The organism is Gordonia sp. McavH-238-E (genome assembly GCF_022348225.1).
GTDB lineage: Bacteria > Actinomycetota > Actinomycetes > Mycobacteriales > Mycobacteriaceae > Gordonia > Gordonia terrae.
This window is the reverse complement of record NZ_JAKRFE010000017.1, coordinates 1-57,671: the sequence shown is the minus strand read 5'-3', so window position 1 is coordinate 57,671 and position 57,671 is coordinate 1. Positions and strand designations below refer to the sequence as shown.

General features: G+C 66.7%; 54 protein-coding genes and 2 tRNA genes (1 of these 56 running past the window's edge). 39 read left to right on the top strand and 17 right to left on the bottom strand.

Features of this window, described 5'->3' with window-relative positions:
* The 14 genes from MHN80_RS21610 to MHN80_RS21545 all read left to right on the top strand — a co-directional run.
* On the top strand, positions 1-717 hold the 3' portion of the coding sequence (locus MHN80_RS21610; RefSeq protein WP_239403620.1) for an NUDIX hydrolase. The gene continues 531 nt to the left of window position 1, outside the view; only the last 717 of its 1,248 coding nucleotides appear in the window; the start codon falls outside the window, past its left edge; it ends in the stop codon at positions 715-717.
* Positions 608-3,442: a hypothetical protein gene (locus MHN80_RS21605; protein ID WP_239403619.1), complete on the top strand. Its 2,835-nt coding sequence runs from the start codon at positions 608-610 to the stop codon at positions 3,440-3,442. The genes MHN80_RS21610 and MHN80_RS21605 overlap by 110 nt, the downstream gene beginning before the upstream one ends.
* A gap of 299 nt (positions 3,443-3,741) precedes the next feature.
* Positions 3,742-7,413, top strand: a complete 3,672-nt coding sequence (murJ, locus tag MHN80_RS21600) for a murein biosynthesis integral membrane protein MurJ (protein ID WP_239403650.1) — start codon at positions 3,742-3,744, stop codon at positions 7,411-7,413.
* A gap of 211 nt (positions 7,414-7,624) precedes the next feature.
* Complete coding sequence (locus MHN80_RS21595) at positions 7,625-8,824, top strand: TetR/AcrR family transcriptional regulator (protein WP_239403618.1); 1,200 nt, start codon at positions 7,625-7,627, stop codon at positions 8,822-8,824.
* 602 nt (positions 8,825-9,426) lie between these two features.
* Complete coding sequence (locus tag MHN80_RS21590) at positions 9,427-10,284, top strand: glycosyltransferase family 2 protein (protein ID WP_239403617.1); 858 nt, start codon at positions 9,427-9,429, stop codon at positions 10,282-10,284.
* On the top strand, positions 10,205-11,392 hold the full coding sequence (locus MHN80_RS21585; protein ID WP_308219793.1) for a glycosyltransferase family 4 protein: 1,188 nt from the start codon (positions 10,205-10,207) through the stop codon (positions 11,390-11,392). Before MHN80_RS21590 ends, MHN80_RS21585 begins: the two co-directional genes overlap by 80 nt.
* Positions 11,389-12,414, top strand: a complete 1,026-nt coding sequence (locus tag MHN80_RS21580; RefSeq protein WP_239403616.1) for an NAD(P)-dependent oxidoreductase — start codon at positions 11,389-11,391, stop codon at positions 12,412-12,414. The genes MHN80_RS21585 and MHN80_RS21580 overlap by 4 nt, the downstream gene beginning before the upstream one ends.
* Positions 12,415-12,421: 7 nt before the next feature.
* Complete coding sequence (gene rfbF / locus MHN80_RS21575) at positions 12,422-13,189, top strand: glucose-1-phosphate cytidylyltransferase (RefSeq protein ID WP_239403615.1); 768 nt, start codon at positions 12,422-12,424, stop codon at positions 13,187-13,189.
* The gene (locus tag MHN80_RS21570; protein WP_239403614.1) at positions 13,186-14,367 is read left to right on the top strand and encodes a DegT/DnrJ/EryC1/StrS aminotransferase family protein; all 1,182 of its coding nucleotides are present in this window, start codon (positions 13,186-13,188) and stop codon (positions 14,365-14,367) included. The genes rfbF and MHN80_RS21570 overlap by 4 nt, the downstream gene beginning before the upstream one ends.
* A gap of 6 nt (positions 14,368-14,373) precedes the next feature.
* Positions 14,374-16,578 (top strand): hypothetical protein, encoded by a 2,205-nt coding sequence (locus MHN80_RS21565; protein WP_239403613.1) that lies wholly within the window; start codon positions 14,374-14,376, stop codon positions 16,576-16,578.
* The gene (locus MHN80_RS21560) at positions 16,575-16,769 is read left to right on the top strand and encodes a hypothetical protein (protein ID WP_239403612.1); all 195 of its coding nucleotides are present in this window, start codon (positions 16,575-16,577) and stop codon (positions 16,767-16,769) included. Before MHN80_RS21565 ends, MHN80_RS21560 begins: the two co-directional genes overlap by 4 nt.
* On the top strand, positions 16,766-17,599 hold the full coding sequence (locus MHN80_RS21555; RefSeq protein ID WP_308219792.1) for a glycoside hydrolase family 16 protein: 834 nt from the start codon (positions 16,766-16,768) through the stop codon (positions 17,597-17,599). The genes MHN80_RS21560 and MHN80_RS21555 overlap by 4 nt, the downstream gene beginning before the upstream one ends.
* 24 nt (positions 17,600-17,623) lie before the next feature.
* The gene (locus MHN80_RS21550) at positions 17,624-18,619 is read left to right on the top strand and encodes a glycosyltransferase family 2 protein (protein ID WP_239403611.1); all 996 of its coding nucleotides are present in this window, start codon (positions 17,624-17,626) and stop codon (positions 18,617-18,619) included.
* A complete protein-coding gene (locus tag MHN80_RS21545; protein WP_239403610.1) occupies positions 18,616-19,902 on the top strand; it encodes a hypothetical protein in 1,287 nt (428 codons plus the stop codon). The genes MHN80_RS21550 and MHN80_RS21545 overlap by 4 nt, the downstream gene beginning before the upstream one ends.
* Here the strand turns inward: MHN80_RS21545 and MHN80_RS21540 are convergent.
* Entirely contained in the window at positions 19,816-20,817 is a 1,002-nt protein-coding gene (locus tag MHN80_RS21540) for a sterol desaturase family protein (RefSeq protein WP_239403609.1), read from the bottom strand. The two genes, MHN80_RS21545 and MHN80_RS21540, sit on opposite strands and share 87 nt — an antisense overlap.
* A 103-nt stretch (positions 20,818-20,920) precedes the next feature.
* On the opposite strand from MHN80_RS21540, the gene MHN80_RS21535 reads away from it, so the two are divergent.
* From MHN80_RS21535 to MHN80_RS21495, 9 genes are all read left to right on the top strand, one after another.
* A complete protein-coding gene (locus tag MHN80_RS21535; RefSeq protein ID WP_239403608.1) occupies positions 20,921-21,637 on the top strand; it encodes a TetR/AcrR family transcriptional regulator in 717 nt (238 codons plus the stop codon).
* A gap of 146 nt (positions 21,638-21,783) precedes the next feature.
* Complete coding sequence (locus MHN80_RS21530) at positions 21,784-22,641, top strand: SH3-like domain-containing protein (RefSeq protein ID WP_239403607.1); 858 nt, start codon at positions 21,784-21,786, stop codon at positions 22,639-22,641.
* A complete protein-coding gene (gene scnC, locus MHN80_RS21525) occupies positions 22,638-23,354 on the top strand; it encodes a thiocyanate hydrolase subunit gamma (protein ID WP_004020983.1) in 717 nt (238 codons plus the stop codon). The genes MHN80_RS21530 and scnC overlap by 4 nt, the downstream gene beginning before the upstream one ends.
* Before the next feature lie 4 nt (positions 23,355-23,358).
* Entirely contained in the window at positions 23,359-23,727 is a 369-nt protein-coding gene (locus tag MHN80_RS21520; RefSeq protein ID WP_239403606.1) for a thiocyanate hydrolase, read from the top strand.
* Positions 23,728-23,824: 97 nt separating this feature from the next.
* Positions 23,825-24,391, top strand: a complete 567-nt coding sequence (gene sigM / locus MHN80_RS21515) for an RNA polymerase sigma factor SigM (RefSeq protein WP_004020981.1) — start codon at positions 23,825-23,827, stop codon at positions 24,389-24,391.
* 147 nt (positions 24,392-24,538) lie between these two features.
* Positions 24,539-25,330, top strand: a complete 792-nt coding sequence (locus MHN80_RS21510; RefSeq protein ID WP_239403605.1) for an anti-sigma factor — start codon at positions 24,539-24,541, stop codon at positions 25,328-25,330.
* 142 nt (positions 25,331-25,472) lie between these two features.
* Positions 25,473-26,489, top strand: coding sequence for a thioredoxin-disulfide reductase (gene trxB, locus MHN80_RS21505; protein ID WP_064571929.1), 1,017 nt, complete (start codon positions 25,473-25,475; stop codon positions 26,487-26,489).
* Between the two features lie 58 nt (positions 26,490-26,547).
* Positions 26,548-26,886, top strand: coding sequence for a thioredoxin (trxA, locus tag MHN80_RS21500; protein ID WP_064571930.1), 339 nt, complete (start codon positions 26,548-26,550; stop codon positions 26,884-26,886).
* 270 nt (positions 26,887-27,156) lie between these two features.
* Positions 27,157-28,335 (top strand): N-acetylmuramoyl-L-alanine amidase, encoded by a 1,179-nt coding sequence (locus MHN80_RS21495; RefSeq protein WP_239403604.1) that lies wholly within the window; start codon positions 27,157-27,159, stop codon positions 28,333-28,335.
* On the opposite strand, the gene MHN80_RS21490 is transcribed toward MHN80_RS21495, so the two are convergent.
* From MHN80_RS21490 to rpmH, 9 genes are all read right to left on the bottom strand, one after another.
* Positions 28,280-29,119, bottom strand: a complete 840-nt coding sequence (locus MHN80_RS21490; protein ID WP_239403603.1) for a hypothetical protein — start codon at positions 29,117-29,119, stop codon at positions 28,280-28,282. The two genes, MHN80_RS21495 and MHN80_RS21490, sit on opposite strands and share 56 nt — an antisense overlap.
* Positions 29,120-29,267: 148 nt before the next feature.
* Entirely contained in the window at positions 29,268-30,338 is a 1,071-nt protein-coding gene (locus tag MHN80_RS21485) for a ParB/RepB/Spo0J family partition protein (protein ID WP_101820447.1), read from the bottom strand.
* A gap of 61 nt (positions 30,339-30,399) precedes the next feature.
* A complete protein-coding gene (locus MHN80_RS21480) occupies positions 30,400-31,353 on the bottom strand; it encodes a ParA family protein (protein ID WP_101820446.1) in 954 nt (317 codons plus the stop codon).
* Positions 31,354-31,522: 169 nt separating this feature from the next.
* A complete protein-coding gene (gene rsmG / locus MHN80_RS21475; RefSeq protein ID WP_239403601.1) occupies positions 31,523-32,230 on the bottom strand; it encodes a 16S rRNA (guanine(527)-N(7))-methyltransferase RsmG in 708 nt (235 codons plus the stop codon).
* A 751-nt stretch (positions 32,231-32,981) separates the two neighbouring features.
* On the bottom strand, positions 32,982-33,656 hold the full coding sequence (locus tag MHN80_RS21470; RefSeq protein ID WP_239403600.1) for a R3H domain-containing nucleic acid-binding protein: 675 nt from the start codon (positions 33,654-33,656) through the stop codon (positions 32,982-32,984).
* A 45-nt stretch (positions 33,657-33,701) separates the two neighbouring features.
* Positions 33,702-34,910 (bottom strand): membrane protein insertase YidC, encoded by a 1,209-nt coding sequence (yidC, locus tag MHN80_RS21465; protein ID WP_004020971.1) that lies wholly within the window; start codon positions 34,908-34,910, stop codon positions 33,702-33,704.
* A 27-nt stretch (positions 34,911-34,937) separates the two neighbouring features.
* Positions 34,938-35,360 carry a membrane protein insertion efficiency factor YidD gene (yidD, locus tag MHN80_RS21460; protein ID WP_374206402.1) on the bottom strand — a complete coding sequence of 141 codons (423 nt, stop codon included), beginning with the start codon at positions 35,358-35,360 and terminating at the stop codon, positions 34,938-34,940.
* A gap of 2 nt (positions 35,361-35,362) precedes the next feature.
* Positions 35,363-35,788, bottom strand: coding sequence for a ribonuclease P protein component (gene rnpA / locus MHN80_RS21455; RefSeq protein ID WP_239403599.1), 426 nt, complete (start codon positions 35,786-35,788; stop codon positions 35,363-35,365).
* A gap of 46 nt (positions 35,789-35,834) precedes the next feature.
* Positions 35,835-35,978, bottom strand: a complete 144-nt coding sequence (gene rpmH, locus MHN80_RS21450) for a 50S ribosomal protein L34 (protein WP_004020968.1) — start codon at positions 35,976-35,978, stop codon at positions 35,835-35,837.
* A gap of 500 nt (positions 35,979-36,478) precedes the next feature.
* On the opposite strand from rpmH, the gene dnaA reads away from it, so the two are divergent.
* The 9 genes from dnaA (at position 36,479) to MHN80_RS21405 (ending at position 48,003) form a co-directional block, all read left to right on the top strand.
* Entirely contained in the window at positions 36,479-37,987 is a 1,509-nt protein-coding gene (gene dnaA / locus MHN80_RS21445) for a chromosomal replication initiator protein DnaA (protein ID WP_039866015.1), read from the top strand.
* Between the two features lie 643 nt (positions 37,988-38,630).
* Complete coding sequence (gene dnaN / locus MHN80_RS21440; protein ID WP_064571351.1) at positions 38,631-39,800, top strand: DNA polymerase III subunit beta; 1,170 nt, start codon at positions 38,631-38,633, stop codon at positions 39,798-39,800.
* A 42-nt stretch (positions 39,801-39,842) separates the two neighbouring features.
* On the top strand, positions 39,843-41,081 hold the full coding sequence (gene recF, locus MHN80_RS21435; RefSeq protein ID WP_239403598.1) for a DNA replication/repair protein RecF: 1,239 nt from the start codon (positions 39,843-39,845) through the stop codon (positions 41,079-41,081).
* Entirely contained in the window at positions 41,074-41,661 is a 588-nt protein-coding gene (locus MHN80_RS21430) for a DUF721 family protein (RefSeq protein WP_239403597.1), read from the top strand. The genes recF and MHN80_RS21430 overlap by 8 nt, the downstream gene beginning before the upstream one ends.
* A gap of 342 nt (positions 41,662-42,003) precedes the next feature.
* Entirely contained in the window at positions 42,004-44,067 is a 2,064-nt protein-coding gene (gyrB, locus tag MHN80_RS21425) for a DNA topoisomerase (ATP-hydrolyzing) subunit B (protein ID WP_004020963.1), read from the top strand.
* A gap of 137 nt (positions 44,068-44,204) precedes the next feature.
* Complete coding sequence (gyrA, locus tag MHN80_RS21420) at positions 44,205-46,694, top strand: DNA gyrase subunit A (RefSeq protein WP_101820438.1); 2,490 nt, start codon at positions 44,205-44,207, stop codon at positions 46,692-46,694.
* Between the two features lie 117 nt (positions 46,695-46,811).
* Positions 46,812-47,726 carry a DUF3566 domain-containing protein gene (locus tag MHN80_RS21415; RefSeq protein WP_239403596.1) on the top strand — a complete coding sequence of 305 codons (915 nt, stop codon included), beginning with the start codon at positions 46,812-46,814 and terminating at the stop codon, positions 47,724-47,726.
* A 66-nt stretch (positions 47,727-47,792) separates the two neighbouring features.
* Positions 47,793-47,866 (top strand) — tRNA-Ile (locus tag MHN80_RS21410).
* A gap of 61 nt (positions 47,867-47,927) precedes the next feature.
* A tRNA-Ala gene (locus MHN80_RS21405) sits at positions 47,928-48,003 on the top strand.
* 69 nt (positions 48,004-48,072) lie between these two features.
* Here MHN80_RS21405 and MHN80_RS21400 read toward each other — a convergent pair.
* On the bottom strand, positions 48,073-48,636 hold the full coding sequence (locus MHN80_RS21400) for a helix-turn-helix domain-containing protein (RefSeq protein WP_239403595.1): 564 nt from the start codon (positions 48,634-48,636) through the stop codon (positions 48,073-48,075).
* A 68-nt stretch (positions 48,637-48,704) separates the two neighbouring features.
* Here MHN80_RS21400 and MHN80_RS21395 point away from each other — a divergent pair, with 68 nt between their 5' ends.
* Positions 48,705-49,667 carry a saccharopine dehydrogenase gene (locus MHN80_RS21395; RefSeq protein ID WP_239403594.1) on the top strand — a complete coding sequence of 321 codons (963 nt, stop codon included), beginning with the start codon at positions 48,705-48,707 and terminating at the stop codon, positions 49,665-49,667.
* Between the two features lie 8 nt (positions 49,668-49,675).
* On the opposite strand, the gene MHN80_RS21390 is transcribed toward MHN80_RS21395, so the two are convergent.
* The gene (locus MHN80_RS21390) at positions 49,676-50,242 is read right to left on the bottom strand and encodes a dihydrofolate reductase family protein (RefSeq protein WP_101820436.1); all 567 of its coding nucleotides are present in this window, start codon (positions 50,240-50,242) and stop codon (positions 49,676-49,678) included.
* A 73-nt stretch (positions 50,243-50,315) separates the two neighbouring features.
* Between MHN80_RS21390 and MHN80_RS21385 the strand changes: the two genes are divergently transcribed.
* Entirely contained in the window at positions 50,316-50,885 is a 570-nt protein-coding gene (locus MHN80_RS21385) for a TetR/AcrR family transcriptional regulator (RefSeq protein ID WP_101820435.1), read from the top strand.
* A gap of 24 nt (positions 50,886-50,909) precedes the next feature.
* Here the strand turns inward: MHN80_RS21385 and MHN80_RS21380 are convergent, their stop codons facing one another.
* A complete protein-coding gene (locus MHN80_RS21380; RefSeq protein ID WP_239403593.1) occupies positions 50,910-51,170 on the bottom strand; it encodes a type B 50S ribosomal protein L31 in 261 nt (86 codons plus the stop codon).
* A gap of 30 nt (positions 51,171-51,200) precedes the next feature.
* Positions 51,201-52,556, bottom strand: a complete 1,356-nt coding sequence (gene mrf, locus MHN80_RS21375; RefSeq protein WP_239403592.1) for a ribosome hibernation factor-recruiting GTPase MRF — start codon at positions 52,554-52,556, stop codon at positions 51,201-51,203.
* A gap of 104 nt (positions 52,557-52,660) precedes the next feature.
* Here mrf and rpmB point away from each other — a divergent pair, with 104 nt between their 5' ends.
* From rpmB to rpsR, 4 genes are read left to right on the top strand one after another with little or no spacing between them, the layout of a single operon-like run.
* The gene (gene rpmB, locus MHN80_RS21370; RefSeq protein ID WP_004020952.1) at positions 52,661-52,897 is read left to right on the top strand and encodes a 50S ribosomal protein L28; all 237 of its coding nucleotides are present in this window, start codon (positions 52,661-52,663) and stop codon (positions 52,895-52,897) included.
* Positions 52,897-53,061 (top strand): 50S ribosomal protein L33, encoded by a 165-nt coding sequence (rpmG, locus tag MHN80_RS21365; protein WP_239403591.1) that lies wholly within the window; start codon positions 52,897-52,899, stop codon positions 53,059-53,061. The genes rpmB and rpmG overlap by 1 nt, the downstream gene beginning before the upstream one ends.
* On the top strand, positions 53,061-53,366 hold the full coding sequence (gene rpsN, locus MHN80_RS21360; RefSeq protein WP_239403590.1) for a 30S ribosomal protein S14: 306 nt from the start codon (positions 53,061-53,063) through the stop codon (positions 53,364-53,366). Before rpmG ends, rpsN begins: the two co-directional genes overlap by 1 nt.
* Before the next feature lie 28 nt (positions 53,367-53,394).
* Positions 53,395-53,658 carry a 30S ribosomal protein S18 gene (gene rpsR / locus MHN80_RS21355; protein ID WP_004020949.1) on the top strand — a complete coding sequence of 88 codons (264 nt, stop codon included), beginning with the start codon at positions 53,395-53,397 and terminating at the stop codon, positions 53,656-53,658.
* A gap of 253 nt (positions 53,659-53,911) precedes the next feature.
* On the opposite strand, the gene MHN80_RS21350 is transcribed toward rpsR, so the two are convergent.
* The 3 genes from MHN80_RS21350 to MHN80_RS21340 all read right to left on the bottom strand — a co-directional run bounded on the left by MHN80_RS21350 (position 53,912) and on the right by MHN80_RS21340 (position 55,805).
* Entirely contained in the window at positions 53,912-54,631 is a 720-nt protein-coding gene (locus MHN80_RS21350; RefSeq protein WP_239403589.1) for a type 1 glutamine amidotransferase domain-containing protein, read from the bottom strand.
* A 92-nt stretch (positions 54,632-54,723) separates the two neighbouring features.
* Positions 54,724-55,557 carry an SDR family NAD(P)-dependent oxidoreductase gene (locus MHN80_RS21345; protein ID WP_239403588.1) on the bottom strand — a complete coding sequence of 278 codons (834 nt, stop codon included), beginning with the start codon at positions 55,555-55,557 and terminating at the stop codon, positions 54,724-54,726.
* Positions 55,557-55,805 (bottom strand): hypothetical protein, encoded by a 249-nt coding sequence (locus tag MHN80_RS21340; protein ID WP_004023329.1) that lies wholly within the window; start codon positions 55,803-55,805, stop codon positions 55,557-55,559. Before MHN80_RS21340 ends, MHN80_RS21345 begins: the two co-directional genes overlap by 1 nt.
* Before the next feature lie 78 nt (positions 55,806-55,883).
* Here MHN80_RS21340 and MHN80_RS21335 point away from each other — a divergent pair, with 78 nt between their 5' ends.
* On the top strand, positions 55,884-57,368 hold the full coding sequence (locus tag MHN80_RS21335; protein ID WP_239403576.1) for a DHA2 family efflux MFS transporter permease subunit: 1,485 nt from the start codon (positions 55,884-55,886) through the stop codon (positions 57,366-57,368).
* Positions 57,369-57,671: the final 303 nt, after the last annotated feature.

Here is a 57,671-nt window from a genome sequence, read left to right as displayed (position 1 = left end):
GGAGGCAAGGCGTCGAAGGGCCGACGACGCTCATCACGACCCGACCGCGGATCCGAGCGTCCGGCCACCGAACGCACCCACTCCGACCGCGCCGGCACCGAGAAGCTCCGGACCGTGCGCGAGACCTCGGCGGGTGGCCTCGTCATCTCCGACCTCGACCTCCCCGTCGATCAGTTGTCGGCGGCGCTCATCGGCCGGGTCGACCGGCGGGGACGCACGATGTGGTCGTTGCCCAAGGGCCACATCGAGACCGGCGAGACCGCCGAACAGACCGCGATCCGTGAGGTCGAGGAGGAGACCGGCATCCAGGGCACCGTGGTCGCCCCGCTCGGCAAGATCGACTACTGGTTCGTCAGCGAGGGGCGTCGAATCCACAAGACGGTGCACCACTATCTCCTGCGGTGCACCGGTGGCGAACTCTCCGACGCCGACTACGAGGTGTCCGAGGTGGCCTGGGTGCCGTTGCACGAGCTCCCGCGCCGGCTCACGTACTCTGACGAGCGACGACTCGCCCGGATGGCCCGCGGCGTGATCGCCGAGCTCGCCGCCGACCCGACCCGGCTGGCCCAGTCCGAGGCCGACAGCATTCGCACCGAACCCAACGCCTATGAGAAAGCCGCCGCCGCGCGCAACCAGCGCCGCAACGAGCCGCCGCCCCCGGCTCGTCCTCGTCGGCGCCGGCGCCGTCCACGACGGCCCGCGGCCGGCGATGGCTGAGCCGCGTCCGTCCGCCGCCGCACCTCGTTCGTCTCGTTCATCGGCGCTGTCGCGCGCGACGCGGTCCCGTGCGCGCACAACCCTGGCCGCGGCCGTGGTCCTGGCCGTTCTCGGTCTGACGCTCCTGTCCGGCGCGGTGGGATCGGGGCCGGCCTCGGCGGCACCCGAGACGAGCACCAGCGGATCCGACACCGGATCAGACACCTCGGACCAGCAATCCCCGAGCAGGTTCGCCCGCATCGTCATCGATTCGATGACGCCGAACATCGTGACCACGACCAGCCGACCGGTGGTCACCGTCAGCGGCCGCGTCGACAACGTCGGCGACCGGTCCATCACCGACCTCACCATCCGGCTCGAACGCGGGGATCCGGTCACGTCGGCCGCCGGCCTGCGGACCGATCTCGCCGACGAGGATCCCGCGGTCGCGGTGGCCGGTCCGTTCGAGGCGCTGTCCGACTCGCTCGCCCCCGGCGAGAGCGTCGGATTCCGCATGTCGATGGCCCTGTCGGCCAACAACGGCCCCGACGGTCAGGGCCTGGCCATCTCCCGGACCGGTGTCTACCCGATGCAGGTGAACGTCAACGGCACGCCCGAGTACGGCAACACCGCGCAGGTCGCGGGATCACGCATGCTCTTGCCGGTGTTGTCCCTCCCGCCCGACGAGACCCGCGCGGAAGGGTACGTCGACCCGTCCACCGAGTACTCCGACACCGACCCGGTCGCCGGGCTCGGACCGGACGGGTCGATCTCGGCGAACCTGTCCAGCCCGGCGCGCATGACCATGCTGTGGCCGCTGGCCGCACCGCCCCAGCTCGCCCCCGGCGTGCTCGGGGGCAACACCGAACCGGTCCGGCTGATCAACGAGAACATGGCCCGTTCGCTCGCCGACGGTGGCCGTCTCGACGAACTGCTGACGGCACTGCAGAAGGTCGTCGGCGAACCCCCACCTGCGCAGTCGGATTCGACCGCGTCGGGCTCAGCTCCGCCGGAGACGTCGGAGAGCCCTGAACCCGCCGCACTGCCAGGGTCGGAGAAGCTCGCCGACAGCATGTGCCTCGCCGTCGATCCCGACCTCATCGTCACGGTGCGCGCGATGTCAGTGGGATACGAGGTGTCCGACAATCCCGCCGATCCGAGGTCGTCGACCCGCCCCGGCAGCGGAGTCGAGGCCGCCGGACGCTGGCTCGACACGCTGCGCTGGACCGCGCAGCGGATGTGCGTCGTGGCGCTGCCGTACGCGCAGGCGGACCTGACCTCGCTCTCCCGGATCGGCAACGCCGGACTCACCGAAGCCGCGCTGCGGTCGCCCGCCGACATCGTCGACACCGTCCTGGGTGTGCGGAGCGTGCGTGGTCTGTCGATACCGGCCCTGGGCGCCATCGACTCCGAGGGTGCGGCGACGCTCACCGGGGCCGGGCTCGCCGCGACCGCGGTGGCGTCGAATTCCGTCGCACCGACGGGCCCTCGTGACGACGCCGGGCGCTACCGGATCGGCGACCTCGCGGCGCAGACCTACGATGCGCCGGTCACGGCGTCGTTCGCCGCCATCGGTACCGCGCCGTCCACCCCCGCGCTGACGCCACCCGACCAACGCGTCGACCTGTCCGACGAGTCCGAGGGAAGTCGCAGGCAGAGTGCGATCGGCGCGCTGGCGTACCCGGCGATCGCCGCCCCGGAGGCCGCACCGACCGGGTCCGATTCCCGGCCGTCGCCTCGCGACCCGGTCGTCGGGAGATCGGCATTCCTGCTGCCACCGACGTACTGGTCTCCGACGACCACCGACGCCGAGGCCCTGTTCGCCACCGCGCGCCTGCTGCTCGAGTCCGGTGCCGCGACGCCGACACCCCTGCCGACGCTGGTCGCCGAACTCGGGTCCGCTCCCGAGCAGGCACGACTGATCGACCCGCCCGGGGTCGGGCCCGTCGGCCGCATCGGTTCGGTGCTGACAACCGACGCCACCGCGTCGATACGGCGCAACGTCGAGGACAGCTGGCAGTTCGAGGGCGCCCTGGTGCGCTCGGCGGATGTCGCCGCGACCCCCGAGCGCTACATGTCCCCGCTGCGCGAGGACCAGTTGCGGGCCATCCGCTCGCCGGATGCCTGGGGTTCGGCCGTCTACACCCATCTGCGCCGGGCGCAGGCCGAGCGCATCGACGCGGTGTCGTCGACCCTGCACGGGATGTCCCGGTCGGTCACGATCCTCGATCCCGGCGGTCGCTACACGCTGGCCTCCGAGCGCAGTCCGCTGCTGCTGGTCGTGAAGAACGACCTCGCGCTGCCGGTACGCGCCCGGATCACCACGTCCGAACCGGCCGGCATCGAGATCGGCGACCTCGGCGTCATCGAGATCCCCGCCCGCGGCACCCGGCAGATCCAGCTGCCCACGCGGGGCGAGGCGTCCGAGGCGATCAGTGTCGAGATCCGCTTGTCGACGGTCACCGGCGTGCCGCTCGGCGAGCCGATCAGTCTGTCCGTCCACACCAACGCCTACGGCAAACCGCTCTTCTACATCACGATCATCGCCGCGGCAGCACTCGTCCTGCTCACCGCCCGGCGCCTGTGGCATCGTTTCCGCGGCCAGCCCGATCCCGCCGACGCCGACCGTCCCGAACCCGACGAACTCGAGCGGATGCTCGCCGGAAGCGGGTATCAGGAGCGACGCCGTACCCTGCAGAGCGAGGGTCGGATGCACGGCGAGGAACCGGACGATGACCCCTCATGACCGACATCAGACGACCCGAGGACGGCGGCAGAAGCGACGTGACCTGGAACGATGAGCCGCGTGCACCGCGGTCGGGGAACCCCGGCCCGGTGCCGCCCCAGCGTCCCGAGCGCGCCGCACCCCAACGGATCCCGCCGAACCGGGTCGCCGGTGGACGGGTCGCGCCCACGCGGATCCCGCCAGGCTCCCCGGACCCGCGACCGACCGCGCCGCGCACCCCCGACCCACGCACTCCCGACCCGCGGTCTGCGCACGCGCGTCCCGCCCGGCCCGCGCCCGCCGGGGACCACACGCGGGTCATGACCGCACCCGCGCCGGGCCGGCCGTCGGGCGGTCCGGCGACCACCTCCGCGGCGTCGGAGCAGAAGGCGTTGGAACAGGAGGCGTCGTCGACCGGGCTGGCGCGCGACTCCGACTCGAGCATCCTGCGCACCAGCGGATCCATCGCGATCGCGACGCTGTTCAGCCGCATCACCGGCTTCCTGCGCACCGTGCTGATCCTGGCGATGCTCGGACCCGCCATCGCGTCGGCATTCCAGGCGGCCGATGTGCTGCCGAACATGATCGCCGAGGTGGTGCTCGGTGCGGTCCTGACCGCGATCGTGATCCCGCTGCTGGCCCGGGCCGAAGCCGAGGACAAGGACGGCGGAGAGGGGTTCATCAACCGGATCTTCACCATCACCGTCGTCGTCCTCGGGTCGGCGACGGTGGTGGCGGTGATCGCGGCACCGCTGCTGACCTATCTCAATCTGGGCGACGGCCAGGTCGATCGCGAGCTCGCCACCGCGCTCGCCTACCTGCTGCTCCCGGAGATCCTGTTCTACGGACTGTCCGCGCTGTTCATCGCGATCCTCAATCTCCGCGGACACTTCAAACCGGGAGCCTGGGCGCCCGTCCTGAACAACGTCGTGCAGATCACCACGCTCGTGCTCTACGCGGTGGTGCCCGGCGAGATCACCCTCAACCCCGTCCGGATGTCCGACCCGCAACTCCTGGTGCTGGGTATCGGTTGCACGACCGGTGTCGTCCTGCAGGCCCTCATCCTGGTGCCGTTCCTGCGGAAGTCGGGCGTGCGCCTCCGCCTGCAGTGGGGCATCGATGACCGGTTACGCCAGTTCGGGAACATGGCGGTCGCCATCGTCGCCTATGTCGCGCTGCTCCAGGTGGGCCTGATCGTCACGTACCGGATCGCGTCGTCGGCCGACGCCTCGGGCGTGAGCATCTACTTCACGCACTGGCAGTTGCTGCAGCTCCCGTACGGCGTGTTGGGCGTGACCATCCTGACGGCGATCATGCCGCGACTGTCCCGCAACGCCACCGCGGACGACACCAAGGCCGTCGTCGACGATCTCTCGCTGGCGACCAGGCTCACGATGGTCGCCCTCGTCCCGGTCGTGTCGTTCATGACGTTCTTCGGACCGGCCATCGCCATCGCCGTGTTCAACTTCGGCAAGTTCGACGCCGCGTCCGCGTCGCAACTGGGTTCGGTGCTGTCCTGGGGTGCGTTCACGCTCATCCCGTATTCGATGACCCTCGTCCAGCTCCGCGTGTTCTATGCGCGCGAGGACGCGTGGACCCCGACGTTCATCGCGCTGGGCATCACCGTGGTCAAGGTCGCGTCGTCGTATCTCGGGCCGGTGCTCTTCGACGATCCCGAACTCATCGTGCGCTGGCTCGCGCTGTCGAACGGACTGGGTTATCTCGTCGGTGCCGTCGTCGGACACTTCCTGCTCCGCAGCCGGCTGCGCGGGGCCCGGCTCTCCGATGTGGCACGCACGTCCGTCGTGACCTTCGCCGTCTCGATCGGGGTCTCCGGGACCGTCTGGGCCGTGGCGAAGCTGAGCGGTCTCGACCACATGATCGGCTGGCTGGGCAAGGTCGGTTCCGTGCTCTACCTCGGCCTCACCGCCGCGGTGGTGCTCGCGGTGACCTACGCCGGACTGGCCGCGGCCCGCGTGCCCGACGTGGTCGCGATCGGGCTGGCGGTTCGACGCCTCCTCGGCCGGTTCATCCCCTCGCTCGCCCCGCCGGCACAGCCCGAACGTGAACAGTCACCGGCGATCACAGTTCAGTTTCCGCGGGTCACCGGCGACGAATCGCTCCCGTACTCTGGTCAGGTACAGGTGCTGCGCCGCTTCGACAGAGGTACCGCGACGTGGCAGTCGTACTCCGTGCATTCCGGTGGCGCGATCGGCGCGACCCGGGATGTGCGCCCCATCCCGGAACGCGCGCCGGTGCCGCGCGACATCAGATACCGCAGGAGAGGAGTCCGTCGCGTGAGTGACAGTGAGGTCGACACCACCGCTGCCACCGGGCCGCCCACCGAGCCCGGAGCCGGCGACACACCCACTCCACCGACTCCGACTCCCGCCGATGCCGGTACGGTCGGCACCGCCGACACCGCAGCGAGCCCCCGCCGCCGCGGACCGCGCCTCATCCCCGGCGCGGCGGTCGCCGGTGGTCGGTACCGACTGCTCGAGCAGCACGGCGGCACCCGCGGACTCCAGTTCTGGCGAGCCCAGGACATCAACCTCGACCGCGAGGTCGCTTTGACCTTCGTCGACGCCGAGCAGTTGGCGCCGCCCCCCGAACGCGGCCAGGCCGCGAAGATGTCCGACCAGGGACCGCAGGCAGTCCTGTCGCGCACCCTGCGTCTCGGCCAGATCAACTCCGACGGCGTGGCACGCGTCCTCGACGTCGTCCGCGGGTCCTCCGGCGGCATCGTCGTCGCCGAGTGGGTGCCCGGATCATCGCTGGCCGATGTGGCGCGATCGGAACCGTCACCGATCGGCGCCGCCCGCGCGGTGCGTTCGCTCGCCGCGGCCGCCGAGATCGCCCACCGCTCCGGTGGTGCGTTGTCGATCGATCATCCCGACCGCATCCGGATCAGCCACGACGGCAATGCCGTGCTGGCGTTCCCGGGGACCCTTGCCGGCGACGACAAGGCGTCCGACGTCCGCGGACTCGGGGCGGTGCTGTACGCGCTGCTGCTCAACCGCTGGGCGCTCGACCCCTCCGACGGGTCCCGGCTGATCACCACCGCCGACACCGCCGAACCCGTGGGCGGGATCCCGGTCGCCGCTCCCGGTGACGACGGCCGACCGGTCGAGCCGCGAGTGATCAAGCCCGACACCCCGTTCGAGATCTCGGCTGTCGCCGCGCGCGCTCTCGACGGGACCCGGGGTATCCGAACCGCCGCCACCGTCCAGCATGTGCTCGACCAGGCCACCGTCGTCGACCTCAACACCGACATGCTGCCGGCCATCACCGATGCAGACGCTCCACCGCCGGTGACGGTGACACCGCGTCTGGGCGGCAGCGGCGGCGAGAAGCCGCCGCGGCGCAACCTGGCGCTGCTCATCGGCGCCGGACTGCTGGCCCTGTTCATCGTCATAGCGCTGATCGTGGGCGCCACCAACGTCTTCGGTGGCAGCGACGGATCGAGCGACATCGACTCCATCCTCACCACCACCGAGCCTGCACCCTCGCCCGGCGCCAACCCGCCGCCGACCCCGGCGGCGCCGGCTGCTCCGACACCGATCGCGCTGCAATCGGTCTCGGTGGTCGATTTCTCCGCGCAGACGCCGGACAACTCGGCGAATGTCCGCAACGTGATCACCGGTGCCGCACCGCCGTGGCAGACAGACAATTACCGCGGCCGGCCGGATTTCGGCGGACTCAAGCCGGGATTGGGACTCATGTTCGACCTCGGCGCGGAGCGCACGGTCCGGTCGGTCACCATCGAGAGCCCGACGCCCGGTATCGGCGTCGAGATCCGTACCGCACCGTCGGCGCGTCCGGCCTTCGCCCGGACCACGACGGTGGCCTCGGGACAGGTGGACCAGGCGTCGACCACGATCCCGATCGCGCAACCGCCGACCACCCGTTATGTGATGGTCTGGCTCACGAGCCTGCCGAGTTCCGGAAGCGGCTACCAGGCGGAGATCTCTCGCGTCACGATGGCCGGCTGACACGCCGCCGCATATGGCCGGCCGTGGCTCGCTGCGAGTGATCGGCAGCAGGTGACCGAGATCATGCGTGCAACTTCGGGCTCCGCTCCGACTAACTCATATGGAGAACTGCAGCGCCCGCCTACAAGAGAATCGTGATCCCGAAGCATCAGTTCAGTCAGCTGAACCGCTGACGGCGACGACGCCGCCTCTGGAACGTGGGCAATCGGGGGTGGCGAACCCCACTCGGCCGGACCGGTTCGTCACGGCAGCCACGACCCTTTTCCAGGACCACGGCTACCGCAACGTGAGTATGGAACAGATCGGTGGGGCAGTCGGCTTGACGGGACCGGCCGTGTATCGGCATTTCCCGTCCAAACAGGACATCCTCGCGACGGCGCTGACAACACAGGTCCACACCGTGCGTGACTTCCTGTCGGATGCGCAGGATCGTGGCGACACACCGGTCGAGCAACTCGGACTGTTCTTCGACGCCTTGAGTGAGATGACTGCGCATCGGGACGCCTCCACGCTCTGGAATCGCGAACGGCTGCACCTCTCTCACGCGGACCTCGACACCATGAACGCGTACTTCGGCGTGCTGACGGACAAGTTGGCATGCAAGATCTGTGCCGCCCGACACGACGTCGACTCGATGGACGCGAAACTTCTCGCCACGGCTGCCCTGAGCGTGTACTCGAACGCCGCCCAGATCCGCGGATCGCTCACCGCCAAACGGCTGATGAAAGTGCAACGCGCCGTAACCGACTCGATTCTCGGTTGCGAGCTACCGCGGGCCCCCGGCCCTCCGGTTACACAAGCGCCACATTCACGCCGCAGTCCCGCCGCGCGACGTGAACGCATCCTCGACGCCGCCACCCAATTGTTCTTCGACCGCGGGTTCCGCGATGTCCGCATCGAGGAGATCGCCGCTCGAGCCGGTGTGTCGGTGACGACCGTCTACCAGGAGTACGCCGGCAAGACCGTCATCCTGGGGACCGTGCTCCGCCGGGGCCTCGAGGGTCTCTTGTCGGCCTCCATCGCTGCGCTTGACGGTTCGTCCCGAGCAGACGCGCTCGATGTGCTGCTCGGCACCTTCGTCGAGTTCTCGCTCAGCTCGAACGGGCGGATACTCGCGGTGGCTCTTCGTGATGCCGTGTATCTGCCGGAGGAGAGTCGGATCGCGCTCGGCCGGACAGCCTCGGACTACACCGCCGAGTGGACCACGGCGATCCTCGCGCAGACGCCTGGTTTGTCGATCGACGATGCGAAGGCTCTGGAGAAGTCGCTCGCCGGATTCGCCTGCGAGGTGATCTCGTCGCCCGAACTCAGGTCCCGACCCGGCATCGACAGCGAGCTTCGAGCCCTGGCCTACGGCATCCTGAGTCCGTCCGGGCTCAGCAGATCGCACCCACGTAGGTCCGCGCACTGACACCAGCAGAGCCGATCGCGCGATCTGCACATCGATACCAAATAGTGACCTCTGCTTTTTTCGTCGGTACAGCAGCGGCGGAGCGACCACACGCGGATTCTCACGGGCGATCCGACCGCGAGGAGTGTGCCCCGAAATCGGGAATCTGCACCGGACGCGATTGCACAATGCCGACTCACTGGAACGTCCCTCCCACCGACGGTGCCGAGCGGACGAACAGCGAATTTCCGGAACCCGATTCGTCGACTGTCCTGGATCGGTTCGCACCGAGCACCCGTTACACCGGATAGCGGGCATTAACGCTCAGCTCTCTCGATGTCGGTGCGGTCCGATCTCCGTACCGTTGGGTATTCAAGTGATAGGCGAATCTGCATGCGCCACGGTTCTTTACGAGAAGATGTCGGGCGCCGAGCGCCGGCCGCAACCGGTACGTCCTCGCCTCGCCAACGCCGCAAACCTCTGCTAGCGTCGATTTCAGGTCGTCGGGGAGGGCGACCATCTCTACTTCAGAACACGCGACCGCTCGACTCGCTAAGTCGATGCTTCCGGGGGGAAGTCTCGTCCTTGCACTGTGGTTGAACCGTGCGCGGGATCGGAACACAATGATCGAAACAGCCAATCACAGCAATGGGTCAGCAGCCCTTGCAGCACAGTCGGATACGCACCACCGACTCATCGACCCGAAGCCGGGCGCACAACGAGAACGCGCTCGGCCGACGCAAACGGTGAGCCTCGTCATCCCGGTGCGGAACGAGGCGCGGAACATCGGCTGGGTCCTCGAGCAGATACCCGAACGCATCGACGAGATCATCCTCATCGACGGAAACTCAACCGACGCAACGGTTATCACCGCTCGCAGTTGCCGACCCGACATCAAGGTCGTTCAGCAGCAGGGCCCGGGCAAGGGAAGCGCGCTGCGAACCGGTTTCGCATCCGCGAGCGGCGACGTCATCGTCATGATGGACGCCGACGGAAGCATGGCGCCGCAGGAGATCACCCATTTCCTGCACTTCCTCGAGAACGGTTACGACTTCGTCAAGGGTTCGAGATTCATGGGCGGGGGCGGATCGCTCGACATCACCCGGTTCCGGCGCCTGGGCAACTACGGGCTGCTCGCCTTCTTCAACAGCCTCTACCGAACCGACTTGACCGATCTCTGCTACGGATTCTGCGCCTTCCACCGTCGATACCTCGACCTACTCGATCTCCAGGCCACTGGTTTCGAGATCGAAGCCGAGATGACGGTGCGCGCGGTGCAGGCAGGTCTTCGCATCGCCGAGGTTCCCAGCCTGGAAATGCCACGTCGCACAGGACATTCCAACCTCAATGCCATCACCGATGGTCGCCGGGTCCTCCGCACGGTGTGGCGAGCTCGACGTGATGAGGGTGTGTCCACCTCCGGCGCGGCTGTTCGCGGTCCCGCGAGCGCCCATCCCGCGTCACACCACACCGCTTCGTGAGCGACCGACGACCATGACCGCCGAAGCCGCCGCCATCCGCGGACGCCGCATCGTCGTGCTGACCGACCGAATGAGTCCCGGTGGAGTGAGTCACTTCATTCTGCAGATCGCCACCCACTTCGCTCGCCAGGGCCACCGAGTCGACGTTATCTCCCTGGCGCCAGGGGAGTGGGATCACCGCCTCACCGAGTCAGGCATCCGGCGGCATCTTCTCATGTCCCCCAGCGCACTCCGAAGACTACGGTCGGCCGATGTGATCCACTGCCAGCAGCGATTTCTGGGGTTCGTCAGTACACTCCTCGGACGTCATTCGCGCACAATCGAACACGTTCACAACGTATTGACCGACCATCCGACGGCGTCCTACCGCACCCCGCGGATCGTCGCGGTGTCGGCGGCCATCCGGGAGTCACTTCTCGCCCATTACCCTCACCTGTCGCCCCACCGGGTCTCGGTGGTGCACAACGGTGTACACAAATTACGCACCGCTCCGCCGGCCTACGAGGACCGGTCCTATGATTTCGTGAACGTGGCACGGTTCGACGAGCAGAAAGACCCGTTGCTCTTTCTCGAACTGGCCAAGGAACTCTCGAGGCGGCACACCGCGCTTCGGTGCCTGTGGATAGCGCCGGGCTCCGGACCCCTGCGGGACCGATTCCTGCACCGCCGGCGCGAACTCGGCCTCGAGCGCATCGTCGACCTGAGCATCGGCGACACCCACGCACAAACTCGCGCGCAGGTCGCGCAGTCTCGCGTCTTCCTTCTCACGTCGCAGTGGGAGGGGCTACCTCTGTCCGCTCTCGAGGCGCTGGCCAGCGGCACACCCGTGGCGACCACCCCGTGCGGCGAGATCACGCGCATCGTGTCGCAACGGTCCTGTGGTCTGGTGATCGACACCGAGGCGGCCGATCGTGCCGGCCCCCTCCTCGACGTCGTCGAGGACCGGTCTCGATGGGAACGGTTGTCGCAGCGAGCCTTCGAAGTCGCCGACGACTTCAGCGAGACCCGCATGACGACGCAGGTCGAACGTATCTACGCCGGCATCGACCCGGCATTCATCGAGGCTCCACGGAACCTCGACAACCAACCGACAGGAAGACGGCGATGAAGGTACTCGTCACCGGACATCTCGGCTACATCGGCGCCGAGCTGGTCCCCATGCTGGTCGATGCGGGACATGACGTGGTCGGGCTCGACACCGACTACTATCGTGACCGCGACTTCCGTACCGAGCCGATGGATGTACCGACGATCCACATGGACATTCGGGACGTGGAGCCGCGTCACCTGGCGGGTTTCGACGCGGTGGTACACCTGGCCGCACTCTCCAATGACCCGGTGAGTGAACTGAATCCGCAACTCACCTACGACATCAACCTCGATGCCAGCGTGGGACTCGCCCGTGCCGCGAAGGCCGCCGGCGTCGCACGCTTCGTCTTCTCGTCATCGTGCAGTCTGTACGGCAGCGGCTCCGACGGGGCATTGCGCGAGGACGCCGACATGGTCGCGGTGACCCCGTACGGTGAGTCCAAGGTCCGTGCTGAACAACAGATCCGGACACTCGCCGACGAGACCTTCTCGCCGACGTTCCTACGGAACGCCACGGCCTACGGTATCTCTCGCCGCCTTCGGACAGATGTCGTGGTCAACAACCTCGTCGGCCATGCGGTGACGTCCGGGCGGGTGCTGCTGATGAGCAACGGACAGGCTTGGCGCCCGCTGGTCCACGTGCGCGATATCGCGCACGCGATGCTCACCGTGCTCGGATCACCCACGGACGCAGTGCACAACGAGGTCTTCAACGTCGGCCGGACCACCGAGAACCATCAGATCCGCGACGTTGCGAAGATGGTCGCCGACATCGTGCCGAACTGCGAGGTGGCCTTCGCCGACGAGGTGAGCGCCGACATCCGCAATTACGTCGTCGACTTCACCAAGATCGAATCGGCACTCCCGGGTTACTCGCCGCAGTGGACCCTGGCCACGGGAATCGCGGAGATCTACGACGCCTACGTCGACGAGGGTTTGGATGCCGACCGATTCGGGGGGAACGACTTCGTCCGACTCCGAGTCCTGCACGAGCTGCTCGAGCGCGACGCCCTCGACGGCGATCTCCGGTGGAAGGAGTGATCTCGAGATGAAGGCTGTGATCCTCGCCGGAGGCAGGGGTACTCGGATCAGTGAAGAATCCGTCGACCGCCCCAAACCCATGGTCGAGATCGGCGGGCGTCCGATCATCTGGCACATCATGCAGATCTATGCGGCGGCCGGTGTGACGGATTTCGTTGTGCTGCTGGGTTACAAGGGCTACATGATCAAGGAGTTCTTCGCCAACTACTTCTTGCACGCCAGCGATGTCACCGTGGATCTGGGTAGTGGGGCGATCGAGAATCTGTCGTCGAAGGGTGTGCCGTGGCGTGTCACCCTGCTCGACACCGGCCTCGACACCATGACAGGTGGGCGCCTCCTACGCGCTCGAGAGCACATCGGGAACGAGACCTTCTCGTTCACCTATGGTGACGGTGTCGCCGACATCGACATCCGAAAGGTGGTCGCGCATCACGAGATGTCGGGCAACATCGCGACCGTGACGGCGGTGCAACCACCCGGACGCTTCGGCACCCTGGACGTCTCGTCACCGCAGACCAGGTTCGTGGAGAAACCGCAGGGTAGCAGCGGGTGGATCAATGGCGGCTTCTTCGTCTCCTCGCCGAAGATCCTCGACTACATCGCGGGCGACGCCACCCTGCTGGAGAAGGAACCACTCGAGACCCTCTCCGCCGAAGGCCAGTTGTCGGCGTACCAGCACCACGGGTTCTGGCGCGGCATGGACACCATCTGGGACAAGGTCTTCCTGAACGATCTGTGGGAACGCGGCGAGGCGCCTTGGAGGTGCTGGTCATGACCGCCACCACCACGACCGGACGAACGACCGTACCGGTGTACCGTCCCTATCTCGGCGAGGATGTCCAGCAGGCCGCAGTGGATGCCCTCGCGGCCGGATGGCTGGGTATGGGGGCCCTGAGCCGGGAGTTCGAGGAGTCCGTCGGGGACTTTCTCGAACTGTCCGAGGACCGAGTCGTGGTCACGAACTCGTGCACCGAGGCGCTCCACCTGGCCGCACAGTTGATCGGACTCGGTCCATCCGACGAGGTGATCTGTCCGGCTTTCACCTACGTGGCGGGCCATCAGGCCATCACGCGGACCGGCGCCGACGTGGTCTTCTGCGACATCGAGCCGCGGTATCTGAACATCGATCCCCGGCGCGTTCGCGAACTCATCACGCCCCGGACCAAGGCGATCATGATCGTCGACTACCTCGGATTCCCCTGCGAGATGGACGAACTGATGGCCATCGCAGACGAGCACGGGCTTCGCGTCATCGAGGATGCGGCGCATGCCTTCGGCAGCTTCCGCGGGAGCCGTCGCGTCGGATCACACGGTGACATCACATGTTTCAGTTTCGGGCCGGTCAAGATGATCACCACGCTCGAAGGCGGGGCGATCATCACGTCGAATCCCGCCGACGTTCCGGTCCTTCGTGAACTCCGGCATCTCGGTATCGACTCGGACACCGATGCGCGCTATCGGAATCAGCGCAACTGGGATTTCGACGTCGTACGGCAGGGCTACCGGTGCCACCTCGGTTCGGTTCCGGCCGCCATCGGACTGTCGCAGCTGAGGCGCGTCGAGGAGTTCATCGCGAATCGTCAACGCTACTGCCGGTTGTACGACTCGGCGTTCGCGGATCTCCCCGAGGTCGAGTTGTTCGACACGGATTGGACCGGAATAGCGCCGTACATCTATGTGATCCGGGCCGGTGGCCGCTCCGAGCGCGCCGCCCTCATCGATCATCTCAAGTCGCACGGGGTCGCCACCGGTATCCACTTCCAGGGCGCGCATCAGTTCAGCTACTACCGGGACAGCCGCCGCGGCGACCTCACCGTCACCGAGGCCGCTGCAGATCGCGTGTTGACGCTCCCGCTGCATTCCTACATGACCGAGGCCGATCTCGACCGGGTGGTCACCGCAGTGCGGTCGTTCTACGGTGCGGCGGCCGGCGCGGTTCGAGCAAGCGGGTAGGCACGCGTGTCACACAGACTCGACGTCGAGACGCGGGCGATTCCGGACAGACCCTCCGCGAACCCGCCGGTCTCCGACTCGGCGGCCGGGATCGCACTGGCCTCCATGGCGGCCATCGCACTGTCGGCCGCCATCACGGTCCTCACCGCGTTCGGGGTGTCCGACCTGTTCCCGGAGGGTCTCCGCGCCGTGGTGGTCGTCGCCGTCACCCTGGTCCTTCCGGGTCTGCCGGTCGCGGGACTGTTGGCGTTGCCGCGCAACGGGCTTCTCCCCAGCGTCACGATCGCGCTGTCGATGAGCACGACCATCATCCTCTCGCTGGCGTCACTCGTCGCGGACCTCTGGCATCCGCTTCTCCAACAAGGTCTCGTGCTGGCCATGTCCGCCGCCGCAACCGTCGTTCTCATCCGGACCCGATGCCCTGGATCGAACCTTCGCGCATGCTTCGCGGGCATCGAACCGGCAGTGCGAACCGCGGCTCGCGCCTGGGATCCGGCCACCGGGGCTCTACTCGTCGCCTCTGCGACCCTTCTTGCGGTTGCCATCGCACGACTACGTCCCGAGCAGGCCGGTGTGTACGGGCTCGTGCCGATTCTCGGAATCCCTTATCTCGCGGGTCTCGCCACGCTCTGCGTCGCGCTGTTCCGGGAGTACCGGCGGCGCCGGCTGCACCGGGCCGGTCTGGCGACCGCCAATGTGCTGCTCGTGATGTACATGAGCATGACTGTCGCATGGGCAAGTGGCGCACCGCCGTTCCCGACCGCCTACGTTCACCGGTTCCTCACCAACTGGATCTCCGAGCTCGGCGCGCTGCCACCGGCGGTCGACGGCCGGATCAGCTGGAGCGGGTTCTTCGCGGGTGCGGGTCAGGTGATGACCACGGGCGGTCTCGACGACAGTCTCGTCTTTCTCACCAGCGCATCATTGGTATTCGGTGTGCTGCTGATGTTTCCCCTGTATGCACTCGGCCACAGCCTCTCCGGGAGTGCGCGCGTGGGGTGGGCGACCATCACCATCTACATCCTGTTCAACTGGTATCAGCAGGATTACTTCGCGCCGCAGGCGGTCGCGATGCAGTTGTACGTGACGATCATGGCTGTCATGGTCTGGCAGTTGCAGACGGCGCCGTTGCCGTCCGTCGGATCGTGGCGGACCTGGCGACGGGTGCCGGGACGGCCCGCGGGCCGCGGACCGGGATTGCTCTACGGCATCGAGGCGGTGCTCCTCGTCCTGCTCGCCGCCATGGTGGTCACCCACCAGTTGACGCCGATGGTGACGATCGCTTCCCTGGCCGGCCTCGCGATCGTCGGGTCGACACGCCACAAACTGCTGTGGCTGGGCGGCCTCCTCCTGTTCACGGCGTGGTTCACCTTCGGGGCGAGCGGATACTGGCTCGGGCATCTCGACCAGATCCTCGGCGAGATCGGGGACGTCACGGCCAGTCTCAATTCCGGTCTCTCGGACCGGATCGCCGGAGATCCGGTGTACAGCAGGATGCAGTACCTCCGGATCGGCGGCACCCTGTTGTTGTTCGGGGTGGCCGTGTTCGGTTGGTTCCGCCTCCGCCGGAGTCGATTCCGGGCCCCGTTGACGGTCTTCTCGCTCGTCCCGTTCCTGTTGGTCGTGGTGCAGAGCTATGGCGGGGAGGTCGTCGTACGGTGTTTCCTCTACGCGTCGCCGGCCCTTGCCGCACTGGCCGCGTTGGCCATGGTCGGCCTGGCGCGGCGCCTCGAGTCCTCCGCGCGCGCGCCGATCACCGCCGTCGCCGTAGGTACGATCACACTCACCTTCCTGATCGCGCTACTCGGAGTCTCCAACCGCGGCCTGAACACCTCGTTCGAACAGTCTCGTCCGGAGACCGTGCGGGTCGCCGACGAGCTGGTCGCGCAGGCACCGGCATCGTCCATCGCCTACTGGGGCCAGGGCACGACCATCGGATTCCCGCGGGCCTACGACATCGGTGCATCGTGCATCGCCGACGATCGGGAGCTGGCCGAGTGCACCGCGGGTGAGGACATCGACTATCTGATCGTCACCGAACAGGACGAGAGACTCCTCCATTATCGGTACGGCATCGCACCGGCCGAGGTCGCCCGGCAGCTCGATCTCCTGGTGGTCCGTGACGGCTTCGTCTCGGCCTACGACGACGGTCAGGTCCACGTCCTCAAGCGGGCGGGCGCCCGCCACCTCGATCTGGGGACGGCGCCGTGATCGCCACGGTCGTCCTCTTGCTCTCCGCCGCAGCGCTTCTCGTCGTCGCCACCGTCCGGCGCGAGCACCGCGTGGATGGCCGCGGAGGCACCGCATCCGATCCGGCCTCGCGACTCGTCACCGTCGCCGCCCTCCTGACGTCGGGGATCGCGGCCGCCTCGGCGCTGCTCTACATGGTGGATCGACTGTGACACGGAACCCGGCCGGCATCGTTCGGTGTACCGTCCTACAGCTGCTCGCGTTGGTTCTGCTCGCGCCAGTGGCCGCGTGCGGGGACTCTCCCGCGCGTGGCGTACCCCGCGGGGACCTGCCCGGTTGGAAGCAGGTCTTCTTCGACGACTTCGATCGCGATGCCCCAGTGGGGAGCTGGGCCAACGAATGCTCTCCCTACGACGTGGCGTACACCGGCGCGCAGGGTCAGCGGTGGTTGACCTACCCGCGCTGCTACCTGGACACCTTCGACCGTCGCCCCTACCGTGCGGACGAGGTGCTCAGCGTGAGCGACGGTCGGCTCGTCTTCGACCTACACAATGTCGACGGCGTCCCGGCGGGCGCCAATCCATCTCCCGTGCTGGACACCGGCAGCCAGTATCAGACCTACGGGCGGTACTCCGTCCGCATGCGGGTCGACGAGCCCGACCTCGACGAGTACTACGTCGCCTGGCTCCTGTGGCCGCAATCGGAGCAGTGGCCGCGCGACGGCGAACTCGACTTCCCCGAAGGATGGTTGTCGAGAACGGTTGGCGGTTACCAGCATTTCGCCGGCGAGGGTGCGTGCGACGGATGCAAGATCCAGTCGCGGGACATCGGCGCGAGATTCACCGACTGGCACACCTACACGATCGAGTGGACGCCGGGGCGGGTGCGCTATCTGCTCGACGACACCGTCGTCCTGGACAGCACCCAGTGGGTACCGACGACCCCGATGCGTTGGCAGCTGCAGACCGAGACCAGGGGTGACGGGGACAGTCGCGGCCGGTTGCTCGTGGACTGGGCTGCGGTGTGGTCGTACGACAGGTGACCGGCCCGAGAAGGAAGGAGTCCCATGGAGGTTCATGAGCTCGACAGGTTGTCGGTGGTGATCTGTGCGTACACCACCGACCGATGGGCCGCTCTGATGTCGTCGATCAACGCCGTCGAACGCCAACTCACCGTCGACGACGAACTCATCGTGGTGATCGATCACAACGACGAGCTGCTCGAGCTGGCGACTCGCGAGTTCGCCTCGTCCCTCAAACCTCTGATCTGGGTGGTGGCCAACGACGAACGGCGTGGTCTCTCCGGCGCCCGGAACTGCGGCATCCGTCTCGCATCCGGTCAGATCGTGGCGTTCGTCGACGACGACGCCACCGTGGAACCCCACTGGCGACAGCGACTCACTGAGCACTTCACCGATCCCGACCTCGCGGCGGTCGGCGGATACGCCGATCCCGTGTGGCCCGAGTCCCGGCCCAGATGGTTTCCCCCGGAGAGTGATTGGATCGTCGGGTGCAGCTACACGGGCTTGCCGACCACGTCGGCGCCGGTTCGCAATCTGATGGGATGCAACATGTCGTTCCGCCGCCGGTTGCTCGTCGAGGTCGGCGGATTCGACACCGACCTCGGCCGGATCGGCACCCATCCGGTGGGTTGCGAGGAAACCGAGCTGTGCATCCGCATCTCCCGTCATGACCCGGCTGCGAAGATCACCTTCGACCCCGACATCCGGGTACGTCACCACGTGAGCCCCGACCGGACCACCGTCCGGTACGTGCTGCGGCGCTCATTCGGAGAAGGCTTGTCGAAGCGACAGATCAGCAGGCTCGTCGGCTCTGGCGCTGCCACGAGGACGGAGCGTTCTTATCTGACCGTCACGGTGCCGTCGGCGATGATGCGGTACCTGCGCGACAGCCTGTCACCCGGTAGGCGCAACGCCGTACCCGGAGGACTCGGTCGTTGTGTCGCGCTGGGTGCATCGGTGCTTGCTGCGGGGCTCGGTTACTCGTTCGCGACGGTGACCGAGATGCGCAACGGTCTCCGTGAACCGAGGTCGGACACATGAGCGTGGCGAGCAAGCCCGCGGTCCTCGGTTCCCGGGCGCTCACCCTGGACTCCGTTGCCGTGGTGGCGACCTTCTTCGTCACGGCCGGGGCCGGGATGCTCTTCTGGGTGGTTGCCGCACGAGTGATCCCGCCACACGAGCTCGGCATCCAGACCGCTCTCATCTCCCTCGTCACGGCGATCGGCACCGTGACCGCGTACGGCGTCGGAAGTGCCTTCAAGGCAATGCTGTCCACGCCCGATTGTCCCCGCGGTGCGCGTCTCATCGAGGGCCTGAGCATAACCGTCGGTGCCGCTTGTGTTCTCGGCGTGATCGGTGGGCTGGTGGCGGATGATCTGGTCACCGATCGCGTGCAGAGCGTACTGCTGGTCTCCGTCGGATCCGTCGTCATGGCGCTGTTCGTCCTCAAGGACTCCGCACTGATAGGGCTGCACGCAACCCGATGGCTCCCGGTCGTCAACGTGATGTCGGTGTCCCTCAAGGTGGTCCTGGTCTGCGCCCTGGCGGGTGTCGTCTCCGTCGCCGCGGTGTGGGCGACGATCGTGCCCGCCGCGCTCAGCGCCCTCGCGGTGTTCGTTCTCCTCGTGCCGCGAATTCTGCGCCGCCGCGAGACCCGCCCGGACCGGGACCGTGTCGCCGCGTCGGACAGCACGCGGTTGCGTACGTTCGCCCTCCGCGACGGCGTCGCGAGCACGACATCGTTCGGACTCATTCTCGCCCTGCCGTTTCTCACGACGAGCGTCGCCGGGCCCGTCCCCGGTGCAACGCTTGCGTTGGCTCTCGCGGTGGCTCAGGTGCTCGACTTCGTCCCCGACGGTATCGGTGCGGCGCTCACCGCACATCTGGCCCGCGAGCCGATGGGACTCACCGGGCAGATCCGCAGGATCTGGACGATCTCGCAATGCCTCGTCGCCGCGGGCGCGGCATTGTTGGTGGCCGCGTCGCCGCTCATCGGGAAGATCTTCGGCGCGGCCTATTCGAGCCCTGAGTTCTCGGCCACGCTGTGCCTGCTCGCGATCGCCTCGGTTCTCCGCGTCCCGTACTCCATCTGGATGTCGGTGTTGCGAGCAGCGATGGACACCAAGACGATCCTGCGGAGCAACGCGGCGGTGTTCGCCGTCACCTTCCCGATCACACTGGCACTGGCCGGGATCTGGGACAGCGCGGGCGCTGCCCTGGGTCTGGTGATCAGCTCGCTACTGCTGAGTGCGGTCGGCATCCGGGATCTGCGACGCCGATGGTTGACGACCGGGCAGACACTGGACCGCAACGACATCGGGTGACCGACGTGGCGTCCACCCCGGAGGTCCGAAGACGTAGCCGAGGCGGGCGCGCCACGACGACGCCGCGCGGACGTCACGCGCGATCGCCGCGTACTCGTGCGTCTGCAGACGCACGATGTTATAGGTGTCCACCGGCTTGGTCAGTCCGTAGCGGGGGCGTCGGACCTCCGGTGCGAACGTGCCGAACATCCGGTCCCACACGATGAAGACGCCGCCGTAGTTGCGGTCGAGGTATTCGGGGTCGCATCCATGGTGCACGCGATGATGCGACGGTGTGTTGAATACGAATTCGAACGGCGCCCAGAGTCTTTCGATCCGCTCGGTGTGAATCCAGAACTGGTAGATCAGGTTCAGCGAGTAGGCGGCGAACACCAGCGCGGGCGGGACGCCGAGCAGGGGGAGCGGTATCCACATCACCACCGCGGCACTGATGTTCCATTTCTGCCGGAGTGCCGTGGCGAAATTGAAGTACTCGCTGGAGTGGTGGGCCTGGTGGGTCGCCCACACCAGGCGGACCCGATGCGAGACGCGATGGCTCCAGTAGAAGAGGAAGTCGACACCGACGAACGCGATCACCCACGTGTACCACTCGTCGGCGGGGAGTTGCCACGGCGCGACGTAGGCGAACAGCGCGCTGTACAGGAGTAGTCCCAGGAACTTCCAGAAGGTGCTGGTCGCGATCGACACCAGACCCATCGACACGCTGGAGCGTGCGTCCCGGGCGTCGTAGGCGCCCGGCGGTGCTTGCGCGGGACGCCCGGAGGGGTCCGAGTCGGCCGCTCCATCCGCGGTCAGCGCGTGTTCGTCGTGCTCCAGTTTGGCCGCGGCGAACCATTCGATGGCGAGCAGGGTGACGAAGAACGGGATCGCGAGCACGGTCGGCTCGCGCATCGGCTCCGGCAAGAACTCCAACACGGTGTACCCCTCACGACATCATCTGACACGAAGACGTGTCAGTTGGTTCTGACAAGGTATTGTGTCAGAAGCAGGGCTGTAAAGACCCCGGGAGGGAGATCGCGTGGCGTCCGTGCCGAAGCCGACCCCATCGACATCGGAGAATCCGCCCGGACGCCGCTATGGCGGTGTCGACCCGGCGCAGCGAAGGGAACGACGCCGGGCCGCACTCATCACGGCCGGACTCGACGTGTTCGGCACCGACGGATACGCGAAGGTCTCGGTCAAGAGCATCTGCGACCAGGCCGGCCTGACGCAGCGTTACTTCTACGAGTCGTTCGCCGACCGCGCCGCACTGCTCGTCGCCGTGTACGACGACTGTGTGGCCTTCGTCCGTGCGGCGACCGTGCAGGCTGCCGCCGACATCGCCGAGGCCGACCCCGAACGGTTGGAGGCCGCCGAAGGTGTTGCCGCCGATCGTGTTCCGGACGTCACTCGTGCCGCCCTGGGCGCCTTCATGTCCTGCCTCGCCGACGATCCCCGACGCGCACGGGTGATGCTCGTCGAAGTGGTCGGTGTGTCCCCGGAGATCGAGCGGGTCCGGATGCGCGCGATCCACGACTGGGCGGCACTCATCCTGGCGCTGGCCCGCGGCGCGCGACCGCCGACGGACCGCGAGCGCCTGGCGTCGGTGGGCCTCGTCGGAGCGGTCACCCAGCTGCTCGTCGACTGGTACGTCGCCGGCGCGGAGGACGCCGACGCGGAGCGGTACGCGCTCGACGAGATCCTCGACGTGTGCGTCGAGCTCTTCGTCGCCGCCTACGGCCGACTCCTGACCTGACCCTTCGCGGCTCGCTTCGCCCAGTACTCCTGAGCTGAGGAGGGTCAGCGAGCCGTTGGCGAAAACGCTCCGAGAACCGGTTGCCGGGGAGTAGATTCTCGTGCAACTGCGCTACAACCGTCGGACGTGGGTCCGGGAGGTGTCCGGTGAGCACTGCCGAAGAACGTGCGAGACAGCTCGACCTTGTTGCGCGACTTCACTCCTCGTATCCCGAGCTGCCGGACGCGCCGACACCCGATCTCCTCGATCACAGCCGGTTCGTCGCCTACATGAAGCCGGTGCACGACGTCGGCGGCGAACCCGACGCTCCGATCACCTACGAGGGCAAGGCGTACGAGGAGTGGGAGCACATGACGTACGTCATGTGCGAAGTCCTCGCCTGGCGCGGGATCTGGCTGTCCGAGGAGCGTCGTCGGATCGGCAACGTCGATGTGGGGCGTGCGATCTACCTCGGTATTCCGTACTACGGGCGCTGGTTGCTCGCCGTCGCCAGGATTCTCGTCGAGAAGCACCACATCGCACTCGGTGAGCTCAGCGAGCGCATGCTCGACGTCCGGCAACGATACGCCGGGGGACTGGACGGTCGGCGCCTCGAGGCCCGACCCCGCGGCGTCGGAGACGGATCCGACGTTCCGCGGAACACCCATCATCGTCACGCGGTCGGGGTCGGCGACCCGCAGATCTACGCCGGCCGGGCCGGCGACGCCGCATTCCGGATCGGCAACCGCGTCCGAGTGCGCGAACTCCCCGTCCTGTTATACACGCGGACACCGGAATACGTTCGAGGAGCAGTCGGCGAGATCGCCGCCGTCGCATACGAGAGCCCGGCGCCCGAGGACGAGACCTGGGGTCTGTCCGATGCCCAGCCGGAATGGTTCTACGTGGTCCGGTTCACCATGGGCGACCTCTGGCACGGCTACACCGGACCCGCAGACGACACCCTGCAGACCGAGATCCCCGAGCGCTGGCTCGCCTCGGCCGGGGGAGAGGACGAACGCCGATGAGCGACGGCCACGGCACGCACGACCACGACCACGACCGCACGGTCAAACCGATGGTCGACGAGATCACCGACTTCGAGGTGCTCGAGATCGCACTGCGCGAACTGTGCATCGAGAAGGGTCTTTTCACCGCCGAGGAACACCGCCGCTTCACCGAGTTCGCGGAGCAGATCGGGCCGACCCCCGCCGCCACACTGGTCGCGCGAGCCTGGCTCGACCGGGATTTCGCGAAGCTGGCGCTCGACGATCCCATGGCGGCCAGTAAGGAGGTCGGCGTCGATTGGCTGGAGCCGACCGGGTTCGGAACCCCCAGCGACTTCACGGCTTTCGAGATCCTCGCCGACACACCCACGGTGCACCATGTGATCGTGTGCGCGCTGTGCTCGTGTTACCCACGTCCCATCCTGGGGAACTCCCCCGAGTGGTACCGCACCCCGAATTACCGTCGTCGCATGGTGCGGTGGCCCCGACAAGTCCTGTCCGAGTTCGGCCTTCAGCTCCCCGACGGCGTCTCGGTACGCGTGCAGGACTCCAATCAGAAGCATCGGTTCATGGTGATGCCGCAACGCCCCGAGGGTACCGACGGGTGGACCGAGCAGCAGTTGTCGGAGATCATCACCCGCGACTGCCTCATCGGCGTCGCGCTGCCCAAGCCGGGTGTCACCACCAATGCCGTCTCCACCATCCGGCCGGCCGTCCACCCGGCGGGGGAGTAGGCCGATGATCGACGAGGGGAACTCCGGGTCCCACCGGCCGCTCGACGAGATCGTCGAGCGCAACCAGGTGTGGCACCGGATGGCGGCGAAATACGGTGTCGAGAACCCGGTTCCACCGTGGAAGACCAGCCTCGACGGGCTCTGCGACGCCCTCGATCGGGTCGCCGACTCCTCGTCCGTCCGCGCGGATACTCCCGGCGTCGTCGAACGACGGGACGAGGAGGACCGGTTGTCGTCGACGATCTACGCCGAGCTGCCGTACCCCGAGAACCAGCTCGTGGCGCTGGCGCACACCCTGCTGGACCGCGGTGTCATCGACGAGGGGGAGTTGCGGACCCAGATGGACGCGGTGCGCGCACGCCTGCAGTCCTGACCCGTCCCGCCTGAGGAGTAATCCACTTCGCTCCGGCAGCTGTGCACAGACGTCGCTTCATCGGATGACCCGGTCCGGGCTCCATTACTCTCAGCCCATGCCCGGGGGGAACGACGCGATCGACACGCGTACCGACGAGCAACTCCTGCACGCCCACCTCGCCGGTGATCCACACGCGTTCACCGACCTGATCAACCGCCACCTCGAGTACCTGTGGTCGGTGGCGTTGCGGGCCAGCCAGAATCCGGAGGACGCCGCCGACGCCCTGCAAGATGCCCTGTTCGCCGCTCACCGGACCGCGCAGGACTTCCGGTCCGACGCCAAGGTCACCAGCTGGCTGCATCGGATCGTCGTGAACGCCGGTCTGGATCGCATCCGGCGCAACAAGGTTCGCAGGACGGTGCCCCTGCCGGAGTGGGATGTCACGGCGATCGCCGACACCGCCGACGAGCTCGCCGCCGTCGACCTGTCGGTCTCGATCGGGCGCGCCCTCGACGTCCTCACCGACGGACAGCGAGCGGCCATCGTCGCGGTCGACATCGAGGGATACACGGTCGCGGAGGCGGCGACGATCCTCGGCGTCGCCGAGGGCACGATCAAGAGCAGATGCGCCCGCGGGCGCCTCAAGCTCGCGCAGGTGCTCGGCCATCTGCGTGACGGGTGAACGGAGCCCGCGGGGTGGCGCCGACCCGTTCCCGGCCGATCGCGATCACCGGGAACCGAATCGCAGCGGGGCGCGTCCAAGTATCCGACGCCGACCCGACGCGAACTCCACGAACGCCCGCGACCCCGGAAATGGAAGACTGACACCATGACCCCTCGGGGACCAGATGACCACGAGACGAGTGATCTACCCGATCCGCCGTACTCGGCAGATCTTCTCGCCGACTTCCACGCAGGTGCGCTGCCCGACCCGGTGGCTGCCCACATCCGTGCTCATCTTGCGGAAGATCCTGCAGCGCAGTCGATTCTGGACGCGCTGGATCGTACCGTCGGCGATCTGCGCTCCGCAGAAGCGGCGCGGGAACCCGTACCCGCCCGTGTGCGCGACGACGTTGCCGCCACTCTCACCGCGCTGGGAGCGAATCCCGAGCCCTCGATCCGACAGCCCGGGGGATTCCGTACCGGGTCTCCGCCCGTGGCATCTGCGCCCGTCGACATCACCACCGCACGCCGAGGGCGCCGCACGGCCACCCGACTCCTGCTGGCCGCAGCCGCGGTCGTCGTCGTGGCGGCCGGGTCGATCGGGGTGTCGCGACTGATCTCCGCGTCCGACTCGTCTCCCGGGCCGGCACCTCGAGCCCAGTCGTCGGCCCCCGCCCCGACCGGGCCCACCGATGCCGCGGTCGCACTCACCGTTCTCGGCCGGACCGACGGAGCACCATTCGGCTCCGTCGAGGCACTCCGTCGCTGCACCGCCGCCCACCTCGTGCCGGCGACCGTCGTGATCGTCGGCTCCGGCCGCATCGTCGTCGACGGCTCCGGCGCGGCGGCGATCCTTCTCTCCACCGGGGTGGCGGGACGTTTCGACGCACTGATCGTCGGCCTCGACTGCGACCTGGGGAACCCGTCGCTGATCTCGCGGGGCATCGTCGGCGGGTGACCGAGGCGTCCCCAGCCCGCCGGCGGCCGACGGGCCGGACGCGCGGCACATCCGAGGGAACATCTCCGCATACCCTGGTGTTGAAGCAGCCGTGACCCGCCGGGATGGGCGGGTCTCGCTAAACCCACAGCACGGAGGACAAGTGAGCCAGCCAGAGACCCAGCAGATCCACGAGTTGATCATCATCGGATCTGGTCCTGCCGGGTACACCGCAGCGATCTACGCCGCGCGCGCCGAGCTATCACCCATCGTCTTCGAGGGCACCCAGTTCGGCGGCGCTCTGATGACGACCACCGAGGTCGAGAACTTCCCCGGTTTCCAGACCGGTATCCAGGGTCCCGCGTTGATGGACGAGATGCGTGAGCAGGCGATCCGTTTCGGCGCTGACCTGCGCATGGAGGACGTGGACACGGTCCGGCTGTCCGGCCGCGTCAAGGAGGTCGAGGTCGGCGGCGAGGTCTACCGGGCCCGCGCGATCATCCTCGCCATGGGTGCCGCGGCACGCTACCTCGGCGTCGAGGGCGAGCAGCAGCTCCTCGGGCGCGGAGTGTCGGCATGTGCGACCTGTGACGGATTCTTCTTCAAGGACCAGGACATCGCCGTCATCGGCGGTGGCGATTCCGCGATGGAAGAGGCCACCTTCCTCACCAAGTTCGCACGCAGTGTCACGCTGGTCCACCGCCGCGACGAGTTCCGGGCGTCGAAGATCATGCTCGAGCGCGCCCGCGCCAACGACAAGATCCGATTCGTCACGAACGCCGCCGTGCACTCCGTCGTCGGCGACGGGTCGGTGTCGGGCCTGAAGGTCGAGGACACCCGGACCGGCGAGGTCAGCACTCTCGACGTGACCGGCATGTTCGTCGCGATCGGCCACGACCCGCGCAGCGAACTCGTCCGCGGGCAGGTCGACCTCGATCCCGAGGGCTACGTCCTGGTCCAGGGACGCACGACACTCACCTCGGTGCCCGGTGTGTTCGCCGCGGGTGACCTCGTCGACCACACGTACCGTCAGGCCATCACCGCCGCCGGTAGCGGCTGTTCGGCCGCCATCGACGCCGAGCGCTGGCTGGCCGAGCAGGGCGAAGCCGCCGACCTCACTGTCGATGACGCCGAAGCTGCCACCGTTTCCGAGATCGACGCTGTTCAGGCACCTGCCTGAGCCGTCAACCACATTCACCCGGGCCATCGCGGCCCGGTCCGACCAAGGAGGTCACATCATGGGTGCACACACCGTCGCCGTCACCGACACCACGTTCAAGGACGCCGTTCTGGGCGCCGACAAGCCGGTCCTGGTGGACTTCTGGGCCACCTGGTGCGGTCCCTGCCGCATGGTCGCCCCGGTCCTCGAGGAGATCGCACGCGACCATGGCGACAAGCTGACCGTCGCCAAGCTCGACGTCGACGAGAGCCCGGCCACCGCGCGTGATTTCCAGATCATGTCGATCCCGACCATGATCCTGTTCGACAAGGGTCAGCCGGTGAAGACGATCGTCGGCGCCAAGGGCAAGGCCGCGCTGCTGCGCGAGCTGGACTCGGTCGTCGGCCAGTCGGCCTGACCACCTGCTGTTTTCCTCATATCGTCGCGACAGTCCGACGGGTGAACGACGCTGCCGTTCCACCCGCGGACTGTTTGCGTTGGTAGTGTCGGCCGTGGTCTCGACCGGAGACCCCTGTGCCCGGAGTCGGAATGCTTCGACCATGGACAGTTTGGTGTAGTGAAGTCCACCTGCGAGAATGCAGGCTGACGTTTGACCGATGTACCGCTTGGCGTACATCGCACATCGCGCAGAGCCGCACCTGCCGCGATTCGTACGAGGGGTGACGACATGCCATTGTTCCGACTTGGTGATCACGGCTCGGCGGTGGCCGAGATCCGCGCCATCTTGGTCGGACGCGGTCTGTTGCCCGACGACGGGTCCACGAACACCGCCCACGGTGGTACGACGAACGGCTGGAATCCTCCTGAGGCCGTCTTCGATGAAGCCTGCGACCGGGCTGTCCGGGCGTTCCAGCAGGAGCGGGGTCTGATCGTCGACGGCATCGTCGGTCCGGCCACCTATCGAGTCCTGCGCGAAGCGTCCTACCGTCTCGGAGCCCGGGTGCTGTCGTACCAGCTGTCGGCTCCCATGGTCGGCGACGACGTCGCCACGCTGCAGAGTCGGCTGCAGAATCTCGGCTATTTCACCTCGCTCGTCGACGGTGTGTTCGGCCTGACGACGCACAACGCCGTGTGCCTCTATCAAAGCGAGTACGGCCTCGCCTCCGACGGGATCTGCGGCCCGGCCACGCTGCGGTCGCTCGAGCGCCTCGGTACACGGGTGACCGGCGGGTCTCCGTATGCGATCCGTGAAGAAGAGCACGTCCGACGATCGGGACCGCAGCTGTCCGGCAAGCGAATCCTCATCGATCCCGGAACAGGCGGACTTCACGCACTGTCGACGGGTGATGTCGCCCACCGCGAGTCCGAACTGCTGTGGGACCTGAGTGCCCGCCTCGAGGGCCGGATGGCGGCCGCGGGCATGCAGACTTTCCTGTCGCACGACGGGCGTGGACGCCCCGGCGACGACGAGCGCGCCCGGGTCGCCAATCTGATGGACGCCGATCTGATGATCTCGCTGCGATGCGGTCACTACCGGAATACGCGCGCGAACGGCGTCGCGTCGTTCTACTTCGGCAACAGCAACTCGTACTCGACGATCGGTCGCAACCTCGCCGGCTTCATCCAGCGTGAGATCGCAGCGCGGACCCCGTTGTCGGACTGCCGAACCCACGAGCGCACCTGGGATCTCCTCCGGCTCACGAAGATGCCGGTGGCCCTCATCGACGTCGGATACATCACGAACCCCGATGACGCTGCAGTGCTTGCGGATTCAGACTGGCGGAACGTGATCGCCGATGCCATCGTGGTGGCCGTGAAACGGTTGTACCTGCTCGACCGGGACGATCGCCCTACCGGCACCTACACATTCGAGGATCTGCTGGCCGCGGAGAACAGCTCCCGCTGAACCGATGCGGCCCGGCTCCCACCGGGACCGCCGTCTGCTGCCGTCCGGCCAGATCGATCTGCGCCATCACCACCAGCTTCTGCAGCGCGCTCTCGACTTCGAACTTCCAGCCGAGGCCCTCGTCGAGTTCGAGTCGGAACCGTGGGAAACGCTGATGCGACGACACCACGTCGAATCCGGAGTCCTTCAGGAACGACGCGTCGTTCATGCAGGAAGTGCAGAGATCCGTTTGCGGATCGTCGAGGATCTCCCGCGCGACTTCGACAATGGCCTCATCCGACCACAGGTCGAGTTCGTCGGCCAGTCCGCCTGCACTGCCGACCGACTCGAACGGATCCACGCCGATCCCGTTCCGCACCAGACCGAATGACTCGACCGCTCGGACACCGCGACGGATGAGATCACCCAGCACTGCGTCCAGAAGGATCGTCGCCACCTCGTCATAACCGGGTTCGGTACGGATACTCGTGAGCAGCACCGCGTCGTGACTGACCGGCGAGGTGGGGAAGTGCTGCGACCGAGGAACACGATTGGGCGGCGCATAGAACGCCGTACCGACAACACTGTTCGTTCCGGACTCGATCGCGACCTGACCGCATGCACCCCACTCGAGGAGCAGACCGGAGATCCACGCCTCCTTGTCGAACTCGCTCTCGTAGGGCTCGAAGTCAGGGAGGCCGGTTGTCTCGGTCGCCGGCTCGACTTCCCAGAAGACGCATTTGCGCGTGTGCTGGGGGAGCGATCCGAAAAATCCGAGATCCAATCGGCTGACAGACACACTCATGTCAGCGCACTCCGCGTCACAGCGCTCGATTGATCGAAAATGACTGAGCAACAAGCCCTTTCGCGATGAATGCGCCGGTCGGCTTCCTCTATCGTCACTGTGACATTACTTCCGCGTCTAGGTGGTACCGGAAATCCCGCGCCAGAATTCACTTCTTCGGATCGATGAACTGAACGATGCGTTCCAGGTCGTCGACCGAGCCGAACTCCACCACGATCTTGCCTTTTCTTTTCCCTAGACTGACTGTAACCCTGGTGTCCAGGCTGTCGGACAGCCTCTCCGCGAGATCCTGCAGGCCCGGCATCTGCATCGGTCGGCGCTTCGGTGCGGTGGGAGATTTCGCATCCGGCCCGTCTCCTCGATTGGCGAGTGTGACCGCCTCCTCCGTCGCCCTCACCGACAGACCTTCGGCAACGATCCGCGCAGCAAGCGCCTCCTGCGCGTCGCTTCCGGTCTCGAGGGAGAGGAGAGCGCGAGCATGGCCGGCCGACAGCACCCCGGCCGCCACGCGGCGTTGGACGGGGATCGGCAATTTGAGTAGCCGGATCATGTTGCTGATCAGCGGGCGAGAGCGGCCGAGGCGGGAGGCGAGTTCCTCGTGCGTGACCCCGAACTCCTCGAGAAGCTGTTGGTAGGCCGCGGCTTCTTCGAGGGGGTTGAGTTGCGCGCGATGGATGTTCTCGAGCAATGCGTCCCGCAGCATGTCGCCGTCGGGTGTCTCCCGGACAATCGCGGGGATTGCGTCGAGTCCCGCCTCCTGGCTGGCTCGCCAGCGACGCTCACCCATGACGATCTGGTACGCGATCCCGTCCGCAGTGGGCTCCTTGAGGCGCCTCACCACGATGGGTTGCATGAGGCCGAACTCGCGAATCGAGTGCACCAGTTCGGCCATCGCCTCGTCGTCGAAGACGGTACGCGGCTGATTGGGATTCGGCTGGATTTCTTTCGGAGGCAGTTCGCGATACACCGCGCCCGCCTCTTCTGGACTGAGGGGTTGCGTTCCCGCACCCGTCGACGTGGCGGTTGCCGAGTCCTTGTCATTGCCACCGGTGGTGGTATCACGACCGGCAGTCGTCGGGCCCTTACCGATCACGACGTCGGCCGCGGCGTTACCGAGACGGGGCGCGCCCGACTGATCGTCGGCCGGTCCGGTCGGAATCAGTGCGGCCAGCCCACGACCGAGTCCGCCCCGGCGCTGAGCGGTATCCCGTTGACTCATTGGTGGTTCCCTTCGCGGTCCTGGTGCCAGATCAGCGCTTCACGTGAATCGTGGATACACATCACGCCGGCGCCCCCTCGGACGCACGTAGTGCCAACTCGCGCGCGGCGTCCAGATAGCTCATCGCCCCTCGGGAGCCCGGGTCGTATTCGATGATCGTCATCCCATATCCGGGCGCCTCCGACACCTTGACGCTGCGGGGGATGATCGTACTCAGCACCTTGTCGCCGAAGTGTCGACGTACTTCCTCCGCGACCTGGTCCGCCAGCTTGGTCCGGCCGTCGTACATCGTCAGCACGATCGTGGAGACGTGGAGGTCGCGGTTCAGGTGTGCTTGCACGAGTTCGATATTGCGCAGCAGCTGTCCCACGCCTTCGAGTGCGTAGTACTCGCACTGGATCGGGATGAGAACCTCACGAGCCGCCACCATCGCGTTCACGGTCAGCAGGCCCAGCGATGGGGGACAGTCGATGAAGACGTAATCGATCTGGTACTCCGCGAGAACATCGTCGGACAGCGCGTTGCGGAGCCGGTTCTCCCGCGCAACGAGCGAAACGAGTTCGATCTCGGCGCCGGCCAGATCCAGGGTGGCCGGGACGCAGAACAGACCTTGCTGACTCGGCGACTCCTGAATCGCTTCTCTCAGCGTCACCTCGCCGAGCAACAGTTCGTACACCGAGGCGATGTCCTGCGCCCGATGATCGATACCCAGCGCCGTGCTGGCATTGCCCTGCGGGTCGAGGTCGACCACCAGAACCCGAAGACCCCGCAGCGCGAGACCCGCCGCCAGGTTCACCGTCGTGGTGGTTTTTCCGACGCCGCCCTTCTGGTTGGCAACCGTCATGATCCGCGTGTGCGGAGGTCTCGGCAGCTGGCCGGCTCCCCCCGGAGTCAGGACTTGGCTCGCACGTTCGGCGGCCATCGCGATGGGGGTGTCGGCGAATGGCTGACCATCCACTCCAGGGCGTGCCCCGACCGGGGTTTCACGTGAAACATTCGGGTCTTGATCGACCACGCGTGGACTCCTTTGACCGACCTCGTAAGGACTCGCGTCAGTACCGTCGACGGCAGGGGCCGTCGATCCGACTACCGCGGAAGCGTCGATAGCGGCACCTTCGGGGGTGCCGACAGAACGCTTCCTATTCTGCGCCCTCCGCGGACTCCACACCAATTCGATCGCCTCCTCAACGCCGTCCGGCGCGGCCGCTTCGCGACCGCTCACTCTTCGTTCCCGTGATCACCGTCGTCGGTGTGTCGAGGAACCGCTCACCGCATGTGCGAACCGACAGGTCGGTGATTCCAGAGCGCCCGACAACCGAGCGATCGCGCTCGATCTCCTCGGCCGCTGACGACCCCTTGATCGCGATCATCCGGCCGCCCGGACGGACCAGGGGAGCGGACCACTTCGACAGTCGTTCCAATGGAGCGACCGCCCTCGACGTCACCACATCCGCGAGACCGACCGTTCCGCGAACAGACTTCTCCTCGGCTCGTCCGCGAACGACGGTCACGTTGTCGAGCGAGAGCGCCTCGGTCGTCCGCTCCAAGAAGGTGCTGCGTCGGAGTAGGGGTTCGATCAACGTGATCGACAGGTCGGGACGCGCGATCGCCAGCGGCACTCCAGGGAGCCCGGCACCGCTCCCGATGTCGATGACCTTCGCACGCTCCGAGATCAATTCGCCGAGTACTCCACAATTGAGAATGTGGCGATCCCACAGCCGGGGGATCTCACGCGGACCCATCAACCCGTGATCGATTCCGTCGGTCGCAAGGATTCGCCAGTAGTCGGCGGCCAGGTTCAGCCGATCCCCGAAGATGTCCGCGGCAACGGCCGGCGGAGCCGCCAACGCATCGAGATCTCGGTCGTGCTCGGGTTGTGCGTCAGACGGCACTTCGCCTCCGTTTCAGGTGGTCCTTTGCACCCAGTGTTTCACGTGAAACCTCGGCGCGGTCCCGTCGGTCCACATCGCGCCGCCGCACGTCGTTTCACGTGAAACAACATCGATGTGATTCAGCCAAAAGCAGCCTGCCGGGTGTCCGGGATCGAATTGTCACGTGACGGACCAGGACGATCCCGCCCACTCCGCCCACGGAGCCTGGCAGCGAACGGAACAGGCGACGGGGCGTGAGTAGCCCTGCTGCCCGCACCCACGAACCGTCGGCCGCACGGCCGGACGGTTCCACAACGAGAGAGTGTTTCACGATGAGAATCTGACGATCCCAACTACTGCGACGACGCCGCGGTCGAACTACTCCGGCACCCGGCGGCTCCGTGGCACCCAACGTTTCGGCACCATCGATCTCTCCATTGCGCCACACCTCACCATGACCGGATCGTGCTCTCGGACCGATCTGCCACACCGGTCCCTCACGCCGCCGTACCGGCCAGCCGCCATGAGACGAGGGGGTGACCCGCTACCCCTGTGGCAAGGCCGTCGGGCATGATCACGGCGACCGGGTTGCTGTGCACGGTTGGCCCGACCGATCCTGTTTCACGTGAAACAACACGTGTGTAAGTAACGCACCGCCCGCTTCCTACGGCTGGTGGACTCACGCCGGCAACCGCGAGACAGCACCCAGAAACAGATCAGGCCCCGATCGTCGGTCGGGGCCTGATCTCCTCCGTGGGGGAGGGGAGTTCTACTACGAGGGGAGGACAACCACGCGGCGCTTGGGCTCCGCGCCCTCGCTCTCGCTCACGACGCCGTCGACCACTGCCACTGCGTCGTGCACGATCTTCCGCTCGAACGGTGTCATCGGATCGAGAGCCTCACGCTCGCCCGACGACAGCACCCGCTCCGCAACTTCGCGACCCAGACGCGCCAGACGATCACGGCGATCCGAACGCCAGCGCGCGATGTCGAGCATCAGACGGCTTCGCTCACCCGTCGCCTGCTGGACCGCAAGGCGGGTCAGTTCCTGGAGTGCGTCGAGCACCTCACCCTTACGACCCACGAGCTTTGTCAGGTCGTCGCCACCGTCGATGCTGACGACCGCCCGGTCGCCATCGACATCGAGATCGATGTCGCCGTCGAAGTCGAGAACATCGAGCAACTGCTCGAGATAGTCGCCGGCGATCTCGCCTTCTTCGACGAGACGGTCTTCGTCGTCCTCGTCATCGGAGTCCTCGTCGTCGTCGACGTCATCGGTCTCGTCAGACGCGTCATCGCCGGTGTCGTCCGCGTCGGCGGCTTCACTCACCACCGCGGCCTCGGTGTCCGCAGCTTTCTGCGCGGTATCGTCGGCCTGATCCTCGGGCTGGGTCCCGGCCGTTGCCTCGGCGTCTGTACCGGCTTGAGTTGCAGTCTCTGCTGTCATCTCATTCACCTAACTTCTGTGCTTCATCGAACAAGTCTGGGGCGGTCACCGTTTGCCACCGCGTTTGTTGCCGCGTTTGGCCGTCGACCGGCTTCCGCGGTTGTGGTTCTGTTTCTTGCCCGGTGCGGCGCCTGCTCCGGGACGCGTGGGTTTCTGGCCGGGCTTGGGTTTGGCGCCGGCCGCGGTGTCCGGTGCGGCGGGCGTGGACTCGCCGGCCGGAGTGGCGTCGGTCTCCACCGCGTCGGCGTCGGGCTCGTCCGTGGACCCGTCCTTGGACAGCGAGACACCGGTCGAATCCGTGCCATTGCTGTTCGTGGCAGCGTTGCGCTTCTTCCGGTCGGGCCGCACACCCGGCTTCGGGGCGTTCGCCTTCAGCTTCTCCTGCTTGAGGAGCTTGGCCTCTTCCTCTTCCTTGGCGATGTTGCCGAAGACGATGTGCTGCTGGCCGTAGGTCCAGATGTTGTTGCTCATCCAGTAGAGGAGGATGGCGACCGGGAAGAACGGACCGGTGATGAGGATGCCGATCGGGAAGATGTACAGAGCGAGGTTGTTCATCATCCGCGTCTGCGGGTTCTCCAGCGCCGCCTCGGGCTGACGGGCAACCGAAGCTCGGGAGTTCATGTGCGTGGCGATCGACGCGATGATCATCATCGGCACGACGACGTACGCGATCTGCGGCCGGGTGAAGTCGATGGGGGAGCCCGGCTCGACGAACGCCTGGAACTCGGTGGCCGGCTCGACCAGATAGGACGACAGCGGAACCCCGAAGAGGCGGGCGTCGAGGAAGTTCTGCACCTGATCGGCGCTGAAGACGTAGTTGCCCTGCGAACGGGTCTCGGCGGCACTCATGCCGAGCTGGCCCATGCCGGTACCCATGCGGTTGAACGAACGCAGCACGTGGAACAGACCGATGAACACCGGGATCTGCAGCAGCATCGGCAGGCACCCGAGCATCGGGTTGAACCCGTGCTCCTTCTGCAGCTTCTGCATCTCCTCGGTCATCTTGACCCGATCCTTGGCGTACTTCTTACGAATCGCCTGGAGCTGCGGATTGATCTCCTGCATCTTCTTCGTGGTGCGGATCTGCTTCACGAAGGGCTTGTAGAGAATCGCGCGCAGGGTGAACACGAGGAACACCACCGACAGAGCCCACGCGATACCGTTGCCACCCGGGGTGTCGGGCGTGACATGGCTGAAGAGCCAATGCCAGACCCACATGATCCCGGAGACCGGGTAATAGATGAAGTCGAGCACGGGTCAGTTACCCCTCACTTGTTGTACTCACAGAGCATGCGTCTCGCCGGACGCCTGCTGATGGTTTCGAGGTCGGTGCGCTCCGGTCATCCCGCCCCACAGGCCGCGGCACAGTTCGCCGAAGCCGCGTTCGGGGACCGGGTCGTAACCGGGTCTGTGCCACGGCCCGCACTTGGCGAGTCGGACGATCGACAACACCGAGCCGTACAGAAAGCCGTGTCGGTCGAGCGCTTCGACCGCGTAGCCCGAGCAGGTGGGCTCGAACCGGCACGACGGTAGGCGCATCGGGGACACCCAGGTGCGATACAGCTCGATGAGGAAGATGACGGTGCGGCGGGGGAGGAGACGCACCCCCCGCATGAGGCGCGCGCCGGCCGCGGCCGAGGACTCGGAACCCGGCGGCGTCTCGGCGTGGTGTTCAGACGACGTGGCGTCGGGGGTTCCGCTCATGGCTACGACCCCACCCTCTCGGCCGGGACCGCAGCCGCAGCGGACAGGCCTGCGACCCGCTTGCTCGCGAACGCGTCACGGAGCTGGTCGGCGAGATCATCGCTGGATCGGTCTGCGGCACTGCGGCGAGCCCGGATGACCACGTAGGTCTCCGGGGGAAGGAGATGTGATGCATCCGTGAACGCGGCACGCAGACGTCGTGCCACGAGATGGCGGGTCACCGCGTTGCCGACGGACTTGCTGACGACAAGCCCGAGCCAGGGGCCGCCGACCATCGCGACATCCCGACGCAGACCTCGCGGGTCCGGCCAGTTCCGACCGACCATCGCGAGATGCACGACGAAGTCACGACTGTTCACCCGCGCACCGGACTTCAGGGTGCGAGAGAAGTCGGATCCCCGTGAGATCCGATGAAGGGGCGCAGTCATCGAACAGCTGACCGGATCCGCGGACGGATCCGGTGAGAGCCGACGATCAGGCGGTGAGCTTCGCGCGGCCCTTGGAACGGCGGCCGCTGACGATGGCACGCCCGGCGCGGGTCCGCATGCGCAGACGGAAACCGTGCACGCGTGCGCGACGACGGTTGTTCGGCTGGAAAGTACGCTTGCCCTTGGCCACGGTGACTCCTTGTGCTCCCTGTGGGCACGCCGGTTACCCGGGCATGACCCACATGTTGTGGTTGGTCTGTTGATCCAGGACGGTGCCGAACTGGTGTCGGTGATGACTCGGCGAACACGAACGATCGCCGCGCAAATCCGCAACCTGGATGACCAGTCGAGACTACTGACACCGAGCGTTCAAATCAAACGACGGGATCGCCTCGGGGGTACCGCCCCCGACCAGTGTGTTCTGAACCACGAAAGCAAGATTCTCAGCAGATTCGAGTCAAACGTCCCGATCGCTTTGTGGCCCCCGGTCACCTCTGTTACGTTCCTTCACAGCGTCGGCCACCCGCCTGCCGAGGAACACCCTCGGGGGCCTGGCTCAGACCGAAGTCCCCAGCTCGTCGTCACCTTTGTACACAGGTGTGGATAACCCTGTGGAAAGATGCGGTCTCCGGCGCCGATGTCACCAGTCTCGTCAACGCTGGTAGTTTTCCGGACCAGGAGGCCAGCCCCGTGACTTCAGACCGAGACACTTTCGGCGAGGTGTGGCAGCAGGTCGTCGCCGAACTCAACGACGACGAAGCCGCACGCGACCACGAACCACTGACACGCCAGCAGAAGGCGTGGCTGTCGCTGGTTCGACCCCTCACACTCACCGAGGGTTTCGCCCTGCTGACCGTGCCGACGGCATTGGTCCAGGAACAGATCGAACGAAATCTCCGCGAGACCATCCGCTCGGTCCTGAGCCGTCACCTCGAGGAGCCCGTCGACCTCGGGGTACGTATCGCGACCCCGCGCAACGACGAGCCGGTGCCCGAGGCGCCGGTACCCGACGCTCGTCCGATCGGTGGACGCGCCGCGGCCGCCGACTACGCTGCTGCCCCGGTCAATGCCGGTCTGGGCTCGGCCCCCGTGTCGGAGTCCCCGCGGCCGTCCGGCGACTGGGCGTCGTACTTCGCCGAGCGACCCACGTCCACGCCGCCGGCAACCGGGGCAAACCTCAACCCCAAGTACACCTTTGACACATTCGTCATCGGTGCGTCGAATCGTTTCGCGCACGCCTCGGCGGTGGCGGTGTCGGAAGCCCCGGCACGGGCCTACAACCCGTTGTTCATCTGGGGCGAGTCCGGTCTGGGCAAGACGCACCTGCTGCACGCCGCGGGACACTACGCACAGCGCCTCTTCCCGGGCATGCGGGTGAAGTACGTGTCCACCGAGGAGTTCACCAACGACTTCATCAACTCGCTGCGCGACGACCGACGGGTGGCGTTCAAGCGCCGGTACCGCGACGTCGATGTCCTGCTCGTCGACGACATCCAGTTCCTGGTGGGCAAAGAAGGTATCCAGGAAGAGTTCTTCCATACCTTCAACACCCTGCACAACGCGAGCAAGCAGATCGTCATCTCCTCCGATCGACCGCCGAAACAGCTTGCGACACTCGAAGATCGGCTCAGGACGCGGTTCGAGTGGGGACTGATCACCGATGTCCAGCCGCCCGATCTGGAGACGCGGATCGCGATCCTGCGCAAGAAGGCGCAGATGGACAACATCGCGGTGCCCGACGACGTCCTCGAACTCATCGCGTCGAAGATCGAACGCAACATCCGCGAACTCGAGGGGGCGCTGATCCGCGTCACCGCGTTCGCCTCGCTCAACGACGCCGCACTCGACAAGTCCCTCGCCGACGTCGTCCTGCAGGCGCTGCTGCCCAATTCGGGGACCCTCGAGGTCAGTGCGGCGAGCATTCTCGCGATCACCGCCGAATACTTCGACATCTCCGTCGAGGAACTGCGCGGTCCCGGTAAGACACGATCGATCGCCCAGGCACGTCAGATCTCCATGTACCTGTGTCGGGAACTCACGGACCTCTCGTTGCCGAAGATCGGGGAGACCTTCGACCGCGACCACACCACCGTGATGTACGCCGAACGCAAGATCCGCAAGGAGATGGCGGAGCGACGTCGGGTCTACGACCACGTCCAGGAGCTCACCGCACGCATCAAACAGCGTGCCGTCGGCTGAGACGCCCTCTCCCGTATCTGTAGCTCTCTCGCACCCCCGAGGCCGCATCGGCCCGGGGGTGCGGTCGTCTCACGGTCCGACTCCGGCGACCGGATTCAGCGGGCCCGAAGGCCAACTCTGTTCCTCGGGTCGAGGGTCGCGGACGCCGTCCGACGACTTGTCGTCTTCGGATCCGGCAACGAACGGCCCTGGTCGCGATTGATCACCAGTTGTGGATGATCCTTGGGATAACCCCGGTCGGCATGTGCACCGACGGTGGACGCCGCGCGAACAACATGAAAACTCCACACCGGTGCCCGGATCCGCTCGACGTTGCTCCACCGGTCATGCACACGCTCACACCCATCCGGACTGGCCCGATGGCATGGTTGTCCACAGATTGCACAGCTCCTATTACTGAGATGGATCCCTCTAGAAAGAGAATCTTTTGTAAGAAGGTCTGTGCACAGACCGTTGCCGATCGGCGCGCTCGGACGCCGCCGGTACGAGGGCCGGACTTGCCCCCAACCACTCCGGCTCGGGCAGTGGCGTTCTACAGTGGGATTCCCGGATGCGGGATCCCACTCCAGGCCGGCCGACCCACTGTGGCGCCGACCCGGCGATCCAGGCGGGAACGAGAACGAGAGAAGGGCAACCTCCCAGCATGAAGTTTCGTGTCGCGCGTGACGAGTTCGCTGATTCCGTCGCCTGGGTCGCTCGCAGTCTCCCGTCTCGTCCGCCCGTCCCGGTTCTCGGTTGTGTCGTGCTCAACGTCGGTGAGACGGGCCTGACCGTCTCGGGCTTCGACTACGAGGTCTCGGCGCAGGAGAACCTCGGCGCGGAGGTCGCCGAGCCCGGGCAGGTGCTGGTCTCCGGCCGGCTTCTCGCCGACATCACCAAGGCCCTGCCGAACAAGCCGGTCGACGTGACCCTCGACGGCTCGCGCGTCGCGATCACCTGTGGCAGCGCGAAGTTCTCCCTTCCGACGATGCCGGTCGAGGACTACCCGCAGTTGCCCGACGTCCCGTCCATCACCGGCACGATCCCGTCGCAGCTGTTCGCCGAGGCCATCTCCCAGGTGGCCGTGGCAGCCGGCAAGGACGACACGCTGCCGATGCTAACCGGCGTGCGCGTCGAGATCGAGGGCAATTCCGTCGTTCTCGCCGCGACCGACCGATTCCGTCTCGCGGTGCGCGAATTGCAGTGGGAGCCTTCTGATCCCGACACGAAGGGTGCCGTTCTGGTCCCGGCCAAGACGCTGTCGGAGAGCGCCAAGACCGCAGGTGCCGAGGGCACCGGCGTCGTCTCCCTGGCCTTCGGCGGGGGCGCGGCCATCGGATCCGACGGCATCCTCGGCATCCTCGGCGAGACCAAGAAGACCACCACCCGCCTGCTCGACGCGGAGTTCCCGAAGTTCCGTCAGCTGCTGCCGGCCAGCCACACCGCCGTCGCCACCATCGACAGCGGCCCGCTGATCGAGGCGATTCGACGTGTGGCCCTGGTCGCCGAGCGCGGTGCGCAGGTCCGGATGGAGTTCTCCGAGGGATCCGTGCTGCTCACCGCAGGTGGCGACGAGGCAGGCAAGGCCGAAGAAGAGCTACCGGTGTCGTTCCAGGGCGAACCCCTCACGATCGCGTTCAACCCCGGCTACCTGCAGGACGGACTGTCGGCGATCAACGCCGACGCGGTGGACTTCGGGTTCACCACGCCCAGCCGGCCCGCCGTTCTCCGTCCGGCCGGCGGCGAGGATCCGGTCGCGGACGAGTCCGGCGCCTTCGTCGCCCCGGAGAGCGCATTCAGCTACCTGTTGATGCCCGTCCGCCTTCCGGGCTGACGGCCGCCGCCGGCCTCGCGTCACCAGGATCGACGCCGACTCGTGTTCGTCCGTGAGCTGCATCTGAGGGATTTCCGATCGTGGCGGGCCGTCGATCTCGATCTGGCCCCCGGTCCGACCGTCTTCACCGGCCGCAACGGCTTCGGCAAGACCAACCTGCTCGAGGCGCTCTTCTATCTCTCCACCCTCCGGTCGCATCGTGTGAGTTCCGACGCGCCGCTGGTACACGCGGGATCCGCGTCGGCCTCGGTGATCGCGACCGTCGAGAACGACGGCCGCGAACTGACCGCGGATCTACGGATCAACGCCGAGGGCGCCAACAAGGCCGCGATCAACCAGAGTCCGGCACGCCGACCCCGTGATCTGCTCGGGATCCTCCGCACGGTGCTGTTCGCGCCGGAGGATCTGTCCCTGGTGCGGGGGGATCCGAGCGACCGGCGGCGCTTCGTCGACGAGCTCGTCGCTCAGCGGGGTCCACGTCTGGCCGCAGCCCGCGCCGATTACGACCGGGTCCTCCGCCAGCGGTCTGCCTTGCTCAAGACCGCCGCCGCAGCGCTGAGACGTGGTGGGGACCAGGCAGATTCGGTGATCAGCACGCTCGATGTCTGGGACGGTCAGCTCGCGGATCTCGGTGGTCAGGTGGTGTCGGCGCGGTTGTCGGTACTCGCGGAGCTCGAACCCCATTTCACCGGTTCGTACGCATCGATCGCGCCGCATTCCCGACCGGCCGTGCTCCGATACCGGCCCGCGGGGGGTGCGGAGATCGACGAACGCACGCCCGAGGCGATCGCCGACGTGCTGGCGCTACGCCTGACCGAGTTGCGCGACAAGGAGATCGAGCGCGGCCTGTGTCTCGTCGGCCCGCATCGCGACGACATCGACATCGTCCTCGGCAGCGATATCGCGAAAGGTTTTGCCTCCCATGGGGAATCCTGGTCGTTGGCCCTGGCTTTGCGCCTGGGATCCGTCGAGCTGACCCGTGCGGAGGGTGTCGAGCCGGTGATCATGCTCGACGACGTGTTCGCCGAACTCGACGCCAAGCGGCGTGCCCAACTCGTCGAGTTCACCGCCGGTGCCGAACAGCTGCTGATCACCGCTGCCGTGGCGGAGGACATCCCCGAGCGGATCGGCGGACGGCGAATCGGTGTCGACGTCGTCGACGACGACGAGGGACGGCGTTCGCACATCGTCGACGTCAACGGGGCCGGGGTTCCCGAGGATGATGACGATGACCGCGAGGGTGACGACGAGGTGGCCGCGGGGGAGGGAACCCATGAGTGAGGACCACCCATCCGCTTCTCCGGATGATCCCATCGAGCCGGCGCCGCGCCCGACGCCGCCGGGTGAGCTGGGCGGATACGAACGCGCCCGCAAGGCACTCGAAGAGGCCCGTGCGCAGGCCCGCGCCGCGGGGAAGTCCGTCGGTCGGGGTCGGGCGTCGCCGGTGCGTCGGGTACCGCGGGGATCCCAGGGTCGCCGACGCTGGTCCGGCTCCGGACCCGATGCGCGGGATCCGCAGCCGTTCGGCAGGCTCGTCGGAGGTCTGGCGAAGGAACGCGGCTGGCAGGAGAAGATCGGCGAAGGCACCCTGTTCGGCATGTGGGAGCAGATCGTGGGTTCCGACATCGCTGCACACTCGAAGCCGGTTGCTCTGCGCGACAACGTACTCCACGTCCAGGCCGAGTCGACGGCATGGGCGACCCAACTCCGTTACGTCCAGTCGCAGATCCTCGCCAAGATCGCGGCCGCCATCGGCAACGGTCAGGTCACCTCGTTGCGGATCAGCGGCCCGAAGGGGCCGTCGTGGCGCAAGGGCGAGCGGCATGTGCGAGGCCGGGGCCCGCGCGACACCTACGGCTGATGCGTCGCTAGCAGAGTCGCCGGCACTTTACTAGTTGCTGAGCCTCGTGGGCCGTTTTACATCCCCAAGCCACGATCGACCCGGGATGAAGCCAAGAAAATCGATCTGAGGGCCTGTTAGCGGCCCCGGATGCGCGTTCCAGGGCGAGTCAGGCAGTACACTGTGGGGAGTTGTCCCGACAGGGGTGCACAACAACAGACAGACAGCGCCTTCAGGCTACCCGGATCCACACACCGGGTATCCCTGTGTGCGTAGCCGCCGTGTGCCCCGTCGAGAAGGATCGACGACGGATCCGGAGACCCCCTGATCCGTCGATGAGCAGAACAGGAGCGGACGCACCTCGTGGCCGACACCAGCGACACCGGACCGAAGAAGAACAAGAAGAAGCCGTCAGAGTATGGCGCCGATTCGATCAACATCCTCGAAGGTCTGGAAGCCGTCCGCAAACGGCCCGGCATGTACATCGGATCCACCGGTGAACGAGGCCTTCACCACCTGATCTGGGAGGTCGTCGACAACTCCGTCGACGAGGCGATGGCCGGTTTCGCCTCTCGGGTCGACGTGACGCTCCTCGCCGACGGCGGTGTGCAGGTCGTCGACGACGGTCGTGGCATCCCGACCGGCATGCACCGGACCGGCGTGCCGACCGTCGAGGTCGTCATGACCCAGCTGCACGCCGGCGGCAAATTCGACTCCGACGCCTATGCGGTGTCCGGTGGTCTGCACGGTGTCGGCATCTCGGTGGTCAACGCGTTGTCCACCAAGGTCGAGCTGGAGATCCAGAACGACGGCTACAACTGGGAGCAGACCTACAGCTACGCCAAGCCCGGCGCCCTGGAGCAGGGGAGCGCGACGCGCAAGACCGGCACCACCGTCCGGTTCTGGCCCGACCCCGAGATCTTCACCGAGACCACGCGATTCAACGCCGAGACGGTCGCGCGTCGACTGCAGGAGATGGCGTTCCTGAACAAGGGCCTCACCATCACGCTGACCGATCAGCGCCCGCAGGCCGTCGAGCCGCCGGGTGATGCCGACGGCGACGAGGACGGCGGCAGCACCGAGGCCGCCGAGGTGGTGAAGTCCGAGGAGGAGAAGGCTGCTGCGGCGGCCAAGCCGAAGACCCGCACGTACCACTACCCCGACGGACTCGTCGACTACATCAAACATCTCAACCGCACCAAGCAGTCGATCCACAACACGGTGATCGGATTCAACGCCAAGGGTGACGGCCACGAGGTCGAGATCGCGATGCAGTGGAACGCCGGCTACTCCGAGTCGGTCCACACCTTCGCCAACACCATCAACACCCACGAGGGCGGCACCCACGAAGAGGGGTTCCGCGCGGCGCTGACCAGCACGGTCAACAAGTACGCGCTGGACAAGAAGCTGCTCAAGGAGAAAGACGGGAAGCTCACCGGTGATGACATCCGCGAGGGTCTCGCGGCGGTCATCTCGGTGAAGGTCTCCGACCCGCAGTTCGAGGGCCAGACCAAGACCAAGCTGGGCAACACCGAGGTCAAGGGCTTCGTCCAGCGGACCTGCAACGAGCACCTGGGTCACTGGTTCGAGGCGAATCCGGCCGAGGCCAAGATCATCGTGAAGAAGGCCGTCGACTCGTCGCAGGCGCGCATGGCCGCACGCCGCGCGCGCGAGATGGTGCGTCGGAAGACCGCCACCGACATCGGCGGTCTCCCCGGCAAGCTCGCCGACTGCCGCAGCAACGACCCGACCAAGTGCGAGGTCTACATCGTGGAGGGCGACTCGGCCGGCGGCAGTGCCAAGTCGGGCCGCGACTCGATGTACCAGGCGATCCTCCCGCTGCGCGGCAAGATCATCAACGTCGAGAAGGCGCGCATCGACCGCGTGCTGAAGAACGCCGAGGTGCAGTCGATCATCACCGCGTTCGGCACCGGCATCCACGACGAGTTCGACATCTCCAAGCTCCGCTATCACAAGATCGTGCTGATGGCCGATGCCGACGTGGACGGCCAGCACATCTCGACGCTGCTGCTGACCCTGCTGTTCCGGTTCATGCGGCCGCTCATCGAGCACGGTCACGTGTTCCTGGCCATGCCGCCGCTGTACAAGCTCAAGTGGCAGAAGTCGGCGCCCGAGTTCGCCTACTCCGACCGTGAGCGGGACGGACTGCTCGAGGCCGGCCGGGCGGCGGGCAAGAAGATCAACACCGACGACGGCATCCAGCGCTACAAGGGTCTCGGCGAGATGAACGCCAAGGAACTGTGGGAGACCACGATGGACCCGGCCGTGCGCGTCCTGCGCCAGGTGACCCTCGACGACGCCGCGGCCGCCGACGAACTGTTCTCCATCCTCATGGGGGAGGACGTCGCCGCTCGCCGCAGCTTCATCGCCCGCAACGCGAAAGACGTTCGCTTCCTCGATGTCTGATCGCCAAACGGTTGGCTCCGAGCCGCTGATCCGCACCCCGCTGGTTGAGGTGCGAGGCGGCGTCCTGAGGTGCGAGGGACGAGCCTCGAAGGAAGCGCTAGCGACGAGCCTCGAAACCACCGGCAGAAAGAATCCAAATGACTGACACCACCCTGCCGCCCGCCGGCGGTGAAGGCGATCGCATCGAGCCCGTCGATCTCGGGCAGGAGATGCAGAAGAGCTACATCGATTACGCGATGAGCGTCATCGTGGGCCGCGCACTTCCCGAGGTCCGCGACGGCCTGAAGCCGGTGCACCGCCGGCTCCTCTATGCATCCTTCGACGCCGGTTTCCGGCCGGATCGCAGCTACGTGAAGTCGGCGAAACCCGTTGCGGAGACGATGGGTAACTACCATCCGCACGGCGACACCGCGATCTACGACGCCCTGGTGCGTCTCGCCCAGCCGTGGTCGATGCGGTACCCGCTCATCGACGGTCAGGGCAACTTCGGCTCACGCGGCAACGACGGTGCGGCCGCCATGCGGTACACCGAGGCTCGCCTCACCCCGCTCGCGATGGAGATGTTGCGCGACATCGGCGAGGAGACAGTCGATTTCGTCCCGAACTACGACGGCAAGACCAACGAGCCGACGGTTCTGCCGGCCCGTATCCCGAACCTCCTGATCAACGGATCCGGCGGCATCGCGGTCGGTATGGCGACGAACATGCCGCCGCACAACCTCAATGAGGTTGCCGACGCGGTGTTCTGGGCACTGGAGAACCACGACGCCGACGACGAGACCACTCTCGCGGCGTGCATGGAGTGCATCAAGGGTCCCGATTTCCCCACCGCCGGACTGATCGTCGGCAGCCAGGGCATCAAGGACGCCTACATGACCGGGCGCGGCAGCATCCGCATGCGCAGCGTCGTCGACATCGAAGAGAACAAGGGGACCACCACGCTGGTGGTCACCGAGTTGCCGTACCAGGTCAACCCGGACAACCTCATCCAGTCGATCGCCGAGCAGGTCAACGAAGGAAAACTGAAGGGCATCAGCCGGATCGAGGACCAGTCCTCGGACCGCGTCGGCATGCGCATCGTGGTCACACTGCGCCGCGACGCCGTCGCCAAGGTCGTGCTGAACAACCTGTACAAGCACAGTCAGCTCCAGACCAGCTTCGGCGCCAACATGCTGTCCATCGTCGACGGCGTGCCGCGCACCCTGCGTCTGGATCAGATGATCCGCTACTACGTGGCGCACCAGATCGATGTCATCGTGCGTCGTACCCGGTACCGGTTGCGCAAGGCCGAGGAACGCGCCCACATCCTGCGCGGCCTGGTGAAAGCCCTTGACGCCCTTGACGAAGTGATCGCGCTCATCCGCCGCTCGGCGAACACCGAGACCGCGCGGACCGGCCTGATCGATCTCCTCGACATCGACGAGATCCAGGCCGATGCGATCCTCGCGATGCAGCTGCGTCGCCTGTCGGCCCTCGAGCGTCAGAAGATCGTCGACGAGCTCGCCGAGATCGAACTCGAGATCGCCGACTACAAGGACATTCTCGACAAGCCGGAGCGTCAGCGCGCGATCGTGCGCGACGAGCTCAAAGAGGTCGTCGAGAAGTACGGCGACGAGCGTCGGACCAAGATCATCGCGGCCGACGGCGATGTCAGCGACGAGGACCTGATCGCGCGTGAAGACGTCGTCGTCACCATCACCGAGACCGGGTACGCCAAGCGCACCAAGACCGACCTCTACCGCAGCCAGCGTCGCGGCGGCAAGGGTGTGCAGGGAGCCGGGCTCAAGCAGGACGACATCGTCAAGCACTTCTTCGTGTGCTCGACCCACGACTGGATTCTGTTCTTCACCACCCGGGGTCGGGTCTACCGCGCCAAGGCCTACGAGCTGCCCGAGGCGAACCGCACCGCGCGGGGCCAGCACGTCGCCAATCTCCTGGCTTTCCAGCCGGAAGAGCGCATCGCCCAGGTCATTCAGCTCAAGACCTATGAAGACGCGCCCTACCTCGTGCTGGCCACCCGCAACGGTCTGGTGAAGAAGTCGCGACTCGTCGACTTCGACTCCAACCGCTCCGGCGGCATCGCGGCGATCAACCTGCGCGGCGAGGACGAACTGGTCGGCGCCCAGCTGTGCAGCGCCGACGACGATCTGCTCCTGGTCTCACAGAAGGGCCAGTCGATCCGCTTCCACGCCGACGACGAGGCCCTGCGGCCGATGGGCCGACAGACCTCCGGTGTCCAGGGCATGCGGTTCAACACCGACGACACCCTCCTGTCGCTCAACGTCGTCCGCGACGGCACCTACCTCCTGGTCGCGACGTCCGGTGGATACGCCAAACGAACCGGCATGGACGACTACCCGGTGCAGGGCCGAGGCGGCAAGGGTGTGCTGACCATCGCCCACGATCGCCGTCGCGGCGAACTGATCGGCGCCCTCATCGTCGACGACGACTCGGAGCTCTACGCCATCACCTCGGGCGGTGGTGTCATCCGCACCACGGCGAAGTCGGTGCGCAAGGCCGGTCGCCAGACCAAGGGTGTGCGCCTGATGAACATCGACGAGGGAACGACGGTCATCGCGATCGCCCGCAACGCCGACGAGCCGGACGAGACTGAGGTCTCCTCCTAGGCGTTAGGGTGAAGACCACTGTTTCGCGGCCCGCCGACAGTCGGCGGGCCGGGGAACAGTGGGTTCGGACCCGGCGCCGAGCGAGCAACGTCAGAACGCCTGAGTGAGGGAATGTCTGTGAGCACACCGAACGAGCCGCATCAGGACCAGAACGGGCGCCCCGCCGGGGGGCCTGGGGGCCCCGGGACCGGTACCCCGACCGGGGGACTGGTGCCGCCCTGGCAGCGCGGACCCGCCGAGGATTCGGCCGCCGCACCGACCGAGACGTTCACTCGTGAGGGCGCGTCACGCCCCGGCGCCGACGGGAACCCGGGCGGCCCGCCGCAGAACAACCCGGGCGGCCCGCCGCCGAGCAACCCGGGCGGCCCGCCGCCGCGCGGCGTCGTCACCAACAGCGGCACCGCCGCCGCCAGCATGAGCGGCCAGCAGGCGCCGGTGACCAAGCTCGAGAGTCCGCGCCGGCCGGGTACGGCGACGGCCACCGAGGAACCCGGCTTCGTCGAGTCGCCGACCAGCACGATCGACCGAGGGCACCTGCCGGAGAACGACCTGCCCGATCTGGATCAGATCCACCACACGGCCGACCTGAAACGACCCGAGGCACCTCAGACGCCGCCGGGGGGCAAGTCGGCTCCGCGGTCGGCGCCACGCCAGGTGCTCGCTGCGGGGACCGCGCTGCGCGCGTCGGTGCAGGTGCGTCGGATCGACCCGTGGGCGACGTTCAAGGTCGCGGCGGTCCTGTCGGTGGTCGGCTTCTTCATCTGGATGATCTCCGTGGCGGTGCTGTATCTGATCCTCGACGGCATGGGCGTGTGGGATCAGGTGAACAACAGCTTCGGAACACTCATGGCCGAGGAATCGAGCACGAGTGGTGACGTCATCGGGGCCGGCACCGTCTTCGGCGGTGCGGCCCTCCTGGGGGCCATCAACGCCATCCTGCTGACGGCGCTCGCGACGATCGGCAGCTACATCTACAACATCTGTGCCGACCTCGTCGGCGGCGCCGAGGTGACTCTCGCCGACCTCGACTGAGTGAGCTCCTGACCAGCCGTTTTGTTTGTTGGGGCATCGGTCGGGTAATCTCACTCCTCGGTTCAAGGGCCTATAGCTCAGGCGGTTAGAGCGCTTCGCTGATAACGAAGAGGTCGGAGGTTCAAGTCCTCCTAGGCCCACTGCGACAGATGTTTTCGGACATCGGAATTCGCATCCCACCGAACCCATCCGGGTCGGTACGGGGCCTTAGCTCAGTTGGTAGAGCGCTGCCTTTGCAAGGCAGATGTCAGGAGTTCGAATCTCCTAGGCTCCACCATTTCTCGAAGGCGACGATGCGGCTCGACGAGCCACTCGTCGCCTTCGGCGTTTCTCCGATCGCCGACTCTCATCCCAGCCGCACAACCGGCCGGTCACCATGTGGACCGAAGAGATGCAGGATCTCGACGGGGCTGTCGTCGGCCGGTCCGAACCAGTGCGGTGTCGTCGGATCGAACCGAGCCGTCTCGCCGGGTTCCAGGACGTGCTCGGCGTCGGCGAGAAGTAGGCGCACTCGCCCGGCGAGCACATAGAGCCACGCGTGTCCGTCATGGGTGACGAGTCGCGGCTCACGCGGACCGAGGACGTGCTTGAACGCCCGTACCCGCCCCGGGTAGCCGGTGAGTGGAACGATGACACCCCCGGACGACACCGACCTCGGTTCGAGATGCACACGAGGATCACCCGTGGGCGGCGCGGCGACGAGTTGATCGAGCGAGACCCGATAGACCTTCGCGAGGGGGAGCAGGACGTCGAGCGTCGGCTGACGCTTCCCGGTCTCCACCCGGGAGAGTGTGCTGATGGACAGTCCCGACTCCTCGGCCACAGCGGTCAGAGTGAGCGCCCGCGCGAGCCGGAGCGTGCGAAGCCGCGGACCGATCGCGCTGATCAGCTCGGTCAGGTCAGCGGTCATGGCGTCATCTTTGCAGATTCCGCAAAAGCTCTCGCCGGTCGCGACTGCCGTCGCAGACCATGGACTCCATGAGCATCGGGTACGACGCAGGTGGCGTTGAGGTGGACGAATCGAACGAGCATCTACGAATCCTGCTTCTCGGCGGGCGCGGTGCGGTGGGCGAAGTCGTCGCCCGGGAGCTGGTGGACGCCGGCCATGTCGTGACCGCGACGAGCCGCACGGCAACCGGTGACGCCCGGGTCGATCTACTGGGCAACCTCTCGGAGTTGCGTGGTCTCGTTGCGCGACACGACGTCGTCGTCAATGCCTCGGGGATCGAGCGCCCGGAGCTCGGCACCGCGACCGGACCGACGCCACTGGTCGACGTCTCGGCGTCAGGGGCCTACCTCGACGCGCTGCGGGACGCCGCCGTGGGGCCGGTCGTCCTGGGAGCGGGGCTTGCACCGGGCCTGAGCACGATCCTGGCCGCCTCCCTCGACTCGCGCCCGGACGACGACCTCGATGTACTCGTGATGCTCGGGGCGGGCGAGAAGCATGGCCCGGCGGCAGTCGCCTGGACGGTCGGTCTGGTCGGCACCGACGTCCACCACCCGCCGGAAGGCCGGCCGGTGCGCAACCTCGGCGAGACCCGCCGCGCCACCGGACCGGACGGACGCAGCAGGCGCTATCTGCGCGCCGACTTCCCCGACCACGTCCTGCTCGACGACAAGCCCGGCGCGATCCGCTCGTATCTCACCCTCAGCTCGGCACCGATGACCGCGGCGCTGGGTCTGATCGGTCGGGTGCCGGTGTTGCGGAGCACCTTGACGTGGGCGCCTCCCCTCGGGTCGGACGCCTGGCATGTCGTCGCCGAGAACCGGCGGTCCGGTGAACGTCGACACGCCTGCGGTACAGGACAGTCCGAGGCGACAGGTCGGTTGACGGCGCTGGCTGCCATCCGCGCTGCGACAGAGCTGCGCGATTCGTCGCGGACTGCGGTGACGATGGCCGACCTCGTCTCGCTCGGCGACGCGCTCGCGGTGGTGACGTAGGTCCGCTCCTACGTCGCGGCGTATTCCACGATCGAGACCCCGGTCTCGAAGTCCTGACCACTGACGCGGCGAAACCTCCTGGGCGCGTACCGACCCGGAGCCATCAGCGGGATTCCGCTGCCGAAGAGCACCGGCTGACGTTTCAGGACGAACCGGTCGATCTCGTCGGCCAGCTGGGTCGCCAGATCGCCACCCCCGCAGAGCCAGATATCCTTTCCCTCAACCTGTTTGAGATCGCGCACGACGTCGAGCGGGTCGCGGTCGGTGAACGTCACACCGTCCACGGGGTCGCGTCGTCGATGGGTGAAGACGTACTGGTCGAGGTGGCGGTACGGGCTCGTGACCTCGGGCAGCCCCGCAGCGTAGGTGCCGGCTCCCATGAGCACGGTGTCGAAGATGCCTGCGCTCTGGTCGATCCCGAGTGCGGCGGCGTAGTCGGTCGGGATCGTGTCGGCGAATCTGTCGTTGATCCCGTCCATGTGATCGCCTTCGATGAGAAAGGCGTCGAACTGCCCGTCCGGTCCGGCGATGTACCCGTCGAGACTGACGGCCACGTAGTACACGAGTTCACGCATGTTGTCCCCAATCACTTCAGATGTAGTGGTTGAGAAACTACAGCACATGTAGTGGTTGCGCTATCGTTTTCCCATGGCCCGAAATGACGACCGCCGACGCGCGCTGGCCGATGCGGGCCTCGAAGTGCTCGCCGACACCGGCGCCCGCGGGCTCACCCACCGCGCCGTCGATCGTGCCGCCGGCGTGCCTGTCGGTACGACGACGAACTACTTCCGTTCTCGGTCAGCACTTCTGACCGGGCTGGTGGAGCGCATCTATGAGCGGCTGGCGCCGAGTGACGACTTCATCGCCGAACGGGTCGGGCGCACACCGACCCGGGAGCTGTTCGCCGAGTACCTCCGCAACATCGTCGAACGTCTGATGGCGAACCGGACCGTCACCATTGCACTGATCGAACTCCGGCTGGAAGGTATTCGGCGCCCCGAGGTCGCAGAGATCATCGTCGAATGGCGCCGCACCGGATTCGCCGGGGACGTTGCCTTCAACGAGCAGGCGGGCCTGCCGGGAACCGCGCGGGAGATCGCCCTGTTCCACTACGCGGTCGACGGACTCCTCCTCGACCAGTTGACCGGCCCCCTGCTCCCGGACGTACCGGTCGACGACATCGTCGATGCACTGGTCGACGGGTTGCTGCCCGGCTGAGCCGCGTCCCGCACCGACTGTCGATCAGGACTTGTCGCGCTCGAGGTGCGCGTACCGACGGCGGAACTTCTCGACCCGGCCGGCGACGTCGGGGATCGTGTTGACGCCGGTGTAGAACGGGTGCGAATCGCTGGTGACGTCGACGGTGATGAGCGGGTACTCGTTGCCGTCGGACCACGTGACGGTCGCCGACGACGTCGCGGTCGAGCGGGTGAGGAACTCCTTGCCCGTTGAACCGTCGCGGATGACGACGGGGTGGTAGTCGGGGTGGATGCCCTTCTTCATGCTGGGTGCCTTTCGGGAGATGGATGAGCGTCAGTTGTCCCGCGGGTCCGAGGCGTCGAGCCCCGGCATCGCGTCCACGGTCGACTCGGCGACGTCGAGGTCGTCGCACGGGTCGGCGTGGAACTGACCGAAGGGATCGTCGAAGGTCGACCAGAACTGCTGTCCCGCAGCGAATTCGACCTCGTTGAGGCAAGCGTTCCGCAGTGCCTCCTCGATGTCGGCGGGTTCGCCCGAGTGAACGAGCACGACGAGTGACGTGTGGCGGTCGCCGAACGTCTCGTCCCAGCGCAGGGCACCGAGGGCGCGACGTTCGGCGGACACCTCGGCGAGCTCGTCATCGGACATGGAGGCCAGCCAGGGGCCTCCGTGGGCGACGCGCAGCCCGCCGCCGGCCGACTCGAGCCACAGCGCCTCGTCGGGCTGTGTCGCCATCCAGAGCCGCCCGCGCGCACAGACGACCCCGTCGAGCAGCGCGTCGATCGCGTCGTGGAAACGGCCCGGGTGCAGAGGTCGGTCGCTGTGGAACTCGACCCAGGTGACCCCGCAATCGGATTCCAACGGAGGTTCACCGGCGAGGAGCGGGTCGTGCGGACCGTCGATGCGACCCCGCCGTGAACGTGGGGGCACCGCGGCGAGCAACTGCTCGGCGAGAAGCGGTGTGATCGGACGCTGGGGCAGCTCGAACATCATCGGGACATGCGGTGCGAGCCGCTTGAGGACGGCGACGAGTCGGGCCGACGCCCACGCGTCGCGGAAAGTCGGGTCGCACGCCGCGACCACGAGCGCATCGGCGAAGGCGACCTGTCCGACTGCCACTTGAGCGAGCGTGCGGTCGTCGTCGAGCGCGACGTGCCCGCCTTCTGCCAGGGAGAGGTCGCCCGTCGCCGACGTCAGCCAATCCTCCTCGGCGACACACGCAATGGTGAGGTCGACGCGGACGTCGGCGGCCGCCGGGGCGTCGTCGAACCCGGGCATGTCCGCGACGATGACGTTCTCGATCGACCAGGCGACCTGCTCGGGTTCCAGGACGGGATCGAGCGTGAGGACGATCCGGCTCACCGACGGTCGACGATGAAGGCGCCGGAGCAGGGGGAGCAGGTCCTCGCGCAGCGTGCACGAGATGCATCCATGGGCCAACTCGACGATGCAGACGTCATGTCGGCTACGCCCGTCGGGTCCCCGCCAACTGAGGGTCCGGACGACGCGCCCATCCTCCACCTGGGTCAGGTCGTGGTGTACCTGGACGCTGCCGACACCGCCGCACTCCAACGCATCGCCCACCCGATGGATTGTCGGTGCGTCGAGCCCGGTGACCAGGACGACCGGGGTTCGATGGTCGGTCGGTCCGGCGTCCTCCGGGCGGTTCGCGAGTCCATCGTCGAACACGACTCCACTCCGATCTATTGAGAATGATTTCCATTTGTGCTCCGACGACGGTACCGTGGCCGAACAGTTAATGCCAATCATTGTCGATAAGAACAGGAGGCAGCATGTCCAAGAGGTGCCAGGTCACCGGTCGGGTGCCGGGGTTCGGCAAGCAGGTGTCGCATTCGCACAAGCGGACGTCGCGCCGATGGGACCCGAACATCCAGCGTCGGCGCTACTACGTGCCCAGCGAGGGGCGGTACGTGACGCTGCGCGTGAGCGCCAAGGGGATCTCGACGATCGACAAGCACGGTATCGAGTCGGTGCTGCGCAAGATCCGCGCGCGTGGAGAGAAGGTCTGATGGCGCGCAACGAGATCCGTCCCATCGTCAAACTCCGTTCGACGGCCGGGACCGGGTACACCTACGTGACCCGGAAGAACCGGCGGAACGATCCGGATCGGATGGTGCTGCGAAAGTACGACCCGATCGCACGCACCCATGTCGACTTCAAGGAGGACCGCTGATGGCCAAGAAGTCCAAGATCGTCCGCAACGAACAGCGCAAGGAGGTTGTCGCACGGTATGCCGACCTTCGCGCCGAACTGAAACGTGCGAGCGTGGCGGCAGATTCGACGCCCGAGGAGCGGATGGAAGCGCTACGACGCCTACAGCGGTTGCCACGCAACGCAAGCCCGACGCGTCTGCGGAACAGGGATGCGGTCGACGGCCGTCCGCGCGGGTACATCGGGAAAGCGGGTCTGTCCCGCGTCCGGTTCCGAGAGCTCGCGCATCGCGGCGAACTACCCGGGATCCAGAAGTCCAGCTGGTGAGAGGGCCCTACGAGAACCAGGAACGGTGATGGCCAACAAGAGAATCCGCCAGCGCGACGACGTGCCGGCCAAACGCAAGAAGAACCTGCTCGCAGCGCAGGGTGTACGCGTCGACGGGCGTAATCCGGTCGACTACAAAGACGTCGCGCTGCTGCGGCAGTTCTTGTCCGACAAAGGACGTATCCGGAGCCGACGGCTCACCGGATTGAGTCCGCAGGAGCAGCGCCAAGTCGCCACGGCGATCCGCAACGCACGCGAGATGGCGTTGCTGCCGTACGACTCTCGGCACTGACGCGCGCCTCGGTATCTGCGGCCTGGCGGCCTTCGTGGAACAACAAAAGAACACTCGTGAGCGTCCCGATCTCTGCTCCCTGAGGTGCGAGCGAAGCGAGCCACGAAGGGGCTGGCGAGGTATCTCACCAGGCCCTTTCGTGGCTCGTCGCCAACGCTCCTCGCACCTCAGGGAGCAGACGGGGGCGCTTCTTTCGGATTAGGGAGCGGGAGGGGCGTCGCTAACGCTCCTCGCACCTCGGCGAGCAAAAGCCCTACTTCGAGCCCTGCGGGACGTTCTCGAGTCGATCGAGCAGGGTGCGGGCCAGCGATTCCGACGATGCGGGGTTCTGGCCGGTCAGCAGGTTGCCGTCGGTCTCGATGTGGACCGTCCACGGTTCGGCGAGGGTGACCTTGAATCCCGCCTGGGTGAGCCGGTCCTGCAGGAGCCAGGGAGCCTTGTCGGCGAGCCCGGCCTGCTCCTCCTCGGCGTTGCTGAAGCCGGTCACCGTGCGACCGGCGAACGCGTTGACCCCGTCGGGAGTGTTCGCGGCGAGCAGGATCGCCGGCCCGTGACAGACGATCCCGACCGGTAGTTGCGCCTCGTCGGCTGCGATCAGGAGGCCACCTGCGTCCGCGTCGACCGCCAGATCCTCCATCGGGCCGTGTCCGCCGGGAACGAACACGGCGTCGTAGTCGGCGATGCGAACGTCGGTGAGCGCGATCGGCTTCTTCAGTTCGGGTGCGGTCTCGACCACGTGGCGGATCTCGGCCGCGCGCTCGGGCGTGCCGATGCTCTCGACCGCCAGACTGGTCTCGTCGACCGGTGGCTGTACGCCGTTCGGGGTGGCCACCGTGACCTTGTATCCGGCCGCGCGGAAGACCTCCAGTGGGGCGACGGCCTCTTCGGCCCAGAACCCGGTCTTGTGAGCCGAGCCGTCGTTCAGCGTCCAGCTTCCGGCGCCGGTCATGATGAAAAGGATGTTGCGTGTCATCTGAACCTCCTGTGCCCAGGTAGACGATGTGGACATCGTCCGCCAACGTAGAGAACAACCGCGATCTCGGCCACGGTGCAGGTCAGGTCAGGTCAGGTGAGACCGGTGAGCTCGGCGGAGCGCTGCCACAGACCGTCGATCAGTGTCTGGTCGTGGGCCTGGCGATTCTCCCGGCCGTTGGGCTTGTGGCGGTTGAAGTACACCCCGTTGACGCTCGGGTCGGCGCCGCGCTCGGCCAGGGCGATCAGCGGGGCGGCACCCTGCTCGGGGGTGATGGTCACCAGGCGTGTGATCGGGGACCGATAGGCGAGCCCGACGAATCGCGAGTCGCGGCCGAAGCTCGTTGCCGCGGGTCCGGGATGCACTGCGGCGGAATAGATCTTGTCGGCAGTCCAGCGCTGGGCGATCCCGCGCGTGAACAGGATGTTCATCAGCTTGGCGGTGCCGTACGGGCGCATCGCGAGTGTCCGGCGTTTCTCGAAGTCGAGATCATCGAGGTCGACCTGCCCGAAGAGATTGCCCACGCTGGAGGTGTTCAGGACCAGGGACTGCGGTGCCGCGGCCAGTCGGTCTCGCAGCAGGTGAGTCAACAGGAACGGCGCGAGGTGGTTGATCTGGAAGTTGAACTCGTGCCCGTCGGCGGTGCGTTGGGACGAGTCGAACGTCCCGCCCGCGTTGTTCATCAGGACGTCGATCGCCCCCACGGCACCGTTGATCTCGGCGGCGAGGTCCCGCACCTGCGCCAGATCCGAGAAATCCGCGGTGAACTGGGTCGCGCCGGTCTCCGCCGCGATCGGCGCGAGCTTCTTCGGTGAGCGTCCGACGAGGACGAGATTGGTATCGGGCCCGGCCAGGGACCGGGCGGCGATCGCGCCGATACCGTCGCTGGCGCCGGTGAGAACGATGGTGCGGGTCGGTTCGGCCATCACTGTCCCTCCGCCGTGCCCTCGGAACCGCCCAGAGCGTGGCCCTGATCGGAGTGACCGGTGTGGGGAGCGGCCTCGTAGGCGGCCTTCTCCTCCTCGGTCCGCTTCGTCTGCCCGATCGGGGTGTCACCGGCGGCCGGCAGAACCGACTCGGGACCGTGCTCCTCGTCCGGATCGTCCCGCAGATCGGGGTCGGTCTTCAGTTCGTCTTCGTTCGTCGTCCAGGTGGGCTTCTCGTTGTCCGGCATCTCTCCACCTTGCCCGAAGACGCTCGAATTCACACCGGTATTGACTTCAAGTTAACTTGAGGTTGTCTGCTCGTCGTTGTGACCACACTCGGCCCGGCCAGCCGGCGCATCGGCCTCATCCTCGTCGTCCCGACCCTCATGGTGATGCTCGACGTGACGGTGGTGACCGTCGCGCTCCCACAACTCACCACCGAATTCGACGCCCCGCTGTCCAGCGTGCAGTGGGTGACCACCGCCTACGCGCTGGCCCTTGTGGCGGTGATGCCGCTATCCGCGTACGCCGGCAATCGGTTCGGCGGTCGGCGCGTGTACTGCGCGGCGCTGTTGGTCTTCGTCCTCGGCTCACTGCTCACCGCCCTGTCCTGGAACATCGTCAGTCTCATCGTCTTTCGCGCCTCACAGGGACTCGGCGGCGGAATGCTACAACCCGTGGGCATGGCCATCGCGCTGCAGGCGGTGCCCGGGAGACTGCGCGGTCGGATGATGGCCATCTTGGGACTGCCCACCCTCGTCGGTCCCGTGCTCGGTCCGGTGCTGGGCGGCGTTCTCGTGGACCATGGCAGCTGGCGCGTCGTGTTCGCGGTCAACGTTCCCCTCGGACTGATCGCGGTGGCGTTGGCCTGGCGATTCTTCCCGCGGACCGGCTCTCGCCGGATGCCGCGGATCGACCTGCGTGCGGTTGCCGCTCTGTCCCCGGGTGGTGCGTTCCTGGTTCTCGGCCTGTCTCGCGCCGGGGACACCGGTTCGCTCCTCGCGGCGTCGATCCTGGTGCCGGTCGGTATCGGCGTGATCCTGTTGGCGTACTTCGTGCGCCGGTCGCTGCGCAGCCGCACCCCCGTCCTGGATCTCCGACTCCTGGCACAAGCTCGCCTGCGTGGTGGCGTCGTGGTGATGATCTTCTTTGCCGGGGCGTACTTCGGCTCGATGACCATTCTGCCGATCTATGTCCAATCGGTCCGGTCCGATTCGGCCACGACCGCAGGCATGCTGTTCGTCCTCCCCGCGCTCCTGAGCGGCATCACTCTCCAGATCGCCACCCGCGTGGCCGATTCCGTGGACCCACGGCGGGTCGCGATCTGCGGGATCGTGCTGTCGACGACGGCGATGATCCTGATGGCGACGCTGCTCGACGAGTCCACTTCCTACCCGGTCATCGTCGCGATCCTCGCTCTCATGGGAATCGGTGTCGGAGCGACGATGTTGCCCACCATGACCGCCGCCACCCGCGATCTCGAAGGCGCCGACACCCCGGGTGGCACGACCATCCTCACGACCTCGAACCAGTTCGCCGTCGCGATGGCATCCGCCGCGATCACCGCCACCATTGCGGCGCTGATGAACTCGCGCAGCGGGGCGGTCGACGATCGGGGAGTGGCGGGGGCGATGACGTTGAGTCCCGCCGAACGCATCGACGCCGCGCCCGAGTTGGCCTCGGCGATCGCCGACACGTACCTCCTCACGGCCGGTCTGCTCGTGTGCGCCCTCCTCGCGGCCGTGTTCGTGATGCCGGCGCGGCGGGCCCTTCGAGACGCTCGCAAGCTCGCTCCTCAGGGGGCGGGGTGAGACGCTCGCAAGCTCGCTCCTCAGGGGGCGGGATGAGACGCTCGCTCCTCAGTAACTGCGACCGTCGTGGACTGCGAAAGCACTCGTTGTGACCGGAGCGGGCCCAATTACTGCTCCCTGAGGAGGCCGGAGCTTGCGGAGGCCGTCACGAAGGGTCCTGGTGAGATGCGTCACCGAACCCTTCGTGGCAGTGAGAATGGGTGTGGTGGTCGTCATGGGTTGAGGCCTGACCTGCTTCGTGGCTGACGGTGCTGTCATGGACGAGATCTGTCGGCCTCACTGCGCTGGCGATCACCGCAACAC

Coding starts and splice junctions, on each gene's coding strand:
- MHN80_RS21340 (WP_004023329.1), bottom strand. CDS start 55,805: ATGCCGGACAACGAGAAGCCCACCTGGACGACGAACGAAGACGAACTG.
- MHN80_RS21400 (WP_239403595.1), bottom strand. CDS start 48,636: ATGACCGCTGACCTGACCGAGCTGATCAGCGCGATCGGTCCGCGGCTT.
- trxA (WP_064571930.1), top strand. CDS start 26,548: ATGGGTGCACACACCGTCGCCGTCACCGACACCACGTTCAAGGACGCC.
- MHN80_RS21545 (WP_239403610.1), top strand. CDS start 18,616: ATGAGCGTGGCGAGCAAGCCCGCGGTCCTCGGTTCCCGGGCGCTCACC.
- MHN80_RS21585 (WP_308219793.1), top strand. CDS start 10,205: ATGAGGGTGTGTCCACCTCCGGCGCGGCTGTTCGCGGTCCCGCGAGCG.
- rpmG (WP_239403591.1), top strand. CDS start 52,897: ATGGCGCGCAACGAGATCCGTCCCATCGTCAAACTCCGTTCGACGGCC.
- MHN80_RS21345 (WP_239403588.1), bottom strand. CDS start 55,557: ATGGCCGAACCGACCCGCACCATCGTTCTCACCGGCGCCAGCGACGGT.
- rpsN (WP_239403590.1), top strand. CDS start 53,061: ATGGCCAAGAAGTCCAAGATCGTCCGCAACGAACAGCGCAAGGAGGTT.
- MHN80_RS21605 (WP_239403619.1), top strand. CDS start 608: ATGAGAAAGCCGCCGCCGCGCGCAACCAGCGCCGCAACGAGCCGCCGC.
- MHN80_RS21485 (WP_101820447.1), bottom strand. CDS start 30,338: ATGAGTCAACGGGATACCGCTCAGCGCCGGGGCGGACTCGGTCGTGGG.
- sigM (WP_004020981.1), top strand. CDS start 23,825: ATGCCCGGGGGGAACGACGCGATCGACACGCGTACCGACGAGCAACTC.
- MHN80_RS21380 (WP_239403593.1), bottom strand. CDS start 51,170: ATGAAGAAGGGCATCCACCCCGACTACCACCCCGTCGTCATCCGCGAC.
- MHN80_RS21470 (WP_239403600.1), bottom strand. CDS start 33,656: ATGACAGCAGAGACTGCAACTCAAGCCGGTACAGACGCCGAGGCAACG.
- rfbF (WP_239403615.1), top strand. CDS start 12,422: ATGAAGGCTGTGATCCTCGCCGGAGGCAGGGGTACTCGGATCAGTGAA.
- murJ (WP_239403650.1), top strand. CDS start 3,742: ATGACCGCACCCGCGCCGGGCCGGCCGTCGGGCGGTCCGGCGACCACC.
- rnpA (WP_239403599.1), bottom strand. CDS start 35,788: ATGACTGCGCCCCTTCATCGGATCTCACGGGGATCCGACTTCTCTCGC.
- MHN80_RS21520 (WP_239403606.1), top strand. CDS start 23,359: ATGATCGACGAGGGGAACTCCGGGTCCCACCGGCCGCTCGACGAGATC.
- MHN80_RS21350 (WP_239403589.1), bottom strand. CDS start 54,631: ATGACACGCAACATCCTTTTCATCATGACCGGCGCCGGAAGCTGGACG.
- MHN80_RS21570 (WP_239403614.1), top strand. CDS start 13,186: ATGACCGCCACCACCACGACCGGACGAACGACCGTACCGGTGTACCGT.
- MHN80_RS21550 (WP_239403611.1), top strand. CDS start 17,624: ATGGAGGTTCATGAGCTCGACAGGTTGTCGGTGGTGATCTGTGCGTAC.
- MHN80_RS21395 (WP_239403594.1), top strand. CDS start 48,705: ATGAGCATCGGGTACGACGCAGGTGGCGTTGAGGTGGACGAATCGAAC.
- MHN80_RS21510 (WP_239403605.1), top strand. CDS start 24,539: ATGACCCCTCGGGGACCAGATGACCACGAGACGAGTGATCTACCCGAT.
- MHN80_RS21590 (WP_239403617.1), top strand. CDS start 9,427: ATGATCGAAACAGCCAATCACAGCAATGGGTCAGCAGCCCTTGCAGCA.
- rpsR (WP_004020949.1), top strand. CDS start 53,395: ATGGCCAACAAGAGAATCCGCCAGCGCGACGACGTGCCGGCCAAACGC.
- MHN80_RS21490 (WP_239403603.1), bottom strand. CDS start 29,119: ATGAGTGTGTCTGTCAGCCGATTGGATCTCGGATTTTTCGGATCGCTC.
- MHN80_RS21430 (WP_239403597.1), top strand. CDS start 41,074: ATGAGTGAGGACCACCCATCCGCTTCTCCGGATGATCCCATCGAGCCG.
- MHN80_RS21385 (WP_101820435.1), top strand. CDS start 50,316: ATGGCCCGAAATGACGACCGCCGACGCGCGCTGGCCGATGCGGGCCTC.
- MHN80_RS21580 (WP_239403616.1), top strand. CDS start 11,389: ATGAAGGTACTCGTCACCGGACATCTCGGCTACATCGGCGCCGAGCTG.
- scnC (WP_004020983.1), top strand. CDS start 22,638: ATGAGCGACGGCCACGGCACGCACGACCACGACCACGACCGCACGGTC.
- gyrA (WP_101820438.1), top strand. CDS start 44,205: ATGACTGACACCACCCTGCCGCCCGCCGGCGGTGAAGGCGATCGCATC.
- yidD (WP_374206402.1), bottom strand. CDS start 35,360: ATGAGCGGAACCCCCGACGCCACGTCGTCTGAACACCACGCCGAGACG.
- MHN80_RS21495 (WP_239403604.1), top strand. CDS start 27,157: ATGCCATTGTTCCGACTTGGTGATCACGGCTCGGCGGTGGCCGAGATC.
- dnaN (WP_064571351.1), top strand. CDS start 38,631: ATGAAGTTTCGTGTCGCGCGTGACGAGTTCGCTGATTCCGTCGCCTGG.
- MHN80_RS21390 (WP_101820436.1), bottom strand. CDS start 50,242: ATGCGTGAACTCGTGTACTACGTGGCCGTCAGTCTCGACGGGTACATC.
- rpmB (WP_004020952.1), top strand. CDS start 52,661: ATGTCCAAGAGGTGCCAGGTCACCGGTCGGGTGCCGGGGTTCGGCAAG.